The sequence below is a fragment of the Caulobacter sp. FV2ps19 genome, from assembly GCF_058681035.1.
On the sequence record NZ_CM178729.1, the window covers coordinates 4,162,363 to 4,219,266 of the forward strand.

The 56,904-nt window shown below is 67.5% G+C and carries 50 protein-coding genes and 1 pseudogene (2 of these 51 cut by a window edge); 21 read left to right on the top strand and 30 right to left on the bottom strand.

Features of this window, described 5'->3' with window-relative positions:
• On the bottom strand, positions 1 to 256 hold the 5' portion of the coding sequence (locus ACW18B_RS19800) for a type II toxin-antitoxin system RelE/ParE family toxin (protein WP_492048712.1). It extends 62 nt beyond the left edge of the window; only the first 256 of its 318 coding nucleotides appear in the window; the start codon lies at positions 254 to 256; its stop codon lies off the left edge, out of view.
• Positions 257 to 554: 298 nt separating this feature from the next.
• Complete coding sequence (mutT, locus tag ACW18B_RS19805; protein ID WP_492048713.1) at positions 555 to 959, bottom strand: 8-oxo-dGTP diphosphatase MutT; 405 nt, start codon at positions 957 to 959, stop codon at positions 555 to 557.
• 408 nt (positions 960 to 1,367) lie between these two features.
• On the opposite strand from mutT, the gene ACW18B_RS19810 reads away from it, so the two are divergent.
• Both ACW18B_RS19810 and ACW18B_RS19815 read left to right on the top strand, forming a co-directional pair.
• Positions 1,368 to 2,822: a DEAD/DEAH box helicase gene (locus ACW18B_RS19810; RefSeq protein ID WP_492048714.1), complete on the top strand. Its 1,455-nt coding sequence runs from the start codon at positions 1,368 to 1,370 to the stop codon at positions 2,820 to 2,822.
• A gap of 226 nt (positions 2,823 to 3,048) precedes the next feature.
• Positions 3,049 to 5,316, top strand: coding sequence for a PAS domain-containing protein (locus tag ACW18B_RS19815; RefSeq protein WP_492048715.1), 2,268 nt, complete (start codon positions 3,049 to 3,051; stop codon positions 5,314 to 5,316).
• Positions 5,317 to 5,414: 98 nt separating this feature from the next.
• Here ACW18B_RS19815 and ACW18B_RS19820 read toward each other — a convergent pair whose 3' ends face one another.
• The 6 genes from ACW18B_RS19820 to ACW18B_RS19845 form a co-directional block, all read right to left on the bottom strand.
• The gene (locus ACW18B_RS19820) at positions 5,415 to 6,965 is read right to left on the bottom strand and encodes a hypothetical protein (RefSeq protein WP_492048716.1); all 1,551 of its coding nucleotides are present in this window, start codon (positions 6,963 to 6,965) and stop codon (positions 5,415 to 5,417) included.
• Positions 6,962 to 7,720, bottom strand: coding sequence for an ABC transporter ATP-binding protein (locus tag ACW18B_RS19825; RefSeq protein ID WP_492048717.1), 759 nt, complete (start codon positions 7,718 to 7,720; stop codon positions 6,962 to 6,964). Before ACW18B_RS19825 ends, ACW18B_RS19820 begins: the two co-directional genes overlap by 4 nt.
• 450 nt (positions 7,721 to 8,170) lie before the next feature.
• Positions 8,171 to 8,713, bottom strand: coding sequence for a hypothetical protein (locus ACW18B_RS19830; RefSeq protein ID WP_492048718.1), 543 nt, complete (start codon positions 8,711 to 8,713; stop codon positions 8,171 to 8,173).
• 139 nt (positions 8,714 to 8,852) lie between these two features.
• Positions 8,853 to 9,323, bottom strand: coding sequence for a hypothetical protein (locus ACW18B_RS19835; RefSeq protein WP_492048719.1), 471 nt, complete (start codon positions 9,321 to 9,323; stop codon positions 8,853 to 8,855).
• Positions 9,324 to 9,325: 2 nt separating this feature from the next.
• Positions 9,326 to 10,837 carry a bifunctional glutamate N-acetyltransferase/amino-acid acetyltransferase ArgJ gene (gene argJ / locus ACW18B_RS19840; protein ID WP_492048720.1) on the bottom strand — a complete coding sequence of 504 codons (1,512 nt, stop codon included), beginning with the start codon at positions 10,835 to 10,837 and terminating at the stop codon, positions 9,326 to 9,328.
• 13 nt (positions 10,838 to 10,850) lie between these two features.
• Positions 10,851 to 11,816 (bottom strand): peptidylprolyl isomerase, encoded by a 966-nt coding sequence (locus ACW18B_RS19845; RefSeq protein WP_492048721.1) that lies wholly within the window; start codon positions 11,814 to 11,816, stop codon positions 10,851 to 10,853.
• A gap of 302 nt (positions 11,817 to 12,118) precedes the next feature.
• Between ACW18B_RS19845 and secA the strand changes: the two genes are divergently transcribed.
• Positions 12,119 to 14,968, top strand: a complete 2,850-nt coding sequence (gene secA, locus ACW18B_RS19850; protein WP_492048722.1) for a preprotein translocase subunit SecA — start codon at positions 12,119 to 12,121, stop codon at positions 14,966 to 14,968.
• A gap of 194 nt (positions 14,969 to 15,162) precedes the next feature.
• Here secA and ACW18B_RS19855 read toward each other — a convergent pair whose 3' ends face one another.
• Complete coding sequence (locus tag ACW18B_RS19855) at positions 15,163 to 16,515, bottom strand: MFS transporter (protein WP_492048723.1); 1,353 nt, start codon at positions 16,513 to 16,515, stop codon at positions 15,163 to 15,165.
• A 99-nt stretch (positions 16,516 to 16,614) separates the two neighbouring features.
• Here ACW18B_RS19855 and ACW18B_RS19860 point away from each other — a divergent pair, with 99 nt between their 5' ends.
• Complete coding sequence (locus ACW18B_RS19860) at positions 16,615 to 17,319, top strand: ArsR/SmtB family transcription factor (protein ID WP_492048724.1); 705 nt, start codon at positions 16,615 to 16,617, stop codon at positions 17,317 to 17,319.
• A gap of 16 nt (positions 17,320 to 17,335) precedes the next feature.
• On the opposite strand, the gene ACW18B_RS19865 is transcribed toward ACW18B_RS19860, so the two are convergent.
• The gene (locus ACW18B_RS19865) at positions 17,336 to 18,394 is read right to left on the bottom strand and encodes a DUF2855 family protein (RefSeq protein ID WP_492048725.1); all 1,059 of its coding nucleotides are present in this window, start codon (positions 18,392 to 18,394) and stop codon (positions 17,336 to 17,338) included.
• A gap of 153 nt (positions 18,395 to 18,547) precedes the next feature.
• On the opposite strand from ACW18B_RS19865, the gene ACW18B_RS19870 reads away from it, so the two are divergent.
• The 4 genes and pseudogenes from ACW18B_RS19870 to ACW18B_RS19885 all read left to right on the top strand — a co-directional run bounded on the left by ACW18B_RS19870 (position 18,548) and on the right by ACW18B_RS19885 (position 22,261).
• Positions 18,548 to 19,444, top strand: a complete 897-nt coding sequence (locus ACW18B_RS19870) for an EamA family transporter (protein ID WP_492048726.1) — start codon at positions 18,548 to 18,550, stop codon at positions 19,442 to 19,444.
• A gap of 61 nt (positions 19,445 to 19,505) precedes the next feature.
• Positions 19,506 to 19,832: pseudogene (locus ACW18B_RS19875) on the top strand (GIY-YIG nuclease family protein).
• Positions 19,833 to 20,046: 214 nt separating this feature from the next.
• A complete protein-coding gene (locus ACW18B_RS19880; RefSeq protein ID WP_492048727.1) occupies positions 20,047 to 21,189 on the top strand; it encodes an epoxide hydrolase family protein in 1,143 nt (380 codons plus the stop codon).
• 46 nt (positions 21,190 to 21,235) lie between these two features.
• Complete coding sequence (locus ACW18B_RS19885; RefSeq protein WP_492048728.1) at positions 21,236 to 22,261, top strand: threonine aldolase family protein; 1,026 nt, start codon at positions 21,236 to 21,238, stop codon at positions 22,259 to 22,261.
• On the opposite strand, the gene ACW18B_RS19890 is transcribed toward ACW18B_RS19885, so the two are convergent.
• Complete coding sequence (locus tag ACW18B_RS19890; RefSeq protein WP_492048729.1) at positions 22,162 to 24,384, bottom strand: putative bifunctional diguanylate cyclase/phosphodiesterase; 2,223 nt, start codon at positions 24,382 to 24,384, stop codon at positions 22,162 to 22,164. The two genes, ACW18B_RS19885 and ACW18B_RS19890, sit on opposite strands and share 100 nt — an antisense overlap.
• A 193-nt stretch (positions 24,385 to 24,577) precedes the next feature.
• A complete protein-coding gene (locus ACW18B_RS19895) occupies positions 24,578 to 24,937 on the bottom strand; it encodes a phage holin family protein (protein WP_492048730.1) in 360 nt (119 codons plus the stop codon).
• Between the two features lie 223 nt (positions 24,938 to 25,160).
• On the opposite strand from ACW18B_RS19895, the gene rpoH reads away from it, so the two are divergent.
• Both rpoH and ACW18B_RS19905 read left to right on the top strand, forming a co-directional pair.
• Complete coding sequence (rpoH, locus tag ACW18B_RS19900; RefSeq protein WP_419318317.1) at positions 25,161 to 26,048, top strand: RNA polymerase sigma factor RpoH; 888 nt, start codon at positions 25,161 to 25,163, stop codon at positions 26,046 to 26,048.
• A 191-nt stretch (positions 26,049 to 26,239) separates the two neighbouring features.
• On the top strand, positions 26,240 to 26,941 hold the full coding sequence (locus ACW18B_RS19905; RefSeq protein WP_492048731.1) for an alpha/beta fold hydrolase: 702 nt from the start codon (positions 26,240 to 26,242) through the stop codon (positions 26,939 to 26,941).
• 98 nt (positions 26,942 to 27,039) lie between these two features.
• Here the strand turns inward: ACW18B_RS19905 and ACW18B_RS19910 are convergent, their stop codons facing one another.
• Positions 27,040 to 28,143, bottom strand: a complete 1,104-nt coding sequence (locus ACW18B_RS19910) for a phytase (protein ID WP_492048732.1) — start codon at positions 28,141 to 28,143, stop codon at positions 27,040 to 27,042.
• Between the two features lie 97 nt (positions 28,144 to 28,240).
• Between ACW18B_RS19910 and ACW18B_RS19915 the strand changes: the two genes are divergently transcribed.
• Positions 28,241 to 30,520 (top strand): TonB-dependent receptor plug domain-containing protein, encoded by a 2,280-nt coding sequence (locus tag ACW18B_RS19915; RefSeq protein ID WP_492048733.1) that lies wholly within the window; start codon positions 28,241 to 28,243, stop codon positions 30,518 to 30,520.
• A gap of 78 nt (positions 30,521 to 30,598) precedes the next feature.
• Here the strand turns inward: ACW18B_RS19915 and ACW18B_RS19920 are convergent, their stop codons facing one another.
• The 5 genes from ACW18B_RS19920 to ACW18B_RS19940 form a co-directional block, all read right to left on the bottom strand.
• Positions 30,599 to 31,408 carry a response regulator gene (locus ACW18B_RS19920; RefSeq protein WP_492048734.1) on the bottom strand — a complete coding sequence of 270 codons (810 nt, stop codon included), beginning with the start codon at positions 31,406 to 31,408 and terminating at the stop codon, positions 30,599 to 30,601.
• Positions 31,409 to 31,496: 88 nt separating this feature from the next.
• Positions 31,497 to 32,609, bottom strand: coding sequence for a hypothetical protein (locus ACW18B_RS19925; RefSeq protein ID WP_492051798.1), 1,113 nt, complete (start codon positions 32,607 to 32,609; stop codon positions 31,497 to 31,499).
• Positions 32,610 to 32,724: 115 nt separating this feature from the next.
• On the bottom strand, positions 32,725 to 34,470 hold the full coding sequence (locus ACW18B_RS19930) for an ATP-binding protein (RefSeq protein ID WP_492048735.1): 1,746 nt from the start codon (positions 34,468 to 34,470) through the stop codon (positions 32,725 to 32,727).
• Positions 34,471 to 34,608: 138 nt separating this feature from the next.
• Complete coding sequence (locus tag ACW18B_RS19935) at positions 34,609 to 35,895, bottom strand: adenylosuccinate synthase (protein WP_492048736.1); 1,287 nt, start codon at positions 35,893 to 35,895, stop codon at positions 34,609 to 34,611.
• Positions 35,896 to 36,029: 134 nt separating this feature from the next.
• Entirely contained in the window at positions 36,030 to 36,638 is a 609-nt protein-coding gene (locus tag ACW18B_RS19940) for an acyloxyacyl hydrolase (protein ID WP_492048737.1), read from the bottom strand.
• A gap of 168 nt (positions 36,639 to 36,806) precedes the next feature.
• On the opposite strand from ACW18B_RS19940, the gene ACW18B_RS19945 reads away from it, so the two are divergent.
• From ACW18B_RS19945 to ACW18B_RS19985, 9 genes are all read left to right on the top strand, one after another.
• A complete protein-coding gene (locus tag ACW18B_RS19945; RefSeq protein ID WP_492048738.1) occupies positions 36,807 to 37,784 on the top strand; it encodes a threonine ammonia-lyase in 978 nt (325 codons plus the stop codon).
• 3 nt (positions 37,785 to 37,787) lie between these two features.
• Positions 37,788 to 38,021, top strand: a complete 234-nt coding sequence (locus ACW18B_RS19950) for a hypothetical protein (RefSeq protein WP_492048739.1) — start codon at positions 37,788 to 37,790, stop codon at positions 38,019 to 38,021.
• A gap of 11 nt (positions 38,022 to 38,032) precedes the next feature.
• Positions 38,033 to 39,235, top strand: a complete 1,203-nt coding sequence (locus ACW18B_RS19955) for a DSD1 family PLP-dependent enzyme (protein WP_492051800.1) — start codon at positions 38,033 to 38,035, stop codon at positions 39,233 to 39,235.
• A gap of 167 nt (positions 39,236 to 39,402) precedes the next feature.
• On the top strand, positions 39,403 to 41,058 hold the full coding sequence (locus ACW18B_RS19960) for a M28 family metallopeptidase (RefSeq protein WP_492048740.1): 1,656 nt from the start codon (positions 39,403 to 39,405) through the stop codon (positions 41,056 to 41,058).
• Positions 41,059 to 41,197: 139 nt separating this feature from the next.
• Complete coding sequence (locus tag ACW18B_RS19965; RefSeq protein ID WP_492048741.1) at positions 41,198 to 42,586, top strand: L-serine ammonia-lyase; 1,389 nt, start codon at positions 41,198 to 41,200, stop codon at positions 42,584 to 42,586.
• A gap of 184 nt (positions 42,587 to 42,770) precedes the next feature.
• A complete protein-coding gene (locus tag ACW18B_RS19970; RefSeq protein WP_492048742.1) occupies positions 42,771 to 43,772 on the top strand; it encodes a hydroxyacid dehydrogenase in 1,002 nt (333 codons plus the stop codon).
• A gap of 63 nt (positions 43,773 to 43,835) precedes the next feature.
• Entirely contained in the window at positions 43,836 to 44,588 is a 753-nt protein-coding gene (locus tag ACW18B_RS19975; RefSeq protein WP_492048743.1) for a DUF72 domain-containing protein, read from the top strand.
• A 330-nt stretch (positions 44,589 to 44,918) separates the two neighbouring features.
• The gene (locus ACW18B_RS19980; RefSeq protein ID WP_492048744.1) at positions 44,919 to 45,284 is read left to right on the top strand and encodes a hypothetical protein; all 366 of its coding nucleotides are present in this window, start codon (positions 44,919 to 44,921) and stop codon (positions 45,282 to 45,284) included.
• A gap of 55 nt (positions 45,285 to 45,339) precedes the next feature.
• A complete protein-coding gene (locus tag ACW18B_RS19985) occupies positions 45,340 to 45,639 on the top strand; it encodes a hypothetical protein (protein WP_492048745.1) in 300 nt (99 codons plus the stop codon).
• A gap of 6 nt (positions 45,640 to 45,645) precedes the next feature.
• Here the strand turns inward: ACW18B_RS19985 and yihA are convergent, their stop codons facing one another.
• The 8 genes from yihA to ACW18B_RS20025 form a co-directional block, all read right to left on the bottom strand.
• Positions 45,646 to 46,332, bottom strand: coding sequence for a ribosome biogenesis GTP-binding protein YihA/YsxC (yihA, locus tag ACW18B_RS19990; RefSeq protein ID WP_492048746.1), 687 nt, complete (start codon positions 46,330 to 46,332; stop codon positions 45,646 to 45,648).
• The gene (gene yidC / locus ACW18B_RS19995; protein ID WP_492048747.1) at positions 46,332 to 48,194 is read right to left on the bottom strand and encodes a membrane protein insertase YidC; all 1,863 of its coding nucleotides are present in this window, start codon (positions 48,192 to 48,194) and stop codon (positions 46,332 to 46,334) included. Before yidC ends, yihA begins: the two co-directional genes overlap by 1 nt.
• Before the next feature lie 7 nt (positions 48,195 to 48,201).
• The gene (gene rnpA, locus ACW18B_RS20000; protein WP_492048748.1) at positions 48,202 to 48,663 is read right to left on the bottom strand and encodes a ribonuclease P protein component; all 462 of its coding nucleotides are present in this window, start codon (positions 48,661 to 48,663) and stop codon (positions 48,202 to 48,204) included.
• 112 nt (positions 48,664 to 48,775) lie between these two features.
• Positions 48,776 to 48,910: a 50S ribosomal protein L34 gene (gene rpmH / locus ACW18B_RS20005; protein WP_012284717.1), complete on the bottom strand. Its 135-nt coding sequence runs from the start codon at positions 48,908 to 48,910 to the stop codon at positions 48,776 to 48,778.
• 114 nt (positions 48,911 to 49,024) lie between these two features.
• The gene (locus ACW18B_RS20010) at positions 49,025 to 50,131 is read right to left on the bottom strand and encodes an NADPH:quinone oxidoreductase family protein (protein ID WP_492048749.1); all 1,107 of its coding nucleotides are present in this window, start codon (positions 50,129 to 50,131) and stop codon (positions 49,025 to 49,027) included.
• Positions 50,132 to 50,332: 201 nt separating this feature from the next.
• The gene (locus ACW18B_RS20015) at positions 50,333 to 51,397 is read right to left on the bottom strand and encodes an alpha/beta hydrolase (protein ID WP_492048750.1); all 1,065 of its coding nucleotides are present in this window, start codon (positions 51,395 to 51,397) and stop codon (positions 50,333 to 50,335) included.
• A 212-nt stretch (positions 51,398 to 51,609) separates the two neighbouring features.
• Positions 51,610 to 52,248, bottom strand: coding sequence for a TetR/AcrR family transcriptional regulator (locus ACW18B_RS20020; RefSeq protein ID WP_492048751.1), 639 nt, complete (start codon positions 52,246 to 52,248; stop codon positions 51,610 to 51,612).
• A gap of 229 nt (positions 52,249 to 52,477) precedes the next feature.
• The gene (locus tag ACW18B_RS20025; protein WP_492048752.1) at positions 52,478 to 53,848 is read right to left on the bottom strand and encodes a flavin-containing monooxygenase; all 1,371 of its coding nucleotides are present in this window, start codon (positions 53,846 to 53,848) and stop codon (positions 52,478 to 52,480) included.
• A 184-nt stretch (positions 53,849 to 54,032) separates the two neighbouring features.
• Here ACW18B_RS20025 and ACW18B_RS20030 point away from each other — a divergent pair, with 184 nt between their 5' ends.
• Entirely contained in the window at positions 54,033 to 54,527 is a 495-nt protein-coding gene (locus tag ACW18B_RS20030; RefSeq protein ID WP_492048753.1) for an ASCH/PUA domain-containing protein, read from the top strand.
• Between the two features lie 66 nt (positions 54,528 to 54,593).
• Here ACW18B_RS20030 and ACW18B_RS20035 read toward each other — a convergent pair whose 3' ends face one another.
• The 4 genes from ACW18B_RS20035 to ACW18B_RS20050 all read right to left on the bottom strand — a co-directional run.
• On the bottom strand, positions 54,594 to 55,046 hold the full coding sequence (locus ACW18B_RS20035; RefSeq protein ID WP_492048754.1) for a chemotaxis protein CheW: 453 nt from the start codon (positions 55,044 to 55,046) through the stop codon (positions 54,594 to 54,596).
• Positions 55,047 to 55,217: 171 nt separating this feature from the next.
• Entirely contained in the window at positions 55,218 to 55,337 is a 120-nt protein-coding gene (gene cydX / locus ACW18B_RS20040) for a cytochrome bd-I oxidase subunit CydX (protein ID WP_492048755.1), read from the bottom strand.
• Between the two features lie 15 nt (positions 55,338 to 55,352).
• Positions 55,353 to 56,501 (bottom strand): cytochrome d ubiquinol oxidase subunit II, encoded by a 1,149-nt coding sequence (cydB, locus tag ACW18B_RS20045; RefSeq protein ID WP_492048756.1) that lies wholly within the window; start codon positions 56,499 to 56,501, stop codon positions 55,353 to 55,355.
• A gap of 13 nt (positions 56,502 to 56,514) precedes the next feature.
• Positions 56,515 to 56,904: the 3' portion of a cytochrome ubiquinol oxidase subunit I gene (locus ACW18B_RS20050; protein WP_492048758.1), read on the bottom strand. 1,170 nt of this gene lie beyond the right edge of the window; only the last 390 of its 1,560 coding nucleotides appear in the window; its start codon lies beyond the right edge, outside the window; its stop codon occupies positions 56,515 to 56,517.

The window sequence follows — 56,904 nt, forward strand, 5'->3', positions numbered from 1 at the left end:
CAGACGTCGTGGAGCCGGGTGGGTCGCCGGAAACGTCAAAGTGGATCTCATAGCCACCGCGCGTGCTGCACTTTCGGCCGCCGGTCGGCGGAAATACCGGATAGCGCAACGGATCCCGCCGAAGGCTTTTGAGACCATCTCTCACGGCGTCGAGCTTCCTGCGCGCTTCGGCGCCCGCGCCGGGCTGCGACAGCCACAAGGCAATTTCACGTAAGTCGGCCTGAGCGTCAGCGGAAAGCCGGAGACGATAGGCCAAGACGAGCGTCAGGCCTTCGCGCCGGGGGTGTGCAGGCTGTCGAGGAAAGCGTCGACCCGGTCACCCTCGATAGAGTCGCCAGCGGCGATCTGGGCCCGGCCTCTCGCCATACGTTCAGCATCGGACAGCCGGTGGCGCGTTTCGGCGGAAGAGGACCCAGCCTCAGTCGGCGGCAAAGACGGGGAAACGGTCTTGGGACGTGTCATCTGGACCTCGAACGTCAATATAGCACGAAGCGCAGATTTGTCATCGCAGCGCCCGCCTTGCCCAAGCGGGTCGAGATCCCCCCAAAAGGCCCTCACAGCAGATCGCGCAGCCAGGCCACCAGCGGCACGTCGGCCGGCGGCATCGGATAGTCCGCCAGCTTGTCGGGTTTCACCCAGGCCATGGCCTCATGCTCCTTGCGCGTCACCAGCCCCTCCCAGCGACGCAGCAGATACAGCGGCATCAGCAGGTGAAAGGTCTCGTAGGTGTGCGAGGCGAACACGAACGGCGCCAGGCAGGCCTGGGCCACCTTGATGCCCAGCTCCTCGTCCAGCTCGCGGATCAGGCACTGTTCGGGCGTCTCGCCGGGCTCGACCTTGCCGCCGGGAAACTCCCACAGCCCGGCCAGCGACTTGCCCTGCGGCCGCTGACAGATCAGCACCCGGCCATCGACATCGATCAGGGCGGCGGCGGCGACAAGGACGATGGGCTTGGTCATGGCAGCGGGTTTGGCGTGGGGCGGCCAGACTGACAAGGGGGTGAACACTCGCCCCCTCCGGATGCTGCGCATCCTCCTCCCCCGGAGGGGGAAGACGAAACGCGCCGACCTCATCTTCCCCCTCCGGGGGAGGAGCGCGTCAGCGCGGAGGGGGCCAGTGGCCGACAGGTCCAACCCCGCCCCTTGACTTCGCACCTGCAATAAACGATGTAGGCCATGCGCCATAAGGCGCTATCGGCGCTCCAGTCGCGTGAAGGTCCGTTTTTCGGACCAGCCTGTCGAGCGCCATGAAACGTCCATAAGACCGCCCGGGCCACGCGGGGCGCTCCCCAACCGACCCGTCCCATGGACGAGCCGCGCGAGGACCGCGCGCGCCGTCATGGGCTCTGTCTGAAAGACACCCCCATCGTGACTCAATTTACCGATCTTGGCCTGGCCAAGCCGCTCCTGAAGGCGCTGACCGACAAGGGCTACACCACCCCCACCCCGATCCAGGCCCAGGCCATTCCGCTGGTGATGACCGGCCGCGACCTGCTGGGCATCGCCCAGACCGGCACCGGCAAGACCGCCGCCTTCGCCCTGCCGATCCTGCACCGCCTGGCCGAAGACAAGAAGCCCGCCCCGCGCCGCGGCTTCCGCTGCCTGGTCCTCTCCCCGACCCGCGAACTGGCGACGCAAATCGCCGACAGCTTCCGTGATTATGGCAAGCACATGGGCCTGACCGTCGCCACCATCTTCGGCGGCGTGAAGTACGGCCCGCAGATGAAGGCCCTGGCGGCCGGCGTCGACGTGGTCGTGGCCACCCCGGGCCGCCTGATGGACCATCTGGGCGAAAAGTCCGCCCACCTGAACGGCGTCGAGATCTTCGTGCTCGACGAAGCCGACCAGATGCTGGACCTGGGCTTCGTGGTGCCGATCCGCAAGATCGCCAGCCAACTGCCCAAGGAACGCCAGAACCTGTTCTTCTCGGCCACCATGCCCAACGAGATCGGCAAGCTGGCCGGCGAGTTGCTGAAGAACCCGGCCCAGGTGTCGATCACCCCGCAGGCCACCACTGTCGAGCGCATCGAGCAATCGCTGATCTTCATCGAGGCCCAGCGCAAGCGTCCCCTGCTGGCTGAACTGCTGGCCGACAAGGCCGTGGAACGCTCGATCGTCTTCACCCGCACCAAGCGCGGCGCCGACCGGGTGGCCAAGTATCTGGTCGCCAGCGGCATCGAAGCGGCCGCCATCCACGGCGACAAGACCCAGGGCCAGCGCGAGCGCGCCCTGGCGGCCTTCAAGGCCGGTCAGGTCAAGGCGCTGATCGCCACCGACATCGCCGCCCGCGGCATCGACGTCAACGACGTCAGCCACGTGTTCAATTTCGAGCTGCCCAACGTGCCGGAATCCTACGTCCACCGCATCGGCCGGACCGCCCGCAAGGGCAAGGAGGGCATCGCCATCAGCTTCTGCGCCGATGACGAGCGCACCCTGCTGCGCGACATCCAGAAGGCCACCCGCCAGACGATCCCGACCTTCGATCGCCGCAACGACAAGAGCCTGGCGGCCGCAGCCGCCGTGGCCGACAAGCTGGCGCCGCCGGAGAAGTACGTCGATCCGCGCCGCGCCGACCCGCGCAACAACGTGCCGGCCGAACTGCGCCGCCAGCGCAACCGTCCGGCCCGCGGCGGTGACGCCGGCAAGGGCGGTGGTCAAGGCCAAGGTCAGGGCCGCAACGGCAATGGCGGCGGCGGTCGCAACGGCGCCGGTTCGAACCCCTCGGCCAAGCCGGGCGGCGGTGATTTCCGCGGTCCCAAGCGCGGCGGTGGCGGCGGTGGCGGCGTAACGGCGGTCGAGACCCGCTGGACGCCGATCGACTAGCATCGCGCCTCCCCAAATTGGGTTTTAGGGGGCCGCAAATCTGAAATTATGTGACTGAAATCACGGCCATTTTTACTCGCACGAGTAGAGGTGGCCGTTTTTTTTGGCGCAGCGTCGATTTGGGTGCGACGCGGCGGCGCAGCGGGGCATTGAAGCCTTGAAACCCGCGCGGCGATAAGGTCCCCTGTCGCCGGTACCGGTCTCGATCGGTGGGGGGTCCTTCGCGATGCCGGAAAAAATGCCGGGCGCTACAGCAACGCCGACCAGGATCGCTGGCGGCGAGATGGGCGGTCGCGTTCGCGCCTTCGACTGGGCCAAGACCCCGGTCGGCGCCATGGACAGCTGGTCGCCCAGCCTGCGTCTGGTGGTGGACATGATCCTGGCCACCAATTTCCCCATGGCCGTGCGCTGGGGCCCAGAATTGTGCCTGATCTATAACGACGCCTATGCGCCGGCTCTGCAGGATCGCCACCCCCGCGCCCTGGGCATGCTGCTGGCCGAGCACCCGCCCGAATTCCAGGCCAGTCTGCGGGACGTGCACGCCGACATTCTGAGCGGAAAGAGCGGCGGCTATGCGTTTGAGAAACTGCCCCTGAAGATCCGGCGCGACGACGGCGAACTCCGCACCGGCCACTTCACCCTCAGCTACAGCCCGGTGCCCGACACCACCACCGTGACCGGCGTCGGCGGCGTGCTGATCACGGCCGTCGAGGTGACCGAGGTCGTCGAAACCGAGAAGGCGCTGCGGGCGATCGAGAAGCGGTACCGGATGGCGATCGAGGCGGCCGGCGGCGTCGGAACCTGGGAGTGGGATATCAAGGCCAACAGGGTCTATGCCGATCCCTTCTACGCCACCCTGCATTCGCTCTCCCCCGAGTTTGGCGCCGGCGGTCTGCCGGTTGAGAGCTTCCTGCCGGCGGTGCATGACGATGATCGCGACCGGATCAGCAATGTCGCCAAGGCGGCCATGGCGACGGGCGACGACTTCTCCCAAGAATATCGTCTGGTGCAGTCCGACGGCTCGATCCGCTGGGTTCATACCCGCGGCAGCTTCTATCTCGACACCGACGGCAAGCCGGCGCGTAACACCGGCGTGGTGGTGGACATCACCGAACGCAAGGCGGTCGAGGCGGCGCTGCGGGCGGCCCAGGCCGATCTGGACCTGTCCGCCGACGCCGCCCGCATGGGGCGCTGGGACCATAATCCAGACACCGGGGCGCGCTTCTGGGACGCGCGCGCCAAGGCGATCTTTGGCCTCGATGAGAACGTCGATCAAAGCCAGGACAACTTCGAAAGCCTGGTCCATCCCGAGGATCTGATTGCGGTGCGGGCCGCCGTAGAAACGGCGCTCAATCCGTCCGGCGACGGCAAGATCAATCTCGAATATCGCATTCGCCGCGCCAATGACGGCGCGCATCGTTGGATCGAGAGCTTCGGTCGAGCCTATTTCGAGGCCGATCGCTGCACCCGCTTCGTCGGCGTGATCTCCGATGTCACCGAGCGCAAGGAATCCGAGGCCCGCGTCCAGCGCCAGCAGGAGACCCTGCGCCTGGCGGTCGAGGCCGCCGATGTCGGGGTCTGGGAATTCGACGTGGAGGCCGACGCCCTGATCTGGTCGGAACGCTGCGGCGCCATGTTCGGGGTCCCGCCCGGCGGAGCGGTCACCCTGGATGACTTCTATGCGCGGCTGCATCCGGAAGACCTGGAACGAACCTGCGCCGCCCTGACCCGCACCCTGGACCCAGACATCCGCGACGACTACGCCATCGAGTTTCGCGCCGTGGGCCGCGACGACGGCGTGGAACGCTGGGTGGCCGCCAAGGGGGAGGCCTTCTTTTCTCCCGAGGGCAAGGCCACGCGCCTGCTGGGGGCGACCCTGAACATCACCGAACGCAAGCGCGCCGAGACCCACCTTCGCCTGCTGGTCAACGAACTGAACCACCGGGTGAAGAACTCGCTGGCGACCATCCAGGCCATAGCGGCCCAGAGCTTCAACGGCACCCACAGCCTGCTTGAGGCGCGGGAAGCCTTTTCCAACCGCATCGTCGCCCTCGCCGAAGCGCACGACCTGCTGACCCGGGAAAACTGGGAGAGCGCAGAGCTGCATGAGCTGGCCTCGAACGTGGCGCTGCTGCATGGCGGCGGCGCCCGGTTCGGCCTGTCCGGTCCAGCCGTGCGCCTGTCGCCCCGTACGGCCCTGTCGCTGTCGATGGCCCTGCATGAACTGGCCACCAACGCCGTGAAATATGGGGCCCTTTCGGTGGCCGACGGCCGGATCACCATCGTCTGGGATCTGGCCCCCACCGCCGGGGCCGAACGTCTGGACCTGACCTGGACCGAAACCGGGGGCCCGCCGGTCGAGCCGCCCAGCCGGCGCGGCTTCGGCTCACGCTTGATCGAGCGGGGTCTGGCGGCGGAACTGTCCGGCGAGGCCGTGATCCGCTTCGAGCCAAAAGGCGTGGTCTGCCAGATCCGCGCGCTGCTGGACGCCTAAAGCATCGTGCGGAAAAGTGGACGCCGGTTTTCCGCAAAAACGATGCGAAAACAAAAACCTGGAGCAAGGCGTGTGAGCCCTATTTCACGCACCTTGCTCTAGGTCGCCGTTCTCAGCGCCCTGGCGATCTGCGCGTCCGTGCGCCGCATGACCATCATCAGCGCCCCGGCGACGATCAGCGGCAAGGCCGCCCAGGCGACCAGACCCATCACCATCAAGGTGGTCGCCCCGGCGATCAGCCCCCCGATGAACATCTCGGCCAGGGTCGCGAACCACGACGCCCCGCGACGGCGGCGGAAATCGGCGCGCTTGCCCGGCTTCTGATGCCACAGATTGATCAGGCCGCAGGACCAGGCCGACAGGCCCGCGCCACAGGCGGTGATCAGCCCGGTCAGCGGCTGGAACCAGGCCAGGGCGGCGATCGGAACGGCCAGCAACAGGGCCACAGGGATCAGGGCCGCCGTCAGCTTGGCCCGGCGCAGGGTGGAGACCGGCGTGGGCGACACCGCCAGCAGGTCCGGGGTGTCCTCGGCCGACAGGGTGATCCAGGCCAGGCTGCCGGCCACCTGTCCGGCCATGAAGGCCACAAACCCCGCCCCGCCGGCCAGGGCGGCGGCGTCGACACCCTTGGCCGAGCGCGCCAGCATCAGGGCCAGCGGCAACAGGTACAGCACCCGTAGCAGCACCTGGGACAACAGGGTGGCGTCGCGGCGGATCAGCAAAAGCTCCTTGCGGATCGTGGCGCGGAACGCCCCGGCCGCGAAGGCCCTGACGGGCTTGACCGGGCCACGCGCGCGGGTCGAGTCGGCGCCTTGGGTCGCCGCCGCCGCATCCGAAAACCGCCGTCCCAGCGCCGTGGCGGCCAGCCAGAACAGGCCGCCGCCCAGGGCCAGCATGCCGATCAGCGGCAGGGGCTCGCCCAGCATGGCGCGCAGCGGCAGGCTGGCGGCCGGCGGCGGCGCCAGGGCGCCGCTCTGCACCGCCTGGGTCAGGCTGACAAAGAGGTTCCTGGACGCCCCCTCGCCCATCAGGGTGCGGTACTGGCTGCCCAGGAAGAAGGCCGCGCCGACCAGAGCCGCCAGCACCTGGGCCACGGTGCGGGTGCGCCGCGGACCGATCAGGGCGAACAGGGCCATGGCCAGAACCAGGCCAAGGGCCGTGGCGGTCAGGGCCAGGGCGATCAGCACCCCAAACACCCCCAGCCAGCCCGGATGGCCATAGATGACCGACGGCAGCAGGATCGGCGCGGCGAAGATCATGAAGATCGTCGCCACCCCGGTGGCCACGCCCAGGGCGCGGACCAGCAGCACCTTGCGCGGCGCGATCGGCGAGGAGAACAGCAGGTCCAGATCGCCGCGCTCGTACAGGGCCTCGGCCGAGGCGCTCAGGGTCTGGGATAGCATCAGGGTCAGAACCAGCGCGCAGGCCAGGTCGGCGATGACCACCGCCAGCGGGACCATCGGGACCTGATGGCCGTGCACGCCCAGGGCCAGGAACACCCCGCCGATACTGGCGAAGGCGAACAGGATGATCAGGCCGATCATCGCCCCGGGCCCCTTGCCGGCCCGACCGGCGCGATAGCCACGCCAGGTCAGGCGCATTTCATGGGCGAGCAGCCAGGCGGCGCTGGCAGGCGGAAGCAGGCTCACGCGGGCTGGCTCTCGGCGGTCAGTTGCAGGAACAGGTCCTCAAGCGTGGAGTCGCCCGACGCGCCGCCGGTCTGGGCCCGCAGCTCATCCATCCGCCCCTCGGCCAGCAGCTTGCCGCCGGCGATGATGCCGATGCGGTCGGCCATGCGCTCGGCCACCTCGAGAATATGGGTGGTCAGGATCACCGTGCCGCCGGCGTCGACCCGGGCCTGCAGCATGTCCTTGACCAGCCGCGCGGCGGCGGCGTCCAGGCCGGTCAGCGGCTCGTCCAGGATCAACAGCTTCGGGTCGTGGATCAGGGCCCCGGCCAGGGCGACCTTCTGTTTCATGCCGCGCGAAAAGCCCTCGCACCGGCGGCGCGCCTCGTCGGCCAGACCCAGCTGGGCCAGAAGCTGCTCGGCGCGGCTCTTGGCCAGTTTCGGATCGACGTTCCAGAGCCCGGCGACGAATTCCAGATATTCCAGCGGGGTCAGCCGGTCATAGATCATCGCCTCGTCGGGCGCCCACGCCACCAAGGCCTTGGCGGCGGCGGGCTCGGCGCGGGCGTCGACGCCATAGATGCGGATCTCGCCGCTGTCGGGCTTGGTCAGGCCGGCCACCATCCGCAGGGTGGTGGTCTTGCCCGCGCCATTGGGCCCCAGCAGGGCGTAGAGCTCGCCCGCATGGACGGTGAGGTCGAGATCGGTGACGGCGGGTTTGGCGAAGGTCTTGTTCAGGCCCTTCACGATCAAGGCTTCGGTCAACACGGTCCCCACGTCACGACTTCAGGTGGCATGTGAACTTGATTGGGCGTGTGGGGGCAAGTGTCAGTCGCCCCGTCCATCACGGTGCGCAGTCGCAGCGCGACGCCGACAGGCGACCTGACGGAGGCAAGGTCGGCTTTCGAGCGGGAAGCCAAGGCGGGCTTTCGACCCTGGGCGGTTGTCAACGCCGTGCGTCCTTCGAGGCCCGCTGCGCGGGCGCCTCAGGATGAGGCGTTTTTTGGCGACTGAATTCCTCATCCTGAGGTGCGAGGCGTAGCCGAGCCTCGAAGGACGCAGTGTGGCGCCCGCTTCCCAGCCTCCTCGGACCTTGGCGATGTCCGCTTGTGGGCCAAGGGACAAATGTCAGGTTTCGGGCGATGGCCTGATTTCCGTTCCCACCAGTTTCGGTGGCCCCTCGGTATCTCGCGTCGCGGACGACGGTGGGATAGACGCCTGCTCCCGTCAGAGCTTCGCCTTGCAGCGCTGCTTGTAATAGACGCCGCGCATGAAGCCGCGGCGGGCCAGACCGGCGTCGATGACGGCGTCCAGGTGACGGTCGGCCGGGGCGGCGCCGGTGATCTCGCGCACCAGACCGCGGAACGGAATGATGCTGTTGACCAGGGTCTTGCCGCCCGCCGCCGCCAGCCGGCCGGCGCGGTTTTCCTTATATTCCGCGCCGACGCCGTAGTCGGGACCCAGAACCTCATTGAGCCTGTGGATCTCGCCCGCCAGCTGGGTGCAGGTCTTCAGGCCTCTCAGGCCATAGGGATCGTCCAGAGCCTGTTCCAGGATCGGCGGGATTTCACGCTTCGACATGCCGATGTCGCGCGCGGGCTGCGCGCCGATATCCACGATCGCATCGCGGGCGCCATTGCTCTTGGGAGGGTCCGCCTGAACTTCAGGCGGTCTGTTGGGCGGCTTCTGGGCCTGGGCGTGAGCGGCGCCCGCCATGGCCAGCACCGCCGCAGCCATCGTCGCCTGATATCGACAGCCAAGTTTGGTCATTGAGTTCCCTATACGCTGCTCACGGATGAACACGGTGAGGGAACGGCAAGCGTCACAATAGGTTCCGACCGCCAGGAGCTGGCTTTGCGTGTCGCGCCGTCTTCGCGGAAAACCGGCGTCCGCATTTCCGCACGATCCGCTAGTTCGGCGCGCCGGCCGCTTCCAGGTCGAAGGCGGCGTTAAGGGCGTCATCGTCGGCGATCTCGCCCTTCAGCGCGCTGCCCAGCACGCCGCCCAGGGCCGACCAGACAAAGGCCAACTGCTCCAGAACCGTCGGAACCTGTTCAACCTCGAAGTCTGGATACAGGTCGGCGATCAACCACAGGCCGGTGTGCGGATCAAAGCCGAAGCGGCTGCCGATCAGACGAAACTGGGCGCGCGCGACGGTCTCGAACAGGGCGTCCAGGGTGCGCGCCTGATCCAGATCCGCGTTGTCCAGCACCTGGCAGCGCACCTGCAGCCAGCCGTTCTCGGGGAACAGATAGAAGGCCCCGCCCTCCTCGGCCCCGGACACCTCCAGGCCGTTGTCGATCGCCTCGACGACATAGCCGTGCTCGCGACAGGTTTCGGCGATCTCGCCCAGCAAGAGGATCGGCGTGTCGGCGGCCATGGTTACGACCGATAATCCCCGTTGATCGCCACATATTGCTTGGTCAGGTCGCAGGTCCAGACCGTGGCCGAGCCCTTGCCGACGCCGACATCGACAGCGACCTCGAACTCGGGCCTTTTGACATAGGCGCTCATCGCCGCCTCGTCATAGTCGGGCGAGACCAGGCCGTCGCGGGCGGCATAGAGGTCGCCGAACCTGATGCTGATCTTCTCGCGGGCCACCGGTTCGTCGGCCCGGCCGATAGCCATGGCGATGCGACCCCAGTTGGCGTCCTCGCCGGCGAAGGCGGTCTTGACCAGGGGGCTCTCGGCGATGGTGCGGGCGATCTTGCGGGCGCTGGCCGGGCTCTGGGCGCCGTCCACGGTGATGCGGACGAACTTGGTCGCCCCCTCGCCGTCGCGCACCAGCTGCTGGGCCAGGTCCAGCAACAGGGCGTCGAGCTTGACCCGGAAATCGGCCAGGCGGCGGTCGCCGGCCCGGTGGATCTTGGGCGCGCCCGACTGGCCGGTGGCGAACAGCAGCAGGGTGTCGTTGGTCGAGCGGTCGCCGTCCACCGTGACGCTGTTGAAGGTGGTGCGGGTATAGAGGCTGACCAGGGTCTGCAGGGCGGCGGGGGCTATGGCCGCGTCGGTGGCCACGAACGACAGCATGGTGGCCATATCAGGGGCGATCATCCCCGAGCCCTTGGCGATGCCGGCGATCTTGACCTCGTGACCGTCGATCATCGCGGTGGCGAAGGCCCCCTTCGGGAAGGTGTCGGTGGTCATGATCGCCTTGGCCGCCTCGGACCAGGCGTCGGCGGTCAGGTGCGTGGCCACCTCGGGCAGGCGGGCGGTGATCTTGCTGTCGTCGAGGATCACCCCGATCACGCCGGTCGAGGCCATCATCACGTCGCGCTGGCGGCAGTCGAAGCGCTTGCCCACGGCGGTCGCCACCCGGCGCACCGCGTCGGCGCCGGGCTTGCCGGTGAAGCTGTTGGCGCAGCCGGCATTGACCACCAGGGCCCGCACGTCGGCCCCGCCCGTGGCGGCCAGCTGGCGCTTGCACCAGTCAACAGGAGCCGAGCCGACGCCGTGGCGAGTGAAGACGCCGGCCGCCGAAGTGCCCTCGGCGAAGCGCATCAGCAGCAGGTCTTCGCGCTCGTGCTTGTAGAAACCGGCGCGGCCGGTGGCGATCTCGACGCCGGCGATCGGCGGGATGGTCGGGAACGGCACGGCCAGGGGCGAGATCGCCAGGCCGGGCTTGCCCGGGGCGGCCTTGGCGGCGGGAGCCTTGGCTGCCGAGCTCTTGGTCGCCGGGCTCTTGGGGGGCGGACTCTTGGGGACCGAACTCTTGGCAGCAGTCTGGACGGCGTCGTCGGGCGCGAAAGCCCGACCGGCGCGCTTGATCACGGACGCCAGGGGATCCAGGGCGCGCTCGAGGGTCTGGCCCACGCGCTCGACGGCGCCCGGCGCAGCGGCGGTTTCGGCGGCGGGCGCGGGCTTGGCGACGGCCTTGTCAGTCTTGCGGGGCATGCGGTCGTCTCGACTAGTTCTTCTTGGTCGTCGCCGGCGCGGGCGGCGCGGCGGGCGGGGCGGAGGCCGGGGGCTGCCCCTCCAGCTCCACCGGAGCCGAGGCCGGTTCCTGCGGCGCGCCGGGCAGGTCCTGAGCCTTGGCGGCCAGCATGTCGACCTTGGCGCCGCCGCGCAGCTTTTCCAGCAGGTCGCGGACCTGATCATAGGTCAGGAAGCGCACGATCTGCGGCCGCGCGGCCTCCAGGGTGATCGGCTCCTCCATGCGCTTGTCGTCGATGCGCATGATCGCCCAGCCGCCTTCGACGGCGAACGGGCCGACCAGTTGCCCCTTCTGCGCGGTCTTGAGGACCCCGGTATAGGCCTCGGGCATGACGTCGACGGTGAAATAGCCCAGGTCGCCGCCGTTGAAGCGGGTGGCCTGGTCGGTCGAGCGTTCCATGGCCAGGGCGTCGAACGAGGCGCCGGAGGTCAACAGCTTCTTGATGCTGTCGGCCTCGGCCTGGGTGGCGACCAGGATCTGGCGGGCGCGGATCTCTTCGGAGCGCTTGGACAGCTTCTGTTGCTCGGCATAGAGGCGGCGGATGGCGTCCTCGTTGACGGCCTTTTCCACCACGCTCTCGACCAGCATGTCGCCCAGGATGCGCTCGCGGGCGGCGGCCAGGCGGCGTTGAGCGACCGGATCCTTGTCCAGCTTGCGCTTGAGAGCCTCGGCGGCCAGCAGCTTCTGGTCGATCACCTCATCCAGACGCTGGCGGAACACTTCGCTGGAAACATCCAGCGGCTCGCCCTCGCTGATCAGGCCCTGGGCGACGGCCTCGCGCTTGACGTCCGAGGCCCAGACCGCATGGCCGTTGACCCGCGCCACGGCGGTGTCGCCCGGCTCCGGCGGCTTCTCGGCGCTCTTGTTCTGGCCACAGGCGGCCAGCAGCACGGTGACGGCCAGGGCGGCCCAAACGCGGCTGTGAGAAAACTTGATCAAGGGACGGATCTCCGACGAACCTTGAGACAGGCTCTAACGCGGTTTTGACTCAAGGGGAATGCAAGGCCGGCGTCTTCGCTGGAAGGCTTTGCGGGATTTTCGGCGCCGGGAAGGATGAAACCGCCAAAAGGCCGAAAACCTTCGACTTTACGACGTCGTATCCGGGGCCCTCGCGTTGACACTGGAGGGGTCGCTGCTTAAGTCTCGCCCGCGCCGACACGGGCGCGTTAGTCATGCGGGGCGCTCGCCTTGCCTGCCGCCCAACGCCCGTCGCGCTAACAGTTCACCGGAATTTCGACTTCATGCTCGGCTTCGCCAAAAAGCTCTTCGGCTCTTCCAACGACCGCAAGGTCAAGACGATGACCTCCCGCGTCGCGAAAATCAACGCGCTGGAGGCCGAATACGCCGCCCTGTCCGACGAGGCGCTGAAGGCCAAGACCGACGAGTTCAAGGCGCGGCTGGAAAAGGGCGAAACCCTCGACGACCTGCTCAACGAAGCCTTCGCCGTGGTCCGCGAGGCGTCCAAGCGCGTGCTGGGCATGCGCCACTTCGACGTTCAGCTGGTGGGCGGCATGGTGCTGCACTTCGGCGGCATCTCGGAAATGCGCACCGGCGAGGGCAAGACCCTGGTCGCCACCCTGCCCACCTATCTCAACGCCCTGGCCGGCAAGGGCGTCCACGTCATTACCGTCAACGACTATCTGGCCAAGCGCGACGCCGAGTGGATGGGCCAGATCTACAACTTCCTGGGCCTGTCCTATGGCGTGATCGTCAACGGCCTCAGCCAGGGTGAACGTCAGCGCGCCTATCGCAGCGACATCACCTACGGCACCAACAACGAATTCGGCTTCGACTATCTGCGCGACAACCTCGTCTACAGCGTCGAGGAAATGGTCCAGCGCGGCCACCACTTCGTCATCGTCGACGAAGTGGACTCGATCCTGATCGACGAAGCCCGCACGCCGCTGATCATCTCGGGCCCGACCGAGGACCGCAGCGAGCTGTACAAGACCATCGACGTCCTGGTGAAGGAACTCATCAAGGACAAGACCACCTACGATCACGACGAAAAGCAGAAGCAGGTCATCCTCACCGAGGAAGGCCAGGAAAAGATCGAAGAGATCCTGATGTCGGGCGGCCATCTGGCCGAGGACACCGCCGGCCTCTATGACGCGGCCAACATCTCGGTGGTGCACCACGTCAACCAGGCCCTGCGGGCCAACGTGCTCTACACGCGCGACAAAGACTATATCGTCAAGGACAGCGAAGTCGTCCTGATCGACGAGTTCACCGGCCGCATGATGACCGGCCGCCGCCTCTCGGAAGGCCTGCACCAGGCCATCGAGGCCAAGGAAGGCGCCGCCATCCAGCCCGAGAACCAGACCCTGGCCTCGGTGACCATCCAGAACTATTTCCGCCTCTACACCAAGCTGTCGGGCATGACCGGCACGGCCTCGACGGAGGCCCACGAGTTCGACGACATCTACAAGATGAGCGTCAGCGAAATCCCGACCAACCGCGTCATCCAGCGCATCGACGACGACGACGAGGTCTATCGCACCGAGCGCGAGAAGAACGAGTCCATCCTCAGGCAGATTGCCCACTGCCACGCCCATGGCCAGCCGATTCTGGTCGGCACCGTCTCGATCGAGAAGTCCGAAGAGCTGTCCAAGCTGCTGTCGAACTACGCCTACAAGGTCGAGATGTCGCGCGCTCCGAAGGCCGAGCATGCCGGCAAGGACGACAAGGAACTGGCCAAGATCGGCGATGACGCCTTCGACATCGTCTACAAGACCGGCAAGGGCATTCCCCACCAGGTGCTGAACGCCCGCTTCCACGAGCAGGAAGCCGGCATCGTCGCCGACGCGGGCGCGCCCGGCGCCGTGACCATCGCCACCAACATGGCCGGCCGTGGCACCGACATCCAGCTGGGCGGCAATCTGGACATGCGCCTGGCCAACTGGCGCCAGCAGCAGAAGGGTCTGGGCATCACGCCCCTGCCCGCCGACGAACTGGCCATGCGCGCCGAGATCGAAGCCGACATCGCCGACTCCAAGGCCAAGGCCCTGGCGGCCGGCGGCCTGTTCGTGCTGGGCACCGAGCGCCACGAAAGCCGCCGCATCGACAACCAGCTGCGCGGCCGCACCGGCCGTCAGGGCGACCCGGGCCGCTCCAAGTTCTTCCTGTCGTGCGAGGACGACCTGCTGCGCATCTTCGCCGGCGAGCGCCTGGACGCGATCATGCGCACCTTCGGCGTTCAGGAAGGCGAGGCGATCACCCACAAGTGGCTCAACAACGCCATCGCCACCGCCCAGAAGCGCGTCGAGCAGCGCAACTACGAGATCCGCAAGAACCTCCTGAAGTACGACGACGTCGTCAACGACCAGCGCAAGGCCGTGTTCGAGCAGCGCCAGGAGTTCATGGAAGCCACCGACCTGTCGGACATCATCCACGAGATGCGTCACGACGTGGTCGATGACCTGGTCCTGCGCCACCTGCCGCCCAAGGCCTATGCCGAGCAGTGGGACATCGAGGGCCTGACCGAACGCGTCACCTCGATCCTGGGCCTCGACCTGCCCCTGGCCGCGTGGGCCGCCGAGGAAGGCATCGCCGACGAGGAGATGCGCGAGCGCATCAACAAGGCCGCCGACGAGCACGCCGCCCAGCGCGAACAGATCATCACGCCCGAGCAGATGCGTTCGGTGGAAAAGAGCTTCCTGCTGCAGATGATCGATCTGCAGTGGCGCGAGCACCTGATGCACCTGGATCACCTGCGCAACGTCATCGGCCTGCGCGGCTACGGCCAGCGCGATCCGCTCAACGAGTACAAGACCGAAGCCTTCAGCCTGTTCGAAAAGCTGCTGGGCGACCTGCGCACCAACACCACCCGCTGGCTGATGACGGTCGAGATCGCCTATGCCGAGCCCGAGCCCCTGCATTCACCGGAAAACCTGATCCAGGTCCATATGGACCCGCTGACCGGGGAGAACGTCGCCGTGGCCGGCGCGATCCCGGAAGGCCTGTCGCCCGAACAACGCCAGGCCCTGCCGATCTCGGTGCTGCCCGAAGGCTGGGAAAACACCGCCCGCAACGGCCCCTGCCCCTGCGGCTCGGGCAAGAAGTTCAAGCAGTGCCACGGCTCGCTGGTCTAGGTTTCTTCGTCAGCTGATTGGGAACGGCCGCCTCGGGAAACCAGGGCGGCCGTTTTCTTTTAGCCCTGCCCCTTGATGGGGGAGGGTTGGGTGGGGGTGATAGGGCTGTTCGGCTTGATGACGGCGCTTGCCGCCTGAACCGCCGCGTCACCCCCATCCCCGGCCCTTCCCCCATCAAGGGGGAAGGGAGAACGCTAGCGAACCCGTCGCCCCGCCACCCAGGCCGCCCCGACCAGCATCACCGCCGCCACCACGCCCGACACTCTCAGCCCACTGACGATCTGCTCCGGCCCGCCCGCCGCCAGCGCGCCGAACACCGCCACGCCCGCCGCGCCGCCGGCCTGACGGCAGGCGTTCAGAACCCCTGTCGCCGCCCCGGCCACGCTGCGGTCGACGCTAGCCAGCAATCCGGACGTCAGGGCCGGGATCGCCAGCCCCATTCCGCCGGGGATCAGGGCAAAGCCCGGCAGCATCTCCCAGAAACTCGAACCCGCCCCCAGCCGCGCGGTCAGCCCATAGCCACAGGCCGCGATCAGCACCCCGGCGCCGGTCACCCGCGCGGCGCCGAACCGCGCGACCAGTCCGCCGCTGATCAGGTTGGAAAAGATGAAGGTCGCCGTCAGGGGCAGAAAGGCCAGGCCCGCCTGCTCCGGCCCATAGCCCACGGCCCGCTGCAGATAGAGCCCCAGCACGAAGACCAGGCCGTAATAGGTGAAGTTCAGCGCCGATCCGACCAGCACGGCCGTCGACACCGCCCGCTGGCGGAACATCGACAGCGGCGCCACCGGATGCGGGCTATGCGCCTCGACCCACAGGAAGGCGACCATCGCCAGCACCCCGGCGACCAGCGCGACCAGCGGCCCCGGATGGCCCCAGCCCCGACGCCCGCCCTCGATCACCGCCCCGACCCCGGCGGTGACGGCGATCAGGGCCAGGGCCTGGCCCGGCAGATCGAGGGGCCTTCGGGCTTTCGGCGGCGCCTCGGGGATCACGGCCAGGGTCAGGGCTGCGCCGATGGCGCACAGCGGCAGATTGACCAGGAACACCCAGCGCCACCCCAGGCCGGCCACCAACAGACCGCCCAGCACCGGCCCAGCGGCGATCGACACCCCGCCCGCCGCCGTCCACCAGCCCACCGCCCAGGCCCGCCGCCGATCGTCGCCTTCGAAGGCGTGGGCGATCAGGGCCAGGGAGGGCGGGATCAGCAGGGCCCCGGCCGCGCCCTGCGCCAGGCGCGCGGCGATCAGGGTCTCGGGTCCCGTCGCCAGTCCGCAGGCGGCCGAGGCCAGGGCGAACAGCACCAGCCCCGCCACGAACACCCGGCGCGGCCCGATCCGGTCGCCCAGGGCGCCGGCCGACAGCAGCATGGCCGCAAGCGCCAGCACATAGGCGTCGACCACCCATTGCAGCGCCGCCATCGGGGCGTCGAACGTGCGGCCGATCGCGTCCAGCGCGACATTGACGATGGTCACGTCCAGTTGGGTGACCAGGAAGCCGAAACTGGCGGCGGCGACGATCAGGGCGGGGCGAGCGGCGGCTTGGGACATGACCCGTCATGCCCGCCAAACCCACCGCGATGCTACACCGAAGACTGAACCCTCAGGATCGACGATGGGCTATGAGTTCGGTGACAGAAGGAACCTCCGATGGAGCCCAACATCGCCGCCCCCGCCGCCCTGATCGGCGATCCCGGCCGCGCCGCCATGCTGCAGGCCCTGATGGACGGCCGCGCCCAGCCGGCCAGCGCCCTGGCCTGGGCCGCCGGCCTGACCGCCCAGGCCGCCAGCAATCACCTGGCCAAGCTGATCGAGGGCGGCTTGCTGACGGTCGAGCGGCAGGGCCGTCACCGCTATTACCGCCTGCACAACGCCGAGGTCGCCCACGCCCTGGAGGCCCTGGCCGTGCTGGCCGCGCCGATCCGCGCCCTGGACACCCCGCGCTCGCCCAAGGCCCGCGCCCTGCGCAACGGCCGCTGCTGCTATGGCCACCTGGCCGGACGGCTGGGGGTCGGACTGACCGACGCCCTTCAGGCCCGGGGGCACCTGATCCCCGGCCAGGACAAGCTGTACGCCGTCAGCCCGTCCGGAACCGCGTGGTTCGCCGAACTGGGCATCGAGGTCGCGGCCTTGCGCGCCAAGCGCGGCGTCGCCCGTCAGTGTCTGGACTGGACCGAGCGGCGGTCCCATCTGGCCGGCCCCCTGGGCGCAGCCCTCTGCGACCGCTTCGAGGCCCTGGGCTGGATCGTCCGCGACCGGACCAGCCGCGCCGCCGACCTCACCCCGGCGGGGCGCGAGGCGCTGGGCCGGCGCCTGGGCTTGGCGTTGGAGACGGAGGCGTCGCGAGCGGCCTAGGGGACCTGAGACGCGCCTACTCCACCACCAGCATACACCCTGCCTCCGGCCCTGCCCGACCTTCCAGCACCGCCAGATAGGTCGCGGCGATGGCGTCCTGGCCCACGCCGGTCTCGACCTTCAGCCACCGCCCTGCGTCGGCGACGAAGGCGCTCCACGCCGCGCCATAGCGGCTCTCGAAGCCGCCGGGGCCCCAGTCTTCCTGACGCTTCTTCACGCGGTCGGGGGCGAAGAACAGGATCGGTTTGGGACCGGGCAGATCGCCCGCGCCCCGCGCGGCTTCCCAGTGGGTGCCGCCGACCAGGCAGGAATAGGCCAGATCCTCGCCGAACCGCCGATGCACCGCGCCCAGCACCCCGGCGTCGCCGGCGAAATCCACGAACACCGCCGGCGCAGCGATCGGCGCGGTCGGCAGATCGTCATAGGTCACGACCTGGTCATAGAAGCCCAGGGCCTCAACGAAAGCCACATTGCGCGGCGAGGTCAGGCCCACCACCTTGGCGCCACCGCGCTGCTTGAGCAGGAAAGCCAGGCCGATCGCCGTCTTGGACGAGGCGCTGGACAGGATGATCGACCCGGCCCCGAACATCGCGTGCTCGTCCAGGAAGTCGTCGATCAGGAAGCCGGTGATGAACAGCGGCTGCAGCAGGGCCCGCAGCGCCTCGGTTCCATCCTCGGCCTCGACGGCGGCGTACTGGTTATAGACCGCCGCCAGGTGCTGGCGGTGCGGCGCAGCGTCGGCGAACCCGCCCCGGGTCTTGCGGGCCACAACCGTCAGATGGCTCGACATCGGATAATAGCCGTAGAACCGCTGGCCCACCGCGATATCGGGGTGGTTGGACGCCTCGACCGTCGCGAATCCCCAGACCGGCACGCGGCCAAAGCCCTCGGCCGCCGGGAAGAAATCCCAGTAGCGCATGGCCTCGCCGAACACGGCATAGGTGATGTTGTTGGCGGTCAGGGCGAAGCGGTCGACGGCCAGGCGCACCTCGCCCTCGGCCAGGTCCGGCAGCGTTGCGGGCCGGAATTCGGCGCGTCGCAGGTCGGTCTTGGCGACCACGAAATCCCAGGCCATGGCGGTTCCTCACGGGTTTTGGCGGAGTAGGCCGCTGGAGGCCGAAGAAGTCAAAACAAACGTTTGAAGTTGTCACGCAGAACAATGTTTCCGTTGCAAGGCTGGCCGCTCGGGACCAAAGGCCGAGGCTCAGTTTCCAGATCGGATTGACCCATGCCCAACGCCCCCCTGCCCTTGCGCCATTTCCTGCTGGCGCTGGCTGTGGTGGCGGTGTGGGGGACCAATTTCGTGGTCATCCGCGTGGGGCTGGACCACCTGCCGCCGCTGCTGTTCGCCACCCTGCGGTTTACGCTGGTGCTGCTGCCTATGGCCTTCTTCGTCAAGCGGCCGGCCGTGCCGTGGACCAACCTGGCGGCCTATGGCGTGCTGATCGGCGCGGGACAGTTCGGGCTGCTGTTCATGGCCATGAAGGGCCACATCTCGCCGGGCCTGGCCTCGCTGGTGGTTCAGACCCAGGTGTTCTTCACCATCGGGATGGCGATGAAGATCAGCGGCGAGCGGGTGCAGCCGTTCCAGATCATCGCCCTGCTTCTGGCCGCCTCGGGCATCGTGCTGATCGCCGCCCACGGCGGCGGCTCGGCGACCCCGCTGGGCGTGGCCCTGGTGCTGCTGGCCGCCGCCAGCTGGTCGGGCGGCAATATCGTCGCCCGTCAGGCCGGACCGGTGAACATGCTGGGCTATGTGGTCTGGGCCAGCCTGTTCTCGATCCCGCCGCTGTTCCTGATGTCGCTATGGCTGGAGGGTTGGAGCGCCATGGTCCACGGCGTCCGCTCGGCCGACGCCCTGACCTGGGCGGCGGTGCTGTGGCAGGCCGTGGGCAACACCATGTTCGGCTATGCCGCCTGGGGCTGGCTGCTGGCCCGCCACCCGGCCGCCACGGTCACGCCGATGGCCCTGCTGGTGCCGGTGTTCGGCATGGGCGCCTCGGCGCTCTTGCTGCACGAGGGCCTGCCGGGCTGGAAGCTGGGCGCGGCGGCCCTGGTGCTGACCGGCCTGGCGGTGAACATGCTGTGGCCGAAGGTGCGGGGGCGGCTCGCAAAGCCGGCATAAGCAGACACACATAATTACAATCAAGGATTGATCTTTAAGGAGGCGCAACCAAAATCGCACAATGGTTCCTCGCGACGCCTCCATAGCCGTCTACATGATGGCGAACAGGCCGTACGGTACGCTCTACATCGGCGTGACCAGCCTGTTCGAGGCGCGGATCGTTCAACACCGCGAAGGTCTTCTGCCGGGCTTCACCAAGCGCTACGGACTGAAACGGCTCGTCTGGTACGAAACCCACGAGGATATGCGTGAGGCCATTCACCGCGAGAAGCGTTTGAAGGAATGACCCCGCCAGTGGAAGATCAATCTGATCGAGCGCGACAATCCCCACTGGGATGATCTCTACGATCAGGTGATGAACTGGACGCCCGTTCCGCGCCAGGTCTAGAGATCCGCCCCAAATAACCCCGTCATCCCGCGCTTCATGCGCGGGACCCATGGTTCAGCTTCAACGTGAGAGCTCGAGGCCGCAACGCATGGGCGGCGGACAAATGGGTCCCGCGCATAAAGCGCGGGATGACGGTGAGGAGAGAGGAAGCGGAGTTTCAGTTGACCTCCCCCACGTCACCCGCCTGACCCTGCCGCAAAACAGGGAGGACGCCATGGCCACGCCGTTCAAGGTCGAGTGGAGCCAGCAGGCTGTCGACAAGGTCCGGGACCAGATCCGGGCGTATGAGTTTCCGGTCGCACCGGAAGGCGGCGGCTGGAACCATGGCTGCGACGCCGACACCCTCAGGCGCCTGACCGCCTACTGGGCCGACGGCTTCGATGTCGCCAAGGCCGTGGATAGCCTCAACCGCTTCCCGCAGTTCACGGCCAAGGTCGAGGACCTCGAGATCCACTTCGTCCACGTGGTCGGCGAGGCGCAAGGCAAGCGCCCCCTGCTGCTGACCCACGGCTGGCCAGGATCGCACTTCGAGTTCTGGGACGCCATCGAGCCCCTCGCCTTCCCCTCGCGCCACGGCGGCGATCCGGCCGACGCCTTTGATCTGGTGATCCCGTCCCTGCCGGGCTTTGGCTTTTCCGGCAAGCCCAAGGCCCCGATCGGCCAGCGGGCCACGGCGCGGCTGTTCAACAGCCTGATGACGCAAGAGCTGGGCTATGACCGCTACCTGGCCCAGGGCGGCGACTGGGGCGGGCTGGTCACCTCGTGGTTGGGCCTGGACCACGCCGCCCATGTGAAGGCCATCCACCTGAACATGATCGGCTTTCGCCCGGCCGGCCCGCCGCAGGGCGAGGCCGAGATCGCCTGGATCCAGCGCACCGCCTTCGCCATGGACGTGATGGGCGCCTATCTGCGCCTGCAGGTCTCCAAGCCGCAGTCCCTGGCCTGGCTGGGGGCCAACAACCCGGTCGGCCAGGCCGCCTGGATCCTGGAACGCTTCCACGACTGGGCCGACCTGTCCGGCAAGCCGTTCGAGCAGGTGTTCAGCGACGACCAGCTGCTGACCAACATCATGCTGTATGTGATGACCGGGAGCTTCACGACCGGCGCCTGGTACTATCGCGGCCTGATGGAGGAAGGCGGCATCGTCCTGCCCGAGGGCGTGCGCTGCGAGACCCCGACCGCCTTCGCCAACTTCCCCGGCGAGCTGCTCTATTCGGCCCCGCCCCGCACCTGGTGCGACCGGGCCTACAACATCACCCGCTGGACCGACATGCCGCGCGGCGGCCACTTCGCGGCGATGGAGGAGCCCGAGCTGTTCGTGCAGGAGGTGCGCGCCTGGGGTCGGGAGATCCCCTGAGGTTCAGGCTTGCCCCCCGACCGGCCAAGGCCTTATCGGAGAGAGCATGACACACGCCCGCTACGACTTCGCCTCCGACAATGTCGCCGGCGCCATGCCCGAGGTGATGCAGGCCCTGATCGCCGCCAATGCCGGGACGGCCTCGGGCTATGGGACCGACCACGTCAGCGCCGCCGCCGCCGACCGCATTCGGGCGCTGCTCGACGCCGACGCCCAGGTGCGGTTCACCGCCTCGGGCACGGCGGCCAACGCCTTCGCCCTGACGCTTCTGGCCCACCCGCACGAGGCGGTTCTGGCCCATGAGCACGCCCATATCTGCACCGACGAGACCGGCGCGCCGGGCTTCTTTGGCCAGGGCGTCGGCCTGATCGGCCTGCCGGGCGCCTCGGGCAAGATCGAGGTCCCGGCGCTGGAAGCGGCCCTGGCCCAGCCCGACGTCTCCTACCACCAGCCGGCCGCAGCCCTGTCGCTGACCACCGCCACCGAATACGGCACCGTGTATGACGAGGCCCATCTGCGGTCGCTGATCACGCCGGTGAAGGCCAGGGGCTATGGCGTGCATCTGGACGGCGCGCGTCTGGCCAACGCCGTGGCGGCGGGCTTTGACCTCAAGAGCATCGCCAGGATGGGCGTCGACATCCTGGTGATGGGGGGCACCAAGGCCGGCTCGACCCCGACCGAGGCCGTGGTGTTCCTCAATCCCGATCACGCCCGGCGGCTGGACGCCCGGCTCAAGCACGCCGGCCAGCTGGTCAGCAAGGGCCGGTTCCTGGCCGCGCCGTGGCTGGGCCTGTTGGGCGAAGACGGTGACGGCGGGCCCTGGTCCGAGCGCGCGGTGCACGCCAACGCCATGGCCCGCAAGCTGGCCGCCCTGATGCCCTTCCCCATCCGCCACCCGGTCGAGGCCAATGGGATCTTCGTGGATATGGACGACGCGGCCCTGGAGCGCCTGCGCGGCGAGGGCTGGTTCGTCTATCGCTTCCTGGACGGCGCGGTCCGCTTCATGTGCTCCTGGGCCACGACGCCGGAGCTGGTCGAGGACTTGGCCGCGGCGCTCAAGCGGATCGCCTGACCGGCCTTGCCCAGGGTGCGCGCATCGACGCCCAGCATCCGGGCGATCTCGCTGGCCGGAGCCGGGCGGCTGATGAAATAGCCCTGGATCTCGGCGCAGCCCTGACCGCGCAGGGCGTTCAGCTGTTCCTCGGTCTCGACGCCCTCGGCCGTGGTGACGATGCCCAGGCTGGCGCCCAGGTCGAGAACGGCCTTGATGATGGCCATGGCGTCCTTGTCCTTGAGAATGTCGCGGACGAAGGTCTGGTCGATCTTGATCTTGTCGAACGGGAAGCTGCGCAGATAGCTCAGCGAGCTGTAGCCGGTGCCGAAATCGTCCATCGAGATCCGCACGCCCAGGGCCTTGAGGTCGTGCAGCATCGACATGTTGGCGGCGTTGTCCTGCAGCAGCACCGACTCGGTGATCTCCAGTTCCAGCCGCTCGGCGGGCAAGCCTGAAACCGCCAGGGCCGAGATCACGGTGCGTACCAGGCCCCGGTCGCGGAACTGGGCCGGCGACAGATTGACCGCCAGACGCACGTGATCGGGCCAGGTCGCGGCCTCGGCGCAGGCTTCGCGCAGGACCCATTCGCCCAGCTGGACGATCAGGCCGATCTCCTCGGCGATCGGGATGAAATCGGCCGGCGAGACCATGCCGCGATCGGGATGGTTCCAGCGCAGCAGCGCCTCGCAGCCGGTCACCCGGTCATCGCCCAGGTGGTAGAGGGGCTGGTAGTAGAGCTCGAACTCGCCGGCCACCAGGGCCCGGCGCAGGTCCAGCTCCAGCGCCCGGCGCGCCTGCAACTGCTCGTCCATGGCCCGCTCGAAGAAGTGGAAGGCGCCCCGCCCGTCGGCCTTGGCCCGATAGAGGGCCATGTCGGCCTTCTTCAGAAGTTCGTCAGCGTCGTCGCCGTCGGAGGGCGCGGCCGAGACCCCGACACTGGCCCCGATCATCACCTGATGGCCCAGCAGGTCGAACGGCGCGGCCATGGCCTCCACCACCCGCTCGGCCAGTTTCGTGGCCCCGCTCAGGTCGGCAAGCCCCGTCTGGACCACGGCGAACTCGTCCCCGCCCAGTCGCGCCACGGTGTCGCCTTCGCGAACGCAGCCGCGCAGGCGCTCGGCCGCGATGCGCAGCAGGGCGTCACCCACGGGGTGGCCCAAGGTGTCATTGACGGTCTTGAAGCGGTCCAGATCGATGAAGTGCACGGCCAGCTGGTCGCCGGTGCGCGCGCGGCGGGCCAGGGCCTCGCTCAGGTCCTTCTGGAACAGCACCCGGTTGGGCAACTCAGTCAGAGGGTCATAGTGGGCCAGACGGGCGATCTGGGCCTCGGCCCGCTTGCGATCGGCGATGTCCTCGGACACGCCCACCAGATATTCAGGCCGCCCTTCGCCGTCATGAATGACGATCTTCTTGGTGCGCAGCATGGCCAGGCTGCCGTCCTTGCGCGGCACCAGGTCCTCTTCGATGATCCGCACCTCGCCGGACTCGGCCACCTCGCGATCGCGATCGGCATAGATGGTCGCCTGCTCGCGCGAATAGAAATCCGCGTCGGTGCGGCCGATCATCTCCTCGCGCGAAAAGCCCAGGGTCTTCTCGCCGGCGCGGTTGAGCAGAACATAGCTGTGATCATCGGCGCGCTTGACGAACACCATCGAGGGCATCGCCTCGACCACGGTGGTCATGAAGGTCTGGGCGCGTTCGGCTGTGGCCTTGGCGGCGGCCAGTTCGACCACCCCCCGGCGATTGGTCTCATTGGCGGCCTGCAGCAGGGCCAGCACCGTGCCCACGCCCAGATAGCGCCCGCCCTCCGTAACGATGAAGCCGCGCAGCAGATCGGAGGCGCGATAGGACAGGCTGTCGGTGGTGAAATCGTCCAGCGCCATCTCGGCGTCGACCACCAGGGGCTCCACATCCATCAGCACCGAGATCGGGCGATTGGCGTAGAGGGCGCGGCCATACTCGGCCGCCATCCGCAGGAAGAAGGCGTTGCGCTCGACCAGACCGATCGGCCGGTCCTCCTCATCCAGCACCGGGACGATCAGGGTGTCGGGCTCTTCGCGGAAGCGATCATAGAGCGTCCGGCCCAGATCATGCGGACGCGCCGGCGCCAGAGAAGAAACCGTGTCTCTCAAGGTGAACATAAACAACGCCCCCACTACAAGCGCAGGGAACATTTCCAGCCTAACGGCATGCTAATAGCGGCCGTTCAGAGCCGCCATTTCGCTAAAATTTCATAGTGCTGTCACAGTGTTTTTTAGCGCATTTACCGTGTTTGCGCGGCGGCCTGAGCAAACCCCTGCGGCGCGCTCACGGGCGTACGACAGCCATGAGGCCTCAGCCCCGCTCCGACCGCCCATCGCCGATCAGCACCTGTCCGGCCCAACTGACCACGCCCACCACGATCGCGCCGAGGATGCCGGGGATCAGTCCCCGCACCGTCAGGCCATCCAGCAACCAGGCGACCAGCCACAGCATCGCGCCATTCACCACCAGCAGAAACAGGCCCAGGGTCAGCAGGGTGATCGGCAGGGTCAGGATCACGACGATCGGCTTGACCACGGCATTGACCACACCCAGCAGCAGGCCGGCGATCAGCAGGGTGGTCCAGCCGTCCGCCGATATGCCCGGCACCAGTCGCGCGGCGATATACAGACCGACTGCGGCGAACAGCACGCGAAAGAGGAAACCGAACATCCAGACCCTGCCTTTTTGGTGAAGCGTCGGCTGCAAGATCGCCGCGAAGCGCGCCCCGTTCAAGGCCGGAGCACGATCGTTCAATACCCGAGCCCCGCCGTGGGACATTACAAATGCGTTATCGGACTTAACTTGGCCGCAACCGCTCCCTATCTCACCTGTTGTGAGGGGATGATGGCGCGCGGCCCGCGTGCGGATCCGCGAAGCCAAAGGGGATAGTACCATGGCCGTTAGTTCATTGTCTGTGATGTCGCCGGATGGCGGCCTGTCGCGTTACCTCACCGAAATTCGCAAATTTCCGATGCTGCCCAAGGACGAGGAGTTCATGCTCGCCCAGCGCTGGAAAGAGCATCAGGACTCCGAAGCCGCTCACAAGATGGTCACCAGCCACCTGCGTCTGGTGGCCAAGATCGCCATGGGCTATCGCGGCTATGGCCTGCCGATCGGCGAAGTGATCTCCGAGGGCAATGTGGGCCTGATGCAGGCGGTCAAGAAGTTCGAGCCCGACAAGGGCTTCCGCCTGGCCACCTACGCCATGTGGTGGATCCGCGCCTCGATCCAGGAATATATCCTGCGCTCGTGGTCGCTGGTGAAGATGGGCACGACCGCCGCGCAGAAGAAGCTGTTCTTCAACCTGCGCAAGGCCAAGAGCCAGATCGAGGCCTTCCAGGACGGCGACCTGCGTCCCGACCAGGTCAGCGCCATCGCCACCAAGCTGGGCGTGCTGGACAGCGAGGTCATCTCGATGAACCGCCGCCTGTCGGGCCCCGACGCCTCGCTGAACGCCCCGCTGCGGTCGGACAGCGAGAGCGAATGGCAGGACTGGCTGGCCGACGACAACCAGGTCAGCCAAGAGACCGTGGTCGCCGAGAACGAAGAGAAGTCCCTGCGCATGGGCCTTCTGCAGGAAGCCATGGTCGAACTGACGGACCGCGAACGTCATATCCTGACCGAGCGCCGCCTTAAGGACGACCCGACCACCCTGGAAGACCTGGCCACCCACTACGGCGTCAGCCGCGAGCGCGTGCGTCAGATCGAGGTTCGCGCCTTCGAGAAGCTGCAGAAATCCATGCGCGAAGCGGCCATCGCCAAGAACATGGTCGAAGCCTAGCATCCCTAGTTGAGACGGAAGGAGCGCGTGATGCGCTCCTTTTTCGTTTCCCTCTCCCCTTGCGGGAGAGGGTGGCCCGAAGGGCCGGGTGAGGGGTCGTACTCTGTTATCCGACAGGCCTTTCATCCCCTCATCCGTCGCCTCCGGCGACACCTTCTCCCGCAAGGGGAGAAGGGGCTATAGCTCCAGCCATGCACTCCCCCCTGCCCCAACTCCTCCTGCTGCCCGGCCTGCTGAATGACGCCGAGCTTTGGCGCGACCAGATCTCTGGTCTGGCCGACGTCGCGCGCTGCCACGTCGCCGACCTGACGCGGGGCGAGACGATCCACGATCTGGCCCAGACAGTCCTGACCGACGCCGAGCCGACCTTCGCCCTGGCCGGGTTCTCGATGGGCGGCTATGTGGCCCAGGAGATCGCTCGCATCGCGCCCGAGCGGATCGAACGCCTGGCCCTGCTGGACACCTCGATCCGCGCTGACAGCCCCGAGCGCGCCACCCGGCGCAAGGCCCTGACCGAAGCCGCGCGCCGAACGGGCGACTTCATCGGCATCAGCCACACGATCCTGAAAAGCTATATCGACGCCTCGCGCCTGGACGACGCCGCCCTGACCGGCCGCATCATCGCCATGACCCAGCGCCTTGGGCGCGAGGTGTTCATCCGCCAGAACAGTCTGGAGCGCGAGGACGGCGAGGCGGCGCTGAAGGCCCTGCGCTGCCCCCTGCTGATCCTCTGCGGCGAGAACGATCAGATCACACCGGCCCCGGGCCATCGCGAGATGGCCGAGGCGATCGGCTGCACCCATCTGCGGGTGATCCCGCAGACCGGCCACATGACGCCGATGGAGGCGCCGGGGGCCGTCAATGGCGCGCTAAGGCACTGGCTGGGGCTCTAAAGCATCGTGCGGAAAAGTGGACGCCGGTTTTCCACAAAAACGATGCGGAACCAAAAACCTGGAGCAAGGCGCGTGAGTCCGATTTCATGCGCCTTGCTCTAGAGACCCAGAGCCGCCTTCACCGCCCGCCAGTCAACCAACTTGAAGTTCTGACGCGCGCGCGTCGTCGTCGGCGTCTCGCCTTCGTCGTCGACATCATCCTGCATCACCACCAGGCCCTCGGGATAGGGGCCCACGACGCCGCCCAGGGCCGCGACGCCGTCCGTACCGGTCACACCGTCGACCCCGTTGGCCGCCACGACCGAGAAACGCCCCCCATAGACCGCCTCCGGGCCATCCACCCGCCAGACGGCGAAGGCGCTGTCGCCCTGGCTCGAGGCGATCAGCCAGGTCTTGTCGCCTTCACGCAGCAGGGTCAGCCCCTCGACATCGGGCTTCAGCATCGCCGACGGCGCCGAGGCCACCAGGGTCCGCGCCGCGCCCTTGGCCGGATCCAGGTCATAGCGCCAGATCCCCTTGGCCTCCTCGCCGATATAGAGGACGCCCTTGGCGTCATCGACCACGCAGCCCTCGGTCTGGCTGCCGACGGCGAAGCGTTGCTCCTCGACGGCGACCGGCTTGCCGTCGGGACCGACCGAGATCCGCACCTGCCGCACCTGGCCGTCCGTGCCGTTGACGATGACGACGAAACGGTCGCCGCGTCGTCCCATGCACAGACCATAGGGTTCGGCCAGGTCGAGGCTGGCCAGACCCCAGGCTTCCAGCTTCAGCGTGGCCGGATCCATCAGATACAGCGCCGCGCCGAACCGACCGCGATCGCTGGCGGCAACCAGAACCCGCTCACCCGCAGGCGTGGCCAATCCGCCACGCAGATCGACATTGTTGAGCTTGCCGTCGGGCAGGAAACCCGTAACGGCGCCGTTGATATCGTACGTGTACAGACCAGCCTGTTTGTCCGTACCGAAGATCACCACCCGCGACGGGTCCTGGGGATCAACCCAGATCTCGGGGTCATCAGCGGCGTCAGCGCGCTGTGTCGCTACGGATTGGGTCTCGGCGGCGGCCGGGACGGGCGTTCCGACGCCGACCAGCAGCTTCGCGGAGTCCGACCGGGCCTCGGGATCGAGGAGCGCGCAGCCGGCCAGAAGGACAGAAATACCTGCCAGCGTCACAAAACTGAAGGAAAACCGTCGAGAAAACATCACTAGCCCCAGGATCTTGGCGAATTTAAGCCCCGCCGCGTGAAACCACGTGCGAACGGCCCCGTCAACGGCCGCGCCGAGGATGGGGATAGCCACGATGAACAAGACCATGCTTTTCGCTCTGGCGGCGCTTGCGCCGCTGGCCCTGGCCGCCAGCGCCCATGCCGCCGAGATGGCGGACGCGGCGATCGCCACCGCCGAGCCGCAAGCGACCGCCTCCGAACTCGTCGTCCAGGCCCAGATCGCCTATCGCAATCGGAGCGACCAGGCCGCGCCGGTCCTCGACTACGGCCTTGACTACTTCCAGCGCTTCGAGCCGCTGACGGCCGGCGACGCCCTCAAGCGCGTGCCCAGCGTCGCCTTCCTGTCCGACGTGCTGGAATCCGACGGCGTGCGCCTGCGGGGCCTCGATCCCGGCTACACCCAGATCCTGATCAATGGCGAGAAGGTGCCCGGCGGCGGCGTCGACCGGTCGTTCTTCGTCGACCGGATCCCGGCCGAGCTGATCGAGCGCATCGAGATCGTCCGCAGCGCCTCGGCCAACCGCAGCGGCGACGCCATGGCCGGGGCGGTGAACATCGTCCTGCGTGACGCCTATTCGCTGGACGGCGGCTTCATCCGCGCCGGCGCCCTGATGTTCAATGACGGCCGCATCCGCGAAACGCTGGGCGGCGTCTGGGGCGGCCAGGTCGGCCCGGGCCGCCTGCTGGTCGGCGCCAACCTGCAGGGGCGTCGCAATCCCAAGGAAAAGACCAGCCTGCGCTATAGCGAGCCGCCGGCCGGCGCCGCGACCTTCGTCAATCGCGAAGACCAGACCGACCTGCGCAACGGCACCGACTATTCGTTCAACGCCAGCTACCAGACGCCGCTGGCGGATGGTGAGCTCGACCTGGGCGCCTTCTATGTCAAGACCGACCGCAAGCAGGACGAGCGCTCGCTGGAGTTCAACACCCGCAGCGGCGGCTCTACGGTCCCGATCGTCTTTGGCAAGACCACCGGCGGCAACCTGCTGAGCGTCAACAACCAGATCGTCGACACCGAGCAGGAAACCCTGACCCTGACCGGCAAGTACGAAAAGCCGATGTGGGGCGGCGTCTCGAAGATCAAGCTCGGCTATGCCCGCTTCACCGAGACGGACGCCGACCGCGAGAACGACCTGGACTACAATCGTTCCAAGCCGCGCTACACGCTCGACCAGGAATATACCGACATCGAAGACGCTGAGACCTCGATCAAGCTGGAGCATCAGCGCGACCTCGGCGCGGCCAAGCTGGAACTGGGCGTCCAGTACCAGAAGAAGGATCGCGACACCGCGATCATCGGCCTGCGCAACCGGTTCAATGTCGGCTCGGCCAACCCCAACAATTCGCTCGAACCGGTGGCCGGCGGCGTCAACACCATCGAGGAAACCCGGATCGATCCCTATGCGATGATCTCCGGCAAGGCCGGCCCGGTGAAATGGGAGGCCGGTCTGCGCTACGAGACGACCGACGTCAGCATCAACGACAAGACCGTCGCCGCCGCCGACCAGGCGCACGACACCGACTATGCCGCTCTGCTGCCGTCAGCGCACCTGCGCTGGAGCCTGACCGCCGATGATCGGATCACCGCCTCGGTGGCGCGCACCATCCGCCGTCCCGGCTTCGACCAGATCATGCCGACGACGCTGGAAGAGGAATATGGCGACAACGACTTCCTCGGCAATCCGGACCTCAAGCCCGAAACGGCCTGGGGCCTGGACGTCGGCTATGAGCGCCGGCTGGGCCGCCGCGGCGTGGCCGGGGTCAATGTCTTCTATCGCGACGTCAGCGATCTGATCGAGCTGACCACCACGGGTCAGACCGGTTCGGCCGGCGGCACCGCCCAGGTGCTGCAGGCGCGCAATGTCGGCGATGGCAGCGTTTATGGCGTCGAGTTCGACCTCTCGACGCCGCTGACGGTGATCGGCCTGGAACACACGGGCGTGTTCTTCAACTATTCCTGGCTCGACAGCGACGTCAAAGACGTGTTCGGCAGCCGCAAGTTCAACGATCAGGCCAAATATGTGCTGAACGTCGGCTTCATCCAGGACCTGCCCTCGGTCGGCGGCGCGTTCGGAGCCACCTATCGCAAACAAGGCGAAGCCTTTGGCCGCCTGGAAGGCGAAGAGGTCACCACCACCTACGGCGCGGATCTCGAGATCTTCGTTGAAAAGCGCATCGGCGAGCGCCTGACCGTCCGCCTGACCGGCTCAAATCTGCTGAACGGCAAGAAGGAAGAGACCTTCAACAAGTTCGACAGCACGGCTGATCAGCGGACCCGCAGTTTCGCCGAATACGAGCTGGAGAGCGAGGAGGCCGGCCCGGTCTTCCAACTGATCGCCCGCATGGCGTTCTAGGAAAAAGACCTGCCGGAAACGGAAAGGGCGGCGTCCTCGGACGCCGCCCTTTTTCGGTCTCGAAACCTGATCGGCCGATCAGGCCGCGCCGCGGCCGCCGTTGTCGTCGGCGGCCAGGAAACCCATCAGGGTGTCGATGCGCTTCAACAGCTCGGCCCGGGCCTCGGCGCCGCTGAATTCGCTGCGCGTACAGGTCTCCAGCGCCTCGGCCGCCGAGACCAGGCGCGGCTCCTTCAGCGCAGCGCCCAGCTTGCGCAGTTCCAGAGCCTGAGCCACCAGGGCGCGGCGGGCCTGAACGGGATCGGAATCCAGCGCGGTCCCCGCCGACTTGACGATGCGCAGGGCCTGAGAGAGCCGCGCGGCGACCGAGTCGACGGCGTCGGCCTTGCGCTTGCGCGGCCCCTTGTACTCCGCGGAATTGAACCGTCGGCGATCGGGCCCGACATACTGCACCGCCTCGACCCAGTTGCGCGGCTTGAGCGTAACCGCCTCGAGCCGCCGTTCCAGATCCTTGATCGTGAACGGCTTGCGCATGAACTCATGGATGCCGGCGTCGCGCGCGCCGAAGATCGCCTCGGCCTTCGCCTCGGCCGTGCACATGATGATCGGCGCCTCACGGCAGCTCAGATCGCTGCGGCGGATCTTCCGGGCCAGCATCAGGCCATCGACGCCTGAACTGGCGTGCTCGACGAAGATCAACTGCGGCTCGACCGTCCGGGCCATGGCATAGCCCCGCTCGATGGTCTGGGCGGCATAGATCTGCACATTGCCCAGCTGGCGCAGTTGGTCAGCCAACAGCTTGCCGATGGCGGGATTCCCATCCACCACCAGCACGCGCTGAACCTTCGCGGCCACGAGTTGAGTTGTACGGATATTGCCGTCGAACACCGGACTGACCAGCTCCTGAGGGGTTCTCTGGGCCTCACTCTAAGACCCGATTGTAAAAATCGCCTTGATAAGTGATCGCGCCTGGACGTCAGCTTGCCAGAGAAACGCTGAGACCGCCCTCGAAATCCTGGAAGATATCAATGGCCTCGTCGACGGGCGCGGTCGCCGGCCGCCCTTCAGGGAACCGATACCGCCAATAGCTGGCGATGTGCGAGATCACCCCGACCTTTTCGCCCAAAGACAGGAACAGTTCGGGCGCGCGCAGCAGAAAGTCGCGGAAGGCCTGCGGCTTGCCGTTGTCGATCAGGTCCTTGAAGGCGTCGTCATAGACCTTCAAGGTCCGCTGCACGGCCTTGCGTTCGACAATGACGCCGGCCTGCAGGCGCTTGCGGGCCTCGTCCAGATAGCGGGCGCTCTCAGGGTCTCGCGCGCCGGTGATCACCATCTGGCCGATCTCGACGCTGACCCCGGCCAATTGCGGCCATAGCCGCGTCAGCATCCATTTGTAGTAGAGAAAGCCCTTCCAGCTGAAGAGCCCCTCCTTGAAACTCTCGCCTTCCAGGACGAGGGTCTCGCGCAGCGGCTCCAGGCGTTCGTCGACATCGGTCGACAACAGCGCTTCCACCATGCGGGCGGCGCTGACGCCCGAAATGCCGCCGGTGTCGCGATAGGCCAGATCGATCAGGCGCGAGATCTCGCTGCTGACGAACCCCTGCATCTGGGCCAGATCGCCCGGCGACAGGGCGAAATAGCACGGCGCGACGACCATGCCGTGGCGGCGCAGATGTTCGCGCAGCAGGAACGGATCCAGCGAGGGCAGCATGTCGATCATCCGCAGCGTCGCCAGGTCGCGGGTCATGTCGCTGGCGTCGTTGCAGGCCTCCTGCAGCAGGTCGGCCCATCCCCTCTGACCGACGAAGAACGACTGGCCGCCCAGGCCCAGGTCCCCACGGTCAAAAGGAATGATGACCTTGGTGGCCGACGGCCGCGCCTCGTCAAACAGGAAGAAGTCGTCGTTGCGCAGGCGATGTTTGACGATCAGGGCGTTGTTGAGAATGCGGTTGCGAAACAGCGGATGCTCGGTGTGTTCGGGCCGATGGCCACTGTCGGCCTGGATCGCCAGCAGGTTCAGAACCCGGCTGGTCGAGGCGGTCCGCTCCAGGGCCCGAAGGCTGCGCGTCACGCGATCATGGCCGCGCATCGGTTTCAGTTTACGGCGCGCTGACACGGCAAGACGTCCTCAAGGTGAAGGGGTCATGTCTAGCGACCTCAACCTAAACAAACGCTAACCGAACAGTGTTCTTTGGGGCGAAGCTTCAGAAAGACCTGGTGATCGGCGCGGCCAGATCCGCCCCGGCGCGAAGCCCGGACGGCGCACGCCGCAAACGGGCCACAGCGCGCAACAGGCCAGCCGGCTGAATGGGTTTGGGCTGGGTGTCGTCGAACCCCTGGGCCAGGAGTCGCTCGGCCTCGCCGATCATGGCGTCGGCGGTCAAGGCCAGAATCGGGATGTCGGGGCGGCCGCCCTCTCCCCTCCGGATCCGCCGCACGGCCTCCAGCCCATCCATCTGGGGCATGTGGACATCCATCAGCACGATGTCGAAATCCGCGACGCGCAGACGGGCCAGGGCCTCGCCGCCGTGATCCGCGGTGACCACCGTCGCGTCGGCGGATTCCAGGAGCGCCCGGGCCACGGCCTGATTGACCCGATTGTCGTCGACCACCAGCACCCGGAGGCCGGCGAAATCCAGCGCAGGCTCATCCGCCTCGTGGCTCGTCGGTGCGCAGGCCGATGGCAAGGCCAGCGTGACGCGGAAGACCGAGCCCCGCCCCGCCGTGCTGGTCAGGGCGATCTGGCCGCCCATCATCTCCGCCAGCTGGCGACTGATGGCCAGACCCAGCCCCGTGCCGCCAAATTGGCGGGCCGTCGACCGGTCGCCCTGAGTGAACGGACTAAACAGTCTGGCTTGCTGCTGTTCGCTGATGCCGACGCCGGTGTCGGACACCATCAGCTCGACGCCGTCGGGCGTCGGCGCGATCCGGACATCGACCCGTCCCGCCTCGGTGAATTTCAGCGCATTGGAAACCAGGTTCAGCAGAATCTGACGGACCCGAACCGGGTCGCCCTGCAGCCAGGTCGGGGTTTCAGGCGCAACGTCCAGGGACAGCGCCAGCCCTTTGATCCGCGCGGTCTGACTCCAGACCAGATGAATCTGTTGGCTGAGCCGGCGAATGTCGAACGGCGTGCTTTCCAGCTCCAGCTTGCCGGCCTCCACCTTGGAGAGGTCGAGAATGTCATTGAGGATGGTCATCAGACTGTCCCCGGACTGGACGATCATATCCAGATACTCGGTCTGCTGAGCGTCCAGCGGGGTATCACGAAGGACGTGGGCCAGGCCCAGGACGCCGTTCATCGGCGTGCGCAATTCGTGGCTCATCATCGCCACGAAGGCGGATTTGGCGCGGCTGGCCTCGAGGGCCGCCGCCTGGGCCTTCTCCAGGGCCAGGGCGTTGGCGCGCAGCAGGCGGGCGGTGTCCAGCATGTAACCCAGCAGACCGGCCAGGGTGATCGCCACAACCGCCAGCTCCCAGGGCTTGAAGCCGCCGGCGATCAGCGGCGCGACCACGAGGGCGACAAACGGCGGCGGCGCCATGACCAGCAGGGCCGAGCGGCTGAGCGCGCCATATTTCAGGCTCTCGACGATCATGCCAAACAGGATGATCAGGGCGGCGAACTTCATGGCCGGCGGGCCATACGACCAGCTCAGGGCCGCCATGACGGACCACACCGTGCAAAAGGCGGCCCCGGGTCCAAGACGGATCAGAAGCGGGGAGCGCCCGGTCGTCTGCGGACGGAACCATCGGTCCATGCACAGCAGAAACCCTTCGAGCGCGCCGTTGACCGCCAGCCAGGCCACCAGCGCGCGGGCGCCGAAATGGTAGCCGAGAAGGCCGCCGACCAGGATCATGACGCTGACGCGCGCGACCCGGCCCTTGCGGCTCATGACGAGGGTCGCCCCTTCGACGCCGTCATCCAGAAACTCACGCAAACCCAAGGCCACACCCCAAACCGCTTCTGGCCTGTAGCTAGCCCCCGGCGAGTTCACGAAGCGTTTAGGATGTGACGATGGGTCGCAGAAACAGCGGTTAGGCCCATATATTTTCCACGCGCCCGGCCCGGACCGGGGCGCGGCGGGACATCACCCCTGGAAGGGATCGCGCATCAGGATGGTGTCGTCGCGCTCAGGACTGGTCGACAGCAGGGCGACGGGCGCGCCGATCAATTCCTCGACCCGGCGCACATACTTGATGGCGTTGGCGTTGAGGTCCTTGAACGAGCGGGCCCCGGCGGTGCTTTCGCTCCAGCCGTCCATCTCTTCATAGATCGGCGTGGCGGCCTGCTGGTCGCGCATGCCGGCCGGCAGATAGTCGACCGTCTTGTCGCCGATCTTGTAGCCGACGCAGATCTTCAGGGTCTTGAGGCCGTCCAGCACGTCCAGCTTGGTCAGGGCGATGCCGTGGATGCCGTTGATGGCCACCGACTGGCGCACCAGCACGGCGTCGAACCAGCCGCAGCGACGGGCGCGGCCGGTATTGACCCCGACCTCGCGGCCGACGGTGGACAGGTGCTTGCCCACTTCGTCGTCAAGCTCGGCCGCAAACGGGCCTTCGCCGACGCGCGTGGTGTAGGCCTTGACGATGCCCAGCACATAGCCCGTGGCCGAAGGGCCCATGCCGCTGCCGGCCGAGGCCTGACCGGCCACGGTGTTGGACGAGGTGACGAACGGATAGGTGCCGTGATCGACATCCAGCAGGGCGCCTTGCGCGCCTTCGAACAGGATGCGGCGGCCGGCCTTGTGGGCCTGGTCCAGAACCCGCCACGCCGGCTGGGCGTAGGGCAGGATGCGCGGGGCCAGCGCCATCAGGGCGTCGAACAGGTCCTGAGCGTTGGCTTCCGGCAGGTTCAGCCCGCGACGCAGGGCGCCGTGGTGGCTCAGCAGACGCTCGATCTTGGGCTTGAGGGCTTCGGGATCGGCCAGGTCGGCGACGCGAATGGCGCGGCGGCCCACCTTGTCCTCATAGGCCGGGCCGATGCCGCGGCCGGTGGTGCCGATCTTCTGGCTGGAGGCCGCCTCGCGGGCCTGGTCCAGGTCCTTGTGCAGCGGCAGGATCAGACAGGCGTTGTCGGCCAGGATCAGCAACTCGGGCGAGATCATCACGCCCTGCTCGGCGATCTTGTCGATCTCGCCCAGCAGGTGCCAGGGGTCGACCACCACGCCATTGCCGATCACCGACAGCTTGCCCTGGACGACGCCCGAGGGCAGCAGGGCCAGCTTGTAGACCTTGCCGTCGACAACCAGGGTGTGGCCGGCATTGTGGCCGCCCTGGAAGCGCACGACGACGTCCGCCCGGTTGGACAGCCAGTCGACGATCTTGCCCTTGCCTTCATCGCCCCACTGGGCGCCGACGACGGTCACATTGGCCATGATTGAGATATGCCTTGTCACCTGCCCGGTGACGTCCAGCGGCCCTTCGACAGGACTCGGCCGCAGACGTTTATTCAATTATGGGCGGCGCTTGAAGCACCCTTGGAGGGCGGCGTCAAAGCACGCCCGTGAAGTCAGAAGGCGTAGACCAGCCGAACCCCTACGTCGTCAAGCCCCTGGTTCTTGCCCTGGTGGAAGATCTGGCCGTTCGACAGGTGGGTGTAGGACAGCTCGCCCGACCAGCTGTCATTGAACTTGTAGCCCAGGGCCAGCTCGGGCTCGAACAGCACCTGAGAGCCGAAATCGATGCGGGTGTAGTAGAGCTTGGTGCGACGGGCGCGCTCTTCATCGCTGAGGCCCGGGGCGTTGGCGGGCGGCAGGCCGGCCTCGCCGTCGGTATAGGCCAGGCCAAAACCGGGGCGCAGATAGAAGCCGCCCGGCGCGCCCAGCTCGATGGGCCAGTTAAAGCCGGCGGCCACGAAGTTAGAGGTGTTCTCGCTGTTGATCGACACGAAGGCGTGAACCTGCGGGCGGCCCAGCCAGCCCAGGTTTTCCAGCCGGGCGGTGCGATAGCCCAGATGGATGTCGATCCCGTCCTCGCGACCGGCCGCGCCCAGGCCTACGGCCTCGCCCAGAAAGGTCACGTCGTGCTTGTAGAGACCGCCGAAGACCTCCTGGGCTGTGGCCGGCGCGGCGAAAGCCAGCGCCGCGACAGCGGCGGCGGCGAACATGGCGGTCTTCATTTGGATATCCCTCAACAGCCCCAGCCCGAATGGGTTATGGCGTGAACGGCGCAGCTCGCAAAGGGTTTCGATGCGCTGCAGCATCCTCATCTGTTTTCCCGGCGGTCACCGGCGAGATCAGATCTTGGACGTCTTCAAATCGCGGCCGTAAGCCCCTACACCTTGCCCATGACCATCGCCCTCGCCGACATCCAGGCCGCCGCCGAACGCCTCAAGGGTCTGGCCGTCGAGACCCCGCTGATCGAGAGCCCGGCCCTGAACGCGCGGCTGGGCGGGCGGATCTTCCTCAAGCCCGAGACCCTGCAGCGGGCCGGGGCCTTCAAGTTTCGCGGGGCCTATAACCGGCTCAGCCAGCTGACCGCCGACGAGCGCCGGCGCGGCGTCGTGGCCTTCTCGTCGGGCAACCACGCCCAGGGCGTGGCCCTGGCGGCCCAGATCATCGGCTGCCCGGCCCTGATCGTCATGCCCAGCGACTCGCCGCAGGTGAAGGTGGACGGCACGCGCGCCTTCGGCGCGCAGATCCAGTTCTATGACCGCTTCACCGAGGACCGCATCGCCATCGCCGACCAGATCGCCGCCGAGCGCGGCTGCGTGGTCGTGCCCTCGTATGATGATCCGCACATCATCGCCGGCCAGGGCTCGGTGGGGCTGGAGATCGTCGCGCAAAGCCAGGCCCTGGGCGTCACCCTGGACCGGCTGCTGTGCTGCGTCGGCGGCGGCGGCCTGATCGCCGGAACCAGCACGGCGGTGAAGGCCCTGTCGCCGGGGACCCAGGTCTGGGGCGTCGAGCCCGCCGGCTTCGACGAGACCCGCCGCTCGCTGCTCTCGGGCCGGCGCGAGACCATCGACCCGGACGCCCGCTCGATCTGCGACGCCCTGCTGACCCCGATCCCGGGCGAACTGACCTGGCCGATCAATCAGCGCAATCTGACGGGAATCGTCGCCGTCACCGACGCCGAGGTCGCCGAAGCGATGCGCTACGCCTTCTCGGTGCTGAAACTGGTGGTCGAACCCGGCGGCTGCGTCGCCCTGGCCGCGGCCCTGGCCGACAAGATCGAAGTGGCCGAACAGAGCTGCGCCATCGTGCTGTCGGGCGGCAATGTCGATCCGGCCCTGTTCGCCCGCATCCTGAACGGCGAGATCTGAGCGATGCCGGTTTACATTTTCAGAGGTCCCGGCCGCGTGTTCGGCTTCACCGCCCACGCGGCGGGCGAGAACCTGCCCTCACGTTACGCGCCCTGGACGGCGTTCAAGGCCGTCGAGATGATCCGGGGTCAGCCCCAGCCGGGCGTCGAGGTCGAGGATTGTCTCAACGACATCGAGATCTACGGCTTTCACGTCACCGACGCGCATGTGCGGATCACGGAAGGCGTCGCGGGATGACGGTTGAGGATATGGGAAGCATGAAATTTCCGAGCGCAGCCGCCCTCCCCCAGACCCCCCTGCTGGTGATCGACCGCGCCGTCCTGACGCGCAATATCGACCGCATGCAGGCCCTGTGCGACGCCGCCGGCGTGCGGCTGCGGGCCCATGGCAAGACCCACAAGTGCTCGACCCTGGGCCGGATGATCGTGGAACGCGGGGCCGTGGGCATTTGCGCCCAGACGATCGGTGAGGCCGAGGCTTTCGCGGCCGGCGGGATCACCGACATCCTGGTCACCGCCCCGCCCCCGTCCTGGGCCGGGCCGCGCCTGGCGGCCCTGGCCCGCGCCGGCGTCACCCTCGGCGTCACCGCCGATGACGAAGGCCAGATCGACCGATTGTCCGACGCCGCCGTCGCCGCCGGAACGCAGCTGGATCTGGTGGTCGATCTGGACCTGGGCACCCACCGCACCGGGGCCTATCCGCACGAGGCGCTGAAACTGGCCCGCGCCGCCGACGCCGCGCCCGGCCTGCGCTTCGCCGGGATCCAGGCCTATCTGGGGCATCTGCAGCATATGGACGACGAGCCGGGCCGAAAGGCCGCCGACGAGGCCGCCTTCGCGACGCTGAAGGCCCTGGTCGCCGAGCTGACCGCCGCCGGACTGGCCCCGCCGGTGGTCACCGGGGGCGGCACGGGCACCCACGCCTTCGATCTGGCCTCGGGCGTGTTCACCGAGCTGCAGGCCGGCTCCTATGCGGTGATGGATGTGGAATACGACGTCTGCGGCGCCCCCGGCGGCGGCGCCTGGCCCTTTGAGCCGGCGCTGCATATCGCCGCCAGCGTCGTCTCGGCCCGGCACAAGAGCCATGTCGTGGTCGACGCCGGCTTCAAGGCTGTGTCCATGGACGGCCCGCCGGCCCGCGTCATCGCCGGCGCCGCGCCCGGTTCGCTGTGGCGGCCGATGGGCGACGAACACGGCCTGATCGCCCATCCGGCGATGATCGACGTGCTGAAAGCCGGCGGTCGCGACCCGCTGGGCTTCGCCAGGGCCGTCAGCGCCGCCGACGCCGATCCCGCCCGCGCCTTTCCCGCCGATGCGCCGCAGGTCGGCGACATCGTCTGGCTGCAACCGGGCCACTGCGATCCGACCCTCAATCTGTATGACGCCCTGCATGTCTGGGACGGGGAGACGCTGGAGCGCTGGGCGGTGGATGGGCGGCGGGTCAGCGGCTGACACTGGCCCCCTCCGCGCTGCGCGCTCCTCCCCCGGAGGGGGAAGACGACCGCGTAGCGGTCAGGAGGGGGCAAGTGAACCTGGGGTCACGGCCCCCCTAGCCCTCTCCCCGGACCCCGGATACGGTCCGCCTTCCCGACAAGATCTGCCCCCAAAGAGTATCATCGATGAAACGCCTGCTGCTCGCCACCGCCCTGCTCGCCGCGCCCATGCTCACGCATGCCGCCGACGCGCCCAAGATCGACCCTGCCCGGCTGTCGGCCCATATCAAGGTGCTGTCGTCTGACGACTTCGAAGGCCGCGGCCCGGCCACGGCGGGCGAGACAAAGGCCGTCGCCTATATCGTCGACCAGATGAAGGCTGTGGGCCTGGCCCCGGCCGGCGACCTGCAGACGGACGGAACCCGCGCCTGGACCCAGGACGTGCCGCTGGGCAAGTTCGAGATCACAGGGCCGGTCGCCGCCCATGTCATGGTCGGCAATGACCATGTCACCCTGGCCCAGGGCGAGCAGATCGCCATCCGCGCCGCCATGACCAATGTCGACGCCGTGTCGATCAAGGACGCGCCGCTGGTGTTCGTCGGCTACGGCGTTAAGGCTCCCGAGCGCAACTGGGACGACTTCAAGGGCGTCGACCTGCATGGCAAGATCGCCGTGGTGCTGGTCAATGACCCCGACTTCGAAACCGGAACCGGTGACTTCGGCGGCAAGGCCATGACCTATTACGGCCGCTGGACCTACAAGTACGAGGAAGCCGCCCGCCAGGGCGCGATCGGCATGCTGGTCGTCCACGAAACCGCGCCGGCTTCCTATGGCTGGGCCACGGTCAAGAACTCCAACACCAATGTGATGTTCGACATCGTCCGCCAGGAGCCGACCAAGACCCACCCCACCCTGGAAGGCTGGATCCAGCGCGATGTCGCCGTCGACCTGTTCAAGAAGGCCGGCCTGGATTTCGACGCCCTGAAGAAACAGGCCCAGACCCGCGCCTTCAAGCCGGTGGAACTGACCGGCGCCACCTTCTCGGCCGACTACAAGGTCAACCACGAGGTGATCGTCTCCAAGAACATCGCCGGCGTGGTCAAGGGATCCGCCCACCCCGACGAATATGTCGTCTATAGCGGCCACTGGGACCATCTGGGCGTCGGCCTGCCGGACGCCAAGGGCGACAAGATCTATAACGGCGCGATCGACAATGCCGACGGCGTCGCCGCCCTGCTGGAACTGGCCCGCGCTTTCAAGAGCCAGCCCGCCCCGCAGCGCTCGGTGCTGTTCCTGGCCGTGACCGCCGAGGAAAAGGGCCTGCTGGGCTCGGAATACTATGCCGCCAACCCGCTGTATCCGCTGAGCAAGACCGTGGGCGACCTCAATATCGACGCCCTGTCGGCGGCCGGCCCCGCCAAGGACATCACCACTTCGGGCGACGGCAAGGTTGATCTGCAGGACCTGCTGGTCGCCAAGGCCAAGGCCCACGGCCGCTATTTCACGCCCGATCCGTCGCCGGAAGCCGGCCACTTCTATCGCTCGGACCACTTCCCCTTCGCCAAGCGTGGCGTGCCGGCCATCTCGGTGGGCTCGGGCAATGACCTCTATAAGGGCGGCAAGGAGGCCGGCGAGGCGGCCGAGAAGGACTATGTGACCAACCGCTATCATCAGCCGGCTGACGAATGGTCGGCCGACTGGGATCTGAGCGGCCAGGCCATGGACCTGGAACTGTTCTACGAGGTCGGCGCCGACCTGGCCAATTCCCGCGCCTGGCCGCAATGGCAGGCGGGTTCGGAGTTCAAGGCCATCCGCGACGCGAGCGCGGCGGACCGGAAGTAGCCCAACTTTTCTTGTCATCCCGGAAGCCTCGCAGAGGCTGTCCGGGACCCAGGGGCAACCGCATTGCAGCGGCCCTGGGTCCCGGCTCTCCGCTACGCTGCGGCCGGGATGACAAGTTTATTTGCTCACGAAGTTTGCCATGACCGTCTCAGTCTTCGACCTCTTCAAGCTCGGCGTCGGCCCGTCCAGCAGCCACACCATGGGCCCGATGACGGCCGCCGGCCTGTTCGTCGCGCACCTGCGCCAAGCCGGTCGCATCGCCGACGTCGCCCGCGTCGAGGTCCGGCTGTACGCGTCCCTGGCCCTGACCGGACGCGGCCACGCCACCGACCGGGCGGTGATGCTGGGCCTGATGGGCTTTGTTCCCGCGCAGCTGGATCCCGACGCCGGCGAGGCGGCCCTGGTCGAGGCGCGGGCCAGCCAGTGGCTGAAGCTGGGCGGCGAGACCGGCCTGGCCTTCGACGAGGCCCGCGACATCGTCTGGCTGGGCCATGAAAGCCTGCCCCAGCATCCCAACGGGCTCACCTTTTCCGCCTTCGACGCCGCCGGCGCCGGGCTGGCCGAACGCACCTGGTTCTCGGTCGGCGGCGGCTTCGTGCGGGACGAGGCCGAGATGGGCCGCAACGAACCGCCCGAGGCGGGCCCGGCCGTCCCCTTCCCCTTCGAGAGCGGCGCCGACCTGCTGCAGCGCGCCGCCGAGGCCGGCCTGAGCATCGCCGAGGTGATGGCCGCCAATGAGCTGGCCCGGATGGGCGAGGCCGAAATGAACACGGGCCTGGACCGCCTCTTCGCGGCCATGGAAGCCTGCATCGACCGGGGCATGCGCGAGGGCGGGGTCCTGCCCGGCGGCCTCGACGTCAAGCGCCGCGCGCGCCAGATCCACCAGACCTTGCAGAGCCGCATGGAGCGTCAGATCAGCGACCCATTGGCGGCCATGGACTTCGTCAATCTGTGGGCCATGGCGGTCAATGAAGAGAACGCCGCCGGCGGCCGGGTGGTCACCGCCCCCACCAATGGCGCGGCGGGCCTGATCCCGGCCGTGCTGCGGTTCTTCGTGCGCTTCTATCAAGGGACGCCCGAGCAGATCCGGGTGTTCCTGCTGACCGCCGCCGCCATCGGCGCCCTCTACAAGCGCAACGCCTCGATCAGCGGGGCCGAGGTGGGCTGCCAGGGCGAGGTGGGCGTGGCCTGCTCGATGGCGGCGGCAGGGCTGGCCGCCGCTTTGGGCGCGACCAACGCCCAGATCGAGAACGCCGCCGAGATCGGCATGGAGCACAATCTGGGCCTGACCTGCGATCCGATCGGCGGCCTAGTGCAGATCCCCTGTATCGAGCGCAACGCCATGGGCGCCATCAAGGCCATCGACGCCGCTCGCCTGGCCCTGCTGGGCGACGGCCAGCACAGCGTGTCGCTCGACAAGGTGATCGCCACCATGAAGCGCACCGGCGAGGACATGAACGCGATCTACAAGGAGACCTCGCTGGGCGGGCTGGCGGTGGGGCTGTCGGTGAACCGGGTGGAGTGCTGACACTGGCCCCCTCCTGACCGCTTCGCGGTCGTCCTCCCCCGAAGGGGGAAGACGGGATCATCTTCCCCCTCCGAGGGAGGACGCGCAGCGCGGAGGGGGCGAGTCATGTGGTCACCCCCTAGGTGCGATCGACACAACCGCGCGTTATCCCTGCGAGCGCCAATCGCTCGGTCGGGATCGCCGCATGAACATCGTCATCTTTGAAGCCGAAGACTGGGAGCGCGACGCGGTCCAGGACCTCACCCACGACCACAAGGTCACCTGCGTCGCCGACTGCGCCACGGCCGACAGCCCGTTTCCCGACGCCGAGGTGATCTCCACCTTCATCGACTCGCGCCTGAACGCGCAGGTGCTGGCGGCGTTTCCCAGGCTACGGATGATCGCCACCCGCTCGACCGGCTATGACCATATCGATCTGGACTATTGCCGCGCCCATGGGATCACGGTCTGCAACGTGCCCGACTATGGCGACCCGACCGTGGCCGAGCACGCCTTCGCCCTGCTGCTGGCCCTGGCCCGCAAGGTCCCCGACGCGGTCGAGCACACCCGGCGCGGCGACTTCTCGCAGGACGGACTGCGGGGCTTTGATCTGGGCGGCAAGACCCTGGGCGTGGTCGGCACGGGTCAGATCGGCCGGCGGGTGATCCAGATCGCCAAGGGCTTTGGCATGACCGTCACCGCCTTCGACACCCGTCCCGACCGGGCCCTGGCCGCGTCCCTGGGCTTTCGCTACGCCGATCTCGACGCCGTGATCGCCCAGTGCGACGTACTGACCCTGCACATCCCCGGCGGGGCGGCGACCCAGAACCTGATCGGCGCGGCGCAGTTCGCGGCGATGAAGCCGACGGCGGTGCTGGTCAACACCGCGCGCGGCGGGGTGGTCGACACCGAGGCCCTGCTCCACGCCCTGCTGAGCGGTCAGATCGCCGGCGCGGCCCTGGATGTGCTGAGCCAGGAGCCCTGGCTGCGCGACGAGGCCCAGATCTTCCGTTCGGCCACCCCGCCGGCGCCCGAGGGCCTGCGCTCGCTGGTCGCCAGCCACGCCCTGCTCAAACTGCCCAATGTGATCGTCACCCCGCACGTGGCCTATGACACGCGCGAGGCGGTGCAGCGGATCATGGACATCAGCCTGGCCAATATCGAAGCCTTCGCCAAGGGCGCGCCGCAGCATGTGGTGGGGGGGTAGAGGCCCCTTGCCGCTCCCGCCCGCGATGCTAGGGTGCGCCGGGAACAGGAAGGGAACAGAACCATGTCCACAGGCGTGATCCGGGCCGGCATCGGCGGCTGGACCTTCGAGCCCTGGCGGGGCGTGTTCTATCCCGACACGCTGAAACAGAAGGACGAGCTGAACTACGCCGCGTCCAACCTGACCAGCCTCGAGATCAACGGCACCTACTATTCCACCTTCAAGCCCAACAGCTGGATGAAGTGGCGCGACGAGACGCCCGACGACTTCGTGTTCGCGGTCAAGGCCAGCCGCTACTGCACCAATCGCCGCGTGCTGTCGGAAAACAACGACTCGCTGGAGAAGTTCCTGACCCAGGGCCTGGAAGAGCTGGGCCCCAAGCTGGGGCCCATCAACTGGCAGTTCATGGCCACCAAGAAATTCGACCCCGTCGATTTCGAGGGCTTTTTGAGGCTGCTGCCCAAGGAGATCGGCGGGCGGCCGGCCCGTCACGCGCTGGAGGTGCGCAGCCCCACCTTCCAGACCCAGCAATTCTACGACCTGGCCGCCCAGTACGGCGCGGCCATCGTCTATGCCGTCGATGACGAGTCGCCCGACTGGCCCCGTATTGATGAGCCCACCGCCGATTTCACCTATGCCCGGCTGATGTGCAGCCGCGAGGACGAGCCGACGGGCATGAGCTCCGAAGAGCTGGACGGCGTGGTCGCCCAGACGCGGAACTGGGCCCAGCGCGGCGACGTGTTCGCCTATTTCATCTCCGGAGCCAAGGTGCGGAACCCGGCGGCGGCGATGGCGCTGATCGAGAAGCTGAAGTAGGGCGCCTTCATTCCGCCACCGACCACGGGCGTCCTGCTCAGCCTGGGGCTGCGGCAATCCGGGGATTGAGTGAAGGCGGGCGGGCGACCTAGGCGGCGCAGACTAAGCGGATGGGCGCTGGCGCTGGTCCTGTCGCTGGTGGCGCACGCCGTGGTCCTGGTGGCCCTGTTGTGGCGGATCGCGCCCTTACCGGTTCCTCCGGAGCCTCCCGTCATCGAGGTGACGCTGACAGAGCTGGATGCGCCTCGCGCGGCGCGCCGAGCGTCTCGGAGCCCAGGCAGGCGACGCCTAGCGCCCATCGTCAAGCCTCCGACCGAGGTCGCGCCGGTCATGGCTCCGACGCCGCCCCAGGCTCCTGCGACAATCGCGCCGCCCGTCGACGGCGCCAATCTGCGCAGCGCCCTTCAGTCCGTCCTGGGATGCCGGGACTCCATCCTGGCCAGCCTACCTCCGGCGGCGCGCAAGGCCTGCCAGGAGCGCCTGGCGCGCGAACTGGCTTCCCACGCCCAGCCCTGGGTGGGCATGGACTCCGCCCGGCGCGCCGCCTTCGCGGAAGAAGCCCGTGAACGCGAACCATTCCTGGCGCGAACACCCAAGGACAACTGCGTGCCGCGCGTGCAGGAAAAGGAAGTCGGGCGCGGCGCCATGGCCACCCACGACTGGAAGTTTAGCGGAGCCTGCGCCAAGGCGTTCTAGGGGCCGCCAAAACATGGTTAGCCAAACCTTAACCGCGTGGCCCTAGGCTCTGGCCATGCGTCGCCTGCTGCCCCTGTTGCTTGTGTCTCTCGCCCTGGCCTCGCCGGCGGGGGCGGATCAGAAGCCTGCGCCCAAGGCGAAGGCCCCGCCGGCCGTGGCCGCAGCGCCGCAGACCGCCCTGCAGCCACTGATCCCGCTGGCCTCCAGCCGGGCGGGCGGCGACGCCGGCCAGTGCCGGGCCGCCTGCGCGCGGTCCTACTATTTCTGCAATGGCGGCGACGACGACGGCTGTCCCGGCCGATGGGCGCAGTGCAACGCCCGCTGCACGGCGACCTACAGGCCGCTGGGGTCGTAGGGCCCTCTACTGGTCCAGACAGACCCGGGCGATCTCGGCCCGAAGCTCGGGCATGCCCAGGCCCTTCTCCGACGAGGTGGCCAGCACCCGCGGGAAGGCCGCCGGGCGCTTGGCGATGGCCTTCAGCGTCTCGGCGGTGACCTTCTCGACCTCGTGCGGCTTGATCTTGTCAGACTTGGTCAGGATGATCTGGTAGGAGACCGCCGCCGTATCCAGGGCGTCGAGGGCCTCCTGGTCGACCTTCTTGAGGCCGTGGCGGGCGTCGATCAGCAGATAGACGCGCTTCAGCGTCGCCCGACCGCGCAGATAGGCCCGGCCCAGGTCCTGGAACTTGCTGACCGTGGTCTTCGACGCCCGCGCGAAGCCATAGCCCGGCAGGTCGACCAGGCGCAGCTGCTCGGCCAGCAGGAAGAAGTTGATCTCCCGCGTCCGGCCCGGCTCGTTGGAGGCGCGGGCCAGGTGCTTCTGGCCCACCAGCCCGTTGATCAGGCTGGACTTGCCGACATTGGAGCGGCCGGCGAAGCACACTTCCGGGGCGATCGGATGCGGCAGGCCGTCCATGTTGACGGCCCCCATCATGAAGGCCACCGGCTGGGCGAACAGCACGCGCGCCGCCTCGATCTCTTCCTCGGTGAAGACGGGCCCCTGAGGAGGTGAAAAATTGGGCGGCGGCGCGAAGTTGGGTTCAGTCATCAGGTCGCCGTTGCGGTCTTGCCCTTGAAGCGGGCGATGATCTTGTCGATCGGGTTCTCGACCTGATAGCGGCGCATGATGATGTACTGCTGGAAGATGGTCAGCACGTTGGACCAGCACCAGTAGATCACCAGGCCCACCGAGAACTGCGACAGGGTGAAGGTGAAAATGATCGGGAAGAACTGGAAGATCTTCTGCTGGATCGGGTCGGCGGCCGGCGGGTTCATCGCCGTGGTCAGCCACATGGTGAAGCCGTACAGCAGCGGCCAGACGCCGATGTGCAGCGGGCCCGACAGGAAGGCGCCGATCAACGGGGCGGTCGCCGGATCCCAGGGGATCAGGCCAAACAGGTTCATGAAGGTGGACGGGTCGCGGGCCGACAGATCCTGGATCCAGCCGAAGAACGGCGCGTGCCGCATCTCGATGGTCACCGTCAGCACCTTGTAGAGCGAATAGAAGACCGGGATCTGCACCAGCATGGGCAGGCAGCCCATCATCGGATTGATCTTCTCCTTGCCGTACAGCGCCATCATTTCCTGCTGCTGCTTGGCCGGGTCGTCCTTGTGCTTGACCTTGAGCTTCTCGACCTCGGGGGCGATCTTCTTCATCTTGGCCATCGACTCATAGCTCTTGTCCGCCAGCGGATAGAGCACCAGCTTGAGGGCCACGGTCAGCAGCAGGATGGCGACGCCGAAATTGCCGACCAGCTTGTAGAACATCTCCAGGATGTTGAAGATCGGGCGGGTGAAGAAGCGGAACATGCCCCAGTCGACGGCGTCGTCGAAGCGCGGCACCTGGGCCTGGGTCTGGTCCCAGAACTTCCACCAGGCCGGGGGCTCGCCGCCGAACTCGTACTTGCGCAGCAGCGGCACGGTCTTGGCGCCGGCGAACAGGCGGGTGTTCTGGACCAGGGTCTGGCCGGGGGCCAGGCTCTTGGCGGGGCCCACGAAATTGACGTCATAGATATCGACGGCGCCGGCCTGGGTGACGCGATACTGGGCGGTGACGTCCTGCGACTGTTCAGGAATGAGCGCCGTCAGCCAGTACTTGTCGGTGATGCCGGCCCAGCCGCCCTTGGACGGGAAGGCTTCCAGCGGCTTGTCCTTCTTCCACTTGCCGTACTTCTGCTGCTTCAGCTCGTGGGTCTTGCCGCCCTCGGCGCCGAATACGCCGATGGCGCCTTCGTGGACGATCTGGTTCTTGCCGAGGTCGGCCGGGATGCCCTGGCGCTGGACCGTGGCGTAGGGGGCCAGGGACAGGGTCTGGGCGCCCTGGTTGCGGACGCTGTCGGCGACGGTGAACATGGCCTCGGCGTCGACAGAGATGGTGCGGGTGAAGACCAGGCCCAGGCCGTTGTCATAGGTCATGACGACCGGCGAGGTCGGGGTCAGGGTCTGGCCGGGCGCGGCGCTCCAGACGGTGCGGCTGTCGGGCAGGCCCGGCAGATTGGCGCCGGCCCAGCCGAAATCGGCGAACCAGGCGTGCTCGGCGCCCTCGGGACGGAACAGCTCGACCGGCGGCGAGGCCTTCTTGGTGGTCTGGGCGTACTTCTTCAGCCACAGGTCATCGATGCGACCGCCCTTCAGCGAGATCGAACCCGACAGGGCCGGCGTATCGACGGCGACGCGCGGGCTCTGAGCCTTGGCGGCGTCGCGCGACAGCTTCAGCGGCGCGGGACGGCCGTCGGGGCCGAGCACCACGCCAGGCTGTGTCGCCACCATCTTGGCCTCGGCCGCCTTCTGGGCCGCCAGTTGCGCCTCGGCCCGTTTCTGCTGCGGACCCAGGATGAAGAACTGGTACCCGATCAGGATCGCGAACGCGCTGACGATGAACATCAACGTGTTTTTGTTGTCGTTCTGCATGGATGACTTAACCAGAAACGGAGGAATCGGGCGCCGGAGCGTCGGAAATGGTGTCGGTAGGAAGATCAGCGGAGTGAGCCAGCCTGGCCCGAGCCTCCGCGCGATCATGTTCGGCCGCGAGGCTTATCAGCGCGGTTTTCACATCGTCAAGCAAACGCCCCCATTCGCGCGAGCGGGTGCCGCCGCGCGCGATGAATACATAGTCGCACATCGGGCGGCCATGAAGGGGAAGAAGTAGTCGGGCGGCCTCCCGCAGGCGACGCTTGGCGCGATTGCGCTCCACCGAGCCGCCGACCTTCTTGGTGGCGGTAAAACCCACCCGCATCAGGGGATCTTCGTCCAGCCGGGCCCGCATCTGCATGAACACGGCCCCGCGCGACAGGGCGGGCGCCTTGGCGGCCCTCAGGAAGTCGGGACGCTTTTTCAGGCGCTCGATCTTCACGGCGCGCGCTGGCGGGAGCCCGGTCATGAAAAAAGCCGCCCTTTCCGGCGAAAACCTGAGGTCAGGCTCTGGGAAAAGGCGGCTTTTATCATGGTCTGTGCCTCCCGCGAGCGGGAGAAAAGAACGGAAAGATCCGCTCTTAGGCCGTCAGGCGCTTACGGCCCTTGGCGCGGCGACGCGCAACGATCTTTTGGCCGTTCTTGGTGGCCATACGCGCGCGGTAGCCGTGACGGCGGGCTCGCACGAGCTTCGACGGCTGGAATGTCCGCTTCACGAGGTGGCTCCGATAATAATGGGACGCGTCGGCCGCAAGGCCTCCGCGAGTGAGGGGCGGTGGATAAGGGAAGGGGCGGCGGCTGTCAACCTGAGTCGGTTCAGGCCGCTGCAGTTACACTTGCCCCCTCCGCGCCTGCCGGCGCTCCTCCCCCGTAGGGGGAAGATGGAGGCGGCGCTTTTCATCTTCCCCCTCCGGGGGAAGACGATCGCGAAGCGATCCGTAGGGGGCCAGTGGCGCAATCACCGCCTTGCCCACCACCTTGCGCTGCGCCAGCAGGTCAAACGCCTCCCGCCAGCGCTCCAGCGGAAACTCGGCGTGGACATGCGGCGTGATCACCCCCTCGTCCGCCATCTTCCAAACCGCCTCACCGTTCTGGCGACCCTTCTCGGGGAACTGACGGCCATATTCCCCGGCCCGCACCCCCATCACCGAGAAGCCCTTGATCAGTGGCATATTGACCGAGACCGTCGGGATCCGCCCGGAGGTGAAGCCGATGACCAGCAACCGCCCGTCAAAGGCGATGCAGCGGACGCTCTCGTCGAACACGTCGCCGCCCACCGGATCATAGATGATGTCGGCGCCCCGCCCGCCGGTGATCGCCTTGACCTGATCGCGAAAGCCGCCGGTGACATTGACGAGGGCGTCGGGCGCATACAGCGCCTGGATCGCCGCCAGCTTGTCGTCGGAAGCCGAGGCCGCGATCACCCGCGCGCCCAGGGCCTTGGCCAGGTCCACCGCCGCCAGCCCCACCCCGCCGGCCGCGCCATGCACCAGCACCCAGTCACCCGGCTCGATCCGCGCCCGGCGCACCAGGGCGACATAGGCGGTGAGATAGGCCGCGCCATAGGCGGCGGCCTGCGCGAACGACAGGCGCGCGGGCTTGGGCTTCAGCGCATCGGCCGAGAGCACGGCGTAGTCCGCGAAGGCCCCGAGCCGCGCGCCGCCGACCACCGCGTCGCCGATGGAGAACCCCGACACCCCCTCGCCCAGCGCCGCGACCTCGCCGGCCAGGTCCAGGCCCGGCGTGAAGGGCGTGGGCGGTTTGAACTGGTACTCGCCGGTGGTCATCAGCAGGTCGGGGAAATTGACGCTGGCGGCGTGGACCCGGACCAGCACCTCGCCGGGGCCGGGCGCGGGCGTCGCCACCTCGCGCACCGCGCAGCCGGCGAAGTCGGGGGCCAGCGATTCTACGACCAGGGCGCGCATGGTGGGGCTCACGGGGTTTTCCTTCCTCCGCTCTTCCCGGCGAAAGCCGGGATCCAGATCGAACCCAGAGCGGTTGGCGCGCCTGGCCCGGTCCTAAGGCGCGTCATCCCCAACCTCTCTGGATGAATCTGGGCCCCGGCCTTCGCCGGGGAGAGCGGATGTTTATGGGGTTTGGGTGTGGAGTTATCCGGAAGTGTCCGGTCTCCGTCTGTCCTACTTATCGGGTCCGCCCACAAACGCCGCGCGCACCAGCGCCGCCACCTCGCGGCAGGCCGAGTCGGCCGCCGGCACGGCCCCGGTAAAGGCCGTGAAGCCGTGGGCCAGGCTGTCATAGCAGCGATAGGTCACCGGCACGCCGGCCGCCTGCAGACGCTTGGCATAGGCCTCACCCTGGTCGACCAGCGGGTCAAAGCCGGCGGTGATCACCACCGCCGGGGCCAGGCCCGTCAGGTCGGCGGTCTTGTTGGGCGACAGGCGCGGATCGGCCGGGTCGGCGTCGGGGCCCATATAATGACCCATGAACCAGTCCATGATCGGCCGGCTCAGCGGATAGGCGTCCGCATAGGTCGTCATCGAGGCCGTTTCGCTGGCTACGTCGACGGCCGGATAGATCAGGATCTGCACGGCCGGCTGGGCCTCGCCCGTCCGCTGCATTTCCTGGGCGACGATGGCGGCGAAATTGCCGCCCATCGAGTCGCCGCCGATCGCCGCCACGCCCGGCGCGGCGCCGAAGCGGGCGGCGTTGTCGCGGCCCCAGCGATAGGCGGCCAGCACGTCGTCCAGCCCGGCCGGAAAGCGGTGCTCCGGCGCCAGGCGGTAGTCGACCGACAGCACGGCCGTTTTGGCGATCCTGGCCAGGATACCGCAAAAGGCGTGGCAGGTTTCCAGATCCCCGATCACCCCGCCCCCGAAATGGGCGAAGACGATCAGCGGCGCCGAGGCGTCCTGCTCGGCGGGGCGATAGGCGCGCAGGGGCAGAGGCCCGCCCCCTCCGAAAGTATTGGGCCCGTCGATCGACAGGCTTTCGGTGCGCACGCCGGGCTCGGACGGCCCGGCCACGGCGATCAGCCCCTTGGCGCTGGCGTCGCGGGCGACATCAGGCGGCAGCGTGGTCATCGACGGCATCTTCTTGGCCGCATGGGCGAAGAACTGGAAACGCGGGTCCAGGGTGCGTCCGCCGCGATAGACCACCCCGCCGCCGGACATCGCCCGCAGGATCGGGCTGGGCAGGGACAGCAGGGTCTTCAGAATGAACTTCTGGACGGCGACGTCGGCCATGGGGGGCTCCGGTTAACTTCTACGGGTCGCCGATCCGGCTCCCACCTTAAAACCCGCTCTCCCCGGCGAAAGCCGGGGCCCAGATCGAACCCAGAGCGCCTGGCGTTCTGCTCCGATCGAAAGGCGCATCAACCCCAAACGCTCAGGCTGAATCTGGGCCCCGGCTTTCGCCGGGGAGAGCGGAAAACTTGATCTGATCCTGGGTCACGCCCCTAAAGTTTCGGAAGAGCGGGCAGTCCGCCCAGGATCAGATTGACGGCGAAGTCGGCGGCGGCGGCCGTGTCGACCGGGCGGCGTTCCAGCATCTTGTCGCTGATCTCGCGGGCCACGGCGATGCAGGCGGCGGTCAGATAGTCCAGATCCACCGCCGGCGCGTGCTCCAGCTCCAGCACCTTGGCGAAGCCGTCGCGCACCTCGTCGAACACCGCGACGATCTCGGGCGTGGCGCGGGCGTGGGGGATCTGCTCACCGGCCGGACGGTTCAGGCGCCAGGTCTCCTGCTCGGTGGCCACGAATACGAAATAGGCGGTGATCGCGCCGCGCAGGAAGGACTGGAAGTCGACCGCCCTGTCGATCTCCGCGCGGAGCAGGGGCCGAAAGCGCCGGGCGCCGTCATCGGCCAGGGCGTCGAACACTTCCTCTTTCGACTTGTAATAATTGTAGAAGGTGCCCGAGGCGAGACCCGCGCGGCGGATGATGTCGCGCACCGTGGCGCCGTCATAACCCAGCTCGCCGAACACCGCGCGCGCGGCGTCCAGGATCGCCTGACGATTGGCGACCTTGGTGCGCTCGCGCTTGCCCGGACGGTCGTCGATGACCGGCGCCTTGGGGAAATAGGCGATATTCGACATGGAAGGCGACTCACAGGCGAGGCAATCGTGACGCCCCGTCATGATTTGAGCCTCATTCCGGGTCGTCCGGCAAGGCTTTCGCGGGTTGGGGGCCCTTGGCCGGGGCGCCGGGGCCCCTTGCGACTGGCCCCCTCCGCGCTGGCGCGCTCCTCCCCCGGAGGGGGAAGATGATCTCGTCTTCCCCCTCCGGGGGAGGAGGATCGCGAAGCGGCCCGGAGGGGGCAAGGGGTCAGGCTGGAACACGGGCCGCCGCCCGCGCCGCCACCGGCAGGGGATTGCCGGCCGCCCGGGCCCGCTTCTCGCCCTTGGCGATCTCCTTGGTCAGATCGGCGCAATAGACGTTGAAATCGACCTGGATGGTGTGGCGCGCCGAGGCGTAGAACTGGCCCAGATGGCGCTCTTCATCCTTGGCGGTGATCCTGATCATCTCTTCGGGCGTCGGCGGCGCATAGCGGCCGCTCAGATAGGCCGCCGCCAGCTTGGCCTGCTGCTCGGCGAAATTGACCAGGGTCGGCAGGGGCTGGGCCAGGCCCATGAAGAACAGGTTGGGGACGTCGGGCTTCATCATCCGCTTGAACAACGGGAAGCGATGGTCCTCGCCCGGAACCAGGGCCGGATCGTCGAAGAACGGGAAGCTGATCTTGTAGCCGGTGGCGAAGACGATGGCGTCCACCCGCTCGACGCTGTCGTCGGCGAAGCGCACATTGGGGCCCTCCAGCGCCTTGATCGCCGGCTTGAACCTGATGTCGCCACAGCCCGCCCGGGTGAGGAACTCGCCCGACACCGAGGGGTGGGCCTCCAGCGGCTCGTGGTCGGGCTTGGGCAGGCCGTAGTCTTCCATCTTGCCGATGGTCTTTTTCAGCACCGAGCGCGACAGGGCCAGGCCCAGCTTGCGCGGCATCCAGGCGGGCATCGCCGACTTGTCGGCCGGCTTGCCGTTCAGATATTTGGGGAACACCCAGACGCCGCGCCGGGCCGAGACCCACAGGTTTTTGGCGATCGGGCGCTGGGCCAGCTCGCTGGCGATATCCATGGCCGAATTGCCCATGCCGACCACCACGACGTTCTTGCCGCGCATGTCGACCGGGTCGAACGGGTCGCTATAGGCGTGGGCGTGGAAGGCGGCGCCGTCGAACTCGCCCGGATAGTCGGGAATACGCGGGTCCCAGTGGTGGCCGTTGCAAACGAACAGCACGTCGTAGAGCCGCGTCTCGCCGCTCCCCAGGGTCACCGCCCAAAGGCCGTCCTGCGTGCGCCTGGCCATCTCGACCCGGGTGTTGAAGGTGATGGTCGGACGCAGGCCGAAATGGTCGACATAGTCCTTGAAGTACTGGTGCAGCTGAGCGTGGTGGGGAAAGTCGGGCCAGTCGGCCGGAACCGGGAAGTCCTCGAAGGCCAGACGCCACTTGCTGGTGTCGATATGCAGGCTCTCATAGCAGGCCGACAGACCGTTGGGGTTCTTGAAGTACCAGTTGCCGCCGACCTCGTCGGACATCTCGAAACAGTCATAGGGGACCCCGGCGTCCTTCAGCCGCTTGGCCGTGGTGAAGCCGCTGCAGCCCGCGCCGATGATGCACGCCTTGGGAAGCTTGCCCGTCATGTCCCGCCCCTGACTTATCGTTGTTAAGGTGAGCGTATCAGCGTTATGCGGGTCGTCAAACGGCGCCCTTGCGTCAGGACGCTCCACAGTTGGGTGCGGCTGGGTTAATCCTCCGCTAGGGGATGACGTTCGACACCCACGCCCCCATCTCCTCCGACTCGATGCGCTCGCGAAGGCCCTGACCATGACCCGCCACGAACTGAAGACCTGGCCGCAATATTTCGCTGCGGTCCGCCAGGGCAAGAAACGCTTCGAGATCCGCCGCAACGACCGCGACTTCGCCGTCGGCGACATCCTGGTGCTGCGCGAATTCGACCCCGAAAGTCAGGTTTATACGGGCCAGACCGAAGACCGCCTGATCACATTTTTGCTGTCGGAAGAGGACTACGGCGTCATCCACGGCTTCGTGGCCATCGGCTTTGGCGAGGTGCCGCATCCGGACGCCCTTGCCGAGGGCGTGCTGACCGCCGAACAGCTGGCCCAGTGGCATGAGACCCAGGCCTCCAACGCCGCCCTGCGCGGCCAGGACGCCCGCAAGGTCTCGGCCAGCTACGCGGCCCCTACCACCGGCCGGCAGGCCATGAGCGTCGCCGCCGACCGCCATGCCGGCGTCGCCGCCGCCGCCGAGGCCGAGGCCGCCTTCCACGCCGCCGCGGCCCTGATCGTTCGCAAGGCTTAGGCAAAAACAAAAGCCGCCGCCCGCGAGCGCGGACGGCGGCTTTTTGGCCTCAAAGGCCAGATGGTTTTAGGCGGCTTCCTTCACCTGCGCGGGGAACACGTCGTTCATGCGCAGATAGGTGATCAGGCGGCTTTCCATCGAGATGATCGCCTGGATGAAGCGCTGCTCCTCGACGCCCAGATCCGGCGCGGGCTGCAGATGATCGCGCGAGACGGTGAAGGTCTCACTGACCGCGTCGACCAGGATGCCGGCCAGGCGGTCTTGGCACTCGACGACCACGATGACGTGGCGGGTCTCCGGGACGGTGACGCCCAGGCCCAGGCGATTGCGCAGGTCGATGACCGGCATGATCGCGCCGCGCAGGTTGATGACCCCGCGCAAATAGGAGGGGGCGTGCGGGATCGGCGTCGCCGGAGTCCAGCCGCGAATTTCGCGGACGGTCTTCACGTCGATGCAGAACTCCTGCTCGCCAATGCAGAAGGAGATTAGCTCCAGGGCCAGCTCGGCTTCGTCGGTCATATCGATTCCCCGGGATCGAAGGTGCGTCGCGATCCCGATTCACGTCTTTCAACGCGCCAGCGGATCACACCCTATTTGACGTGATCCGCCCTTTAACAACGGTTAACGGTGACCCCTGCGGAACGCGCTGAATCGTCGCAATTTCCACAAATCGTCACCAGTGCGCCCGCCTCAAGGCTCGGAGAGCCCCTCGTCGCCGTCGTTGGTCAGGTTGAACTCGTACCAGACGCCGTTCAGCACGCCGAAGGCGACGGCAAGGCCCAGGCCGAGGATCCAGGAGAAGTACCACATCGTCTTGTCTCCGCCTTAGTAGAGGTCTGGATTGGTGGCCAAAGCGGCCGTGCTGCTGCGTCCCCACAGCACCCGATAGACCCAGGCGGTGTAGAGCAGGATGATCGGCAGGAAGATCGCCGTCACGATCAGCATGATGAACAGCGTCGTATGGCTGGACGAGGCGTTCCAGACCGTGAGGCTGGAGCGCGGATCGCTGACGCTGGGCAGGATGAACGGGAACATCGACAGCCCGACCGTCGAGATGATCCCGATCGCCGACAGCGACGAGCCCGCGAACGACAGCGGCGCCTTGTCGAACCTCAGCCCCAGCAGGGCCAAGGCGGCGCCGACAAAACCCAGCACAGGCGCGATGACCATCCAGCCATGACGGACATAGTTGTCCAGCCAGGCGCCCGGCGCGGCGACGACGGCGTCACGCAGCGGATTGGAGGGACCCGCCGCATCGGTCAGGCCCTCGAGCCGGAAACCCATGCCGCCGAAGGCGACGAAGAAGCCGCCGGCCGCGAAGAAGACGATGCTGGCCAGGCCGGCGATTTCGCCAAACAGTCGAGCGCGCTCGGTGACCGGGCCCTTCTCGGCCTTCACGGTCAGCCAGGCTGCGCCGTGCAGGACCAGCATCGAGACTGACAGCAGGCCGCACAGCAGGGTGAACGGGGTGAACAGGCTCCAGAAGCCGGCCTGGAAGCTGACCCGCAGATCGCTGTCGAACCGGAAGTGCGCGCCGCTCAGCACATTGCCGACCGCAACGCCGAACACCAGCACCGGCACGAAGCCGCCCGTGAACAGCGCCCAGTCCCAGAACGTGCGCCAGCGGGGATCCGGCCGCTTGGAACGATACTTGAAGCCCACCGGCCGCAGGATCATCGCCGCCAGCACCAGGAACATGGCCAGGTAGAAGCCCGAGAAGCTGACGCCATAAACCAGGGGCCAGGCCGCGAAGATCGCCGCCCCGCCGGTGATGAACCACACCTGATTACCTTCCCAGGTGGAGCCGACGGTGTTGATCACCATCCGCCGCTCCTCGTCCGTCTTGGCCACGAAGGGCAGCAAGGCGCCGACTCCCATGTCGAAGCCGTCGGTCAGGGCGAAGACGATGAAGAGGACGCCCAGCAGTCCCCACCAGATGACCCTGAGGGTCGCGTAGTCGATTGGGAGTTCCATGGCAGCGACTCCTTTAAGCGACGGCCGGTTGCGTCGAGGGGGACGGCGCGAACGCCTCCTGCTCGGCGAACGGGCCCTTCTTGATGGTGCGCAGGATCAGCCCGACCTCAACAACCGCGAGGCTGCCGTAGAGCAGGGTGAACAGCACGATGGTGGTCCAGAGCTGGGCGACGCTGAGGTCGGAGGCGCCCAAGGCCGTGGGCAGAACGCCCTCCACCGCCCAGGGCTGACGGCCAACCTCGGCCAGAACCCAGCCCAGTTCGGCGGCGAGCCATGGCAGGGGAATGGCGGCCACCGCCAGCATCAGGAACCACCGGGTGTTGTGCTTGCGCAGCGTGACCAGAAGGAAGGCGGTGGCGAACAGGGCGATCATCAGGAAGCCAATGCCCGCCATGATGCGGAA

Excerpts from the sequence above, each read along its gene's own strand:
- mutT (WP_492048713.1), bottom strand. The coding sequence starts at position 959 with ATGACCAAGCCCATCGTCCTTGTCGCCGCCGCCGCCCTGATCGATGTC.
- ACW18B_RS19815 (WP_492048715.1), top strand. The coding sequence starts at position 3,049 with ATGCCGGAAAAAATGCCGGGCGCTACAGCAACGCCGACCAGGATCGCT.
- ACW18B_RS19830 (WP_492048718.1), bottom strand. The coding sequence starts at position 8,713 with ATGACCAAACTTGGCTGTCGATATCAGGCGACGATGGCTGCGGCGGTG.
- ACW18B_RS19835 (WP_492048719.1), bottom strand. The coding sequence starts at position 9,323 with ATGGCCGCCGACACGCCGATCCTCTTGCTGGGCGAGATCGCCGAAACC.
- argJ (WP_492048720.1), bottom strand. The coding sequence starts at position 10,837 with ATGCCCCGCAAGACTGACAAGGCCGTCGCCAAGCCCGCGCCCGCCGCC.
- secA (WP_492048722.1), top strand. The coding sequence starts at position 12,119 with ATGCTCGGCTTCGCCAAAAAGCTCTTCGGCTCTTCCAACGACCGCAAG.
- ACW18B_RS19855 (WP_492048723.1), bottom strand. The coding sequence starts at position 16,515 with ATGTCCCAAGCCGCCGCTCGCCCCGCCCTGATCGTCGCCGCCGCCAGT.
- ACW18B_RS19860 (WP_492048724.1), top strand. The coding sequence starts at position 16,615 with ATGGAGCCCAACATCGCCGCCCCCGCCGCCCTGATCGGCGATCCCGGC.
- ACW18B_RS19865 (WP_492048725.1), bottom strand. The coding sequence starts at position 18,394 with ATGGCCTGGGATTTCGTGGTCGCCAAGACCGACCTGCGACGCGCCGAA.
- ACW18B_RS19870 (WP_492048726.1), top strand. The coding sequence starts at position 18,548 with ATGCCCAACGCCCCCCTGCCCTTGCGCCATTTCCTGCTGGCGCTGGCT.
- ACW18B_RS19880 (WP_492048727.1), top strand. The coding sequence starts at position 20,047 with ATGGCCACGCCGTTCAAGGTCGAGTGGAGCCAGCAGGCTGTCGACAAG.
- ACW18B_RS19885 (WP_492048728.1), top strand. The coding sequence starts at position 21,236 with ATGACACACGCCCGCTACGACTTCGCCTCCGACAATGTCGCCGGCGCC.
- ACW18B_RS19890 (WP_492048729.1), bottom strand. The coding sequence starts at position 24,384 with ATGTTCACCTTGAGAGACACGGTTTCTTCTCTGGCGCCGGCGCGTCCG.
- ACW18B_RS19895 (WP_492048730.1), bottom strand. The coding sequence starts at position 24,937 with ATGTTCGGTTTCCTCTTTCGCGTGCTGTTCGCCGCAGTCGGTCTGTAT.
- rpoH (WP_419318317.1), top strand. The coding sequence starts at position 25,161 with ATGGCCGTTAGTTCATTGTCTGTGATGTCGCCGGATGGCGGCCTGTCG.
- ACW18B_RS19905 (WP_492048731.1), top strand. The coding sequence starts at position 26,240 with ATGCACTCCCCCCTGCCCCAACTCCTCCTGCTGCCCGGCCTGCTGAAT.
- ACW18B_RS19910 (WP_492048732.1), bottom strand. The coding sequence starts at position 28,143 with ATGTTTTCTCGACGGTTTTCCTTCAGTTTTGTGACGCTGGCAGGTATT.
- ACW18B_RS19915 (WP_492048733.1), top strand. The coding sequence starts at position 28,241 with ATGAACAAGACCATGCTTTTCGCTCTGGCGGCGCTTGCGCCGCTGGCC.
- ACW18B_RS19925 (WP_492051798.1), bottom strand. The coding sequence starts at position 32,609 with ATGCGCGGCCATGATCGCGTGACGCGCAGCCTTCGGGCCCTGGAGCGG.
- ACW18B_RS19935 (WP_492048736.1), bottom strand. The coding sequence starts at position 35,895 with ATGGCCAATGTGACCGTCGTCGGCGCCCAGTGGGGCGATGAAGGCAAG.
- ACW18B_RS19940 (WP_492048737.1), bottom strand. The coding sequence starts at position 36,638 with ATGAAGACCGCCATGTTCGCCGCCGCCGCTGTCGCGGCGCTGGCTTTC.
- ACW18B_RS19945 (WP_492048738.1), top strand. The coding sequence starts at position 36,807 with ATGACCATCGCCCTCGCCGACATCCAGGCCGCCGCCGAACGCCTCAAG.
- ACW18B_RS19950 (WP_492048739.1), top strand. The coding sequence starts at position 37,788 with ATGCCGGTTTACATTTTCAGAGGTCCCGGCCGCGTGTTCGGCTTCACC.
- ACW18B_RS19955 (WP_492051800.1), top strand. The coding sequence starts at position 38,033 with ATGGGAAGCATGAAATTTCCGAGCGCAGCCGCCCTCCCCCAGACCCCC.
- ACW18B_RS19960 (WP_492048740.1), top strand. The coding sequence starts at position 39,403 with ATGAAACGCCTGCTGCTCGCCACCGCCCTGCTCGCCGCGCCCATGCTC.
- ACW18B_RS19965 (WP_492048741.1), top strand. The coding sequence starts at position 41,198 with ATGACCGTCTCAGTCTTCGACCTCTTCAAGCTCGGCGTCGGCCCGTCC.
- ACW18B_RS19970 (WP_492048742.1), top strand. The coding sequence starts at position 42,771 with ATGAACATCGTCATCTTTGAAGCCGAAGACTGGGAGCGCGACGCGGTC.
- ACW18B_RS19975 (WP_492048743.1), top strand. The coding sequence starts at position 43,836 with ATGTCCACAGGCGTGATCCGGGCCGGCATCGGCGGCTGGACCTTCGAG.
- ACW18B_RS19980 (WP_492048744.1), top strand. The coding sequence starts at position 44,919 with ATGGCTCCGACGCCGCCCCAGGCTCCTGCGACAATCGCGCCGCCCGTC.
- ACW18B_RS19985 (WP_492048745.1), top strand. The coding sequence starts at position 45,340 with ATGCGTCGCCTGCTGCCCCTGTTGCTTGTGTCTCTCGCCCTGGCCTCG.
- yihA (WP_492048746.1), bottom strand. The coding sequence starts at position 46,332 with ATGACTGAACCCAACTTCGCGCCGCCGCCCAATTTTTCACCTCCTCAG.
- yidC (WP_492048747.1), bottom strand. The coding sequence starts at position 48,194 with ATGCAGAACGACAACAAAAACACGTTGATGTTCATCGTCAGCGCGTTC.
- rnpA (WP_492048748.1), bottom strand. The coding sequence starts at position 48,663 with ATGACCGGGCTCCCGCCAGCGCGCGCCGTGAAGATCGAGCGCCTGAAA.
- ACW18B_RS20015 (WP_492048750.1), bottom strand. The coding sequence starts at position 51,397 with ATGGCCGACGTCGCCGTCCAGAAGTTCATTCTGAAGACCCTGCTGTCC.
- ACW18B_RS20020 (WP_492048751.1), bottom strand. The coding sequence starts at position 52,248 with ATGTCGAATATCGCCTATTTCCCCAAGGCGCCGGTCATCGACGACCGT.
- ACW18B_RS20025 (WP_492048752.1), bottom strand. The coding sequence starts at position 53,848 with ATGACGGGCAAGCTTCCCAAGGCGTGCATCATCGGCGCGGGCTGCAGC.
- ACW18B_RS20030 (WP_492048753.1), top strand. The coding sequence starts at position 54,033 with ATGACCCGCCACGAACTGAAGACCTGGCCGCAATATTTCGCTGCGGTC.
- ACW18B_RS20035 (WP_492048754.1), bottom strand. The coding sequence starts at position 55,046 with ATGACCGACGAAGCCGAGCTGGCCCTGGAGCTAATCTCCTTCTGCATT.
- cydX (WP_492048755.1), bottom strand. The coding sequence starts at position 55,337 with ATGTGGTACTTCTCCTGGATCCTCGGCCTGGGCCTTGCCGTCGCCTTC.
- cydB (WP_492048756.1), bottom strand. The coding sequence starts at position 56,501 with ATGGAACTCCCAATCGACTACGCGACCCTCAGGGTCATCTGGTGGGGA.